Annotated in this window: 54 protein-coding genes (2 of these 54 only partly in view); 46 read left to right on the forward strand and 8 right to left on the reverse strand. The window is 43.3% G+C overall.

All coding sequences use genetic code 11. The annotated features are described in order from the left end of the window. Both IGI88_RS07720 and IGI88_RS07725 read left to right on the forward strand, forming a co-directional pair. Positions 1–246 carry the 3' end of a catalase gene (locus tag IGI88_RS07720; RefSeq protein WP_077453060.1) on the forward strand. It extends 1,185 nt beyond the left edge of the window, so only the last 246 of its 1,431 coding nucleotides appear in the window; its start codon lies beyond the left edge, outside the window; its stop codon occupies positions 244–246. A 16-nt stretch (positions 247–262) separates the two neighbouring features. Further along, positions 263–526, forward strand: coding sequence for a hypothetical protein (locus IGI88_RS07725; RefSeq protein ID WP_077453058.1), 264 nt, complete (start codon positions 263–265; stop codon positions 524–526). Between the two features lie 183 nt (positions 527–709). Here IGI88_RS07725 and IGI88_RS07730 read toward each other — a convergent pair whose 3' ends face one another. Continuing rightward, positions 710–2,203, reverse strand: coding sequence for a helix-turn-helix domain-containing protein (locus IGI88_RS07730; protein WP_194199363.1), 1,494 nt, complete (start codon positions 2,201–2,203; stop codon positions 710–712). 591 nt (positions 2,204–2,794) lie between these two features. On the opposite strand from IGI88_RS07730, the gene IGI88_RS07735 reads away from it, so the two are divergent. From IGI88_RS07735 to IGI88_RS07745, 3 genes are all read left to right on the forward strand, one after another. Beyond that, entirely contained in the window at positions 2,795–4,312 is a 1,518-nt protein-coding gene (locus IGI88_RS07735) for a peptidoglycan DD-metalloendopeptidase family protein (RefSeq protein ID WP_429960321.1), read from the forward strand. A gap of 496 nt (positions 4,313–4,808) precedes the next feature. Continuing rightward, on the forward strand, positions 4,809–5,213 hold the full coding sequence (locus IGI88_RS07740; RefSeq protein WP_061053586.1) for a hypothetical protein: 405 nt from the start codon (positions 4,809–4,811) through the stop codon (positions 5,211–5,213). 289 nt (positions 5,214–5,502) lie between these two features. After that, entirely contained in the window at positions 5,503–6,996 is a 1,494-nt protein-coding gene (locus IGI88_RS07745; RefSeq protein ID WP_223347152.1) for a helix-turn-helix domain-containing protein, read from the forward strand. Between the two features lie 232 nt (positions 6,997–7,228). On the opposite strand, the gene IGI88_RS07750 is transcribed toward IGI88_RS07745, so the two are convergent. Beyond that, positions 7,229–7,606 (reverse strand): DUF7006 family protein, encoded by a 378-nt coding sequence (locus tag IGI88_RS07750; protein WP_005232663.1) that lies wholly within the window; start codon positions 7,604–7,606, stop codon positions 7,229–7,231. 553 nt (positions 7,607–8,159) lie between these two features. Between IGI88_RS07750 and IGI88_RS07755 the strand changes: the two genes are divergently transcribed. The 24 genes from IGI88_RS07755 to IGI88_RS07870 all read left to right on the forward strand — a co-directional run bounded on the left by IGI88_RS07755 (position 8,160) and on the right by IGI88_RS07870 (position 29,521). After that, positions 8,160–9,647: a phytoene desaturase family protein gene (locus tag IGI88_RS07755; protein WP_194199362.1), complete on the forward strand. Its 1,488-nt coding sequence runs from the start codon at positions 8,160–8,162 to the stop codon at positions 9,645–9,647. Positions 9,648–9,658: 11 nt separating this feature from the next. Next, positions 9,659–10,765 carry a glycosyltransferase gene (locus IGI88_RS07760; protein WP_429960322.1) on the forward strand — a complete coding sequence of 369 codons (1,107 nt, stop codon included), beginning with the start codon at positions 9,659–9,661 and terminating at the stop codon, positions 10,763–10,765. Positions 10,766–10,777: 12 nt separating this feature from the next. Next, a complete protein-coding gene (locus IGI88_RS07765) occupies positions 10,778–11,290 on the forward strand; it encodes a glycosyl-4,4'-diaponeurosporenoate acyltransferase (RefSeq protein WP_429960323.1) in 513 nt (170 codons plus the stop codon). A 296-nt stretch (positions 11,291–11,586) separates the two neighbouring features. Further along, positions 11,587–12,651 carry a bifunctional transcriptional activator/DNA repair enzyme AdaA gene (locus IGI88_RS07770; protein ID WP_194199359.1) on the forward strand — a complete coding sequence of 355 codons (1,065 nt, stop codon included), beginning with the start codon at positions 11,587–11,589 and terminating at the stop codon, positions 12,649–12,651. 299 nt (positions 12,652–12,950) lie between these two features. Further along, positions 12,951–13,379, forward strand: coding sequence for a MarR family winged helix-turn-helix transcriptional regulator (locus IGI88_RS07775; protein ID WP_005232643.1), 429 nt, complete (start codon positions 12,951–12,953; stop codon positions 13,377–13,379). A gap of 10 nt (positions 13,380–13,389) precedes the next feature. Continuing rightward, on the forward strand, positions 13,390–14,352 hold the full coding sequence (locus IGI88_RS07780) for a ring-cleaving dioxygenase (RefSeq protein ID WP_061053593.1): 963 nt from the start codon (positions 13,390–13,392) through the stop codon (positions 14,350–14,352). 13 nt (positions 14,353–14,365) lie between these two features. Next, positions 14,366–15,259 (forward strand): VOC family protein, encoded by an 894-nt coding sequence (locus IGI88_RS07785; protein WP_429960324.1) that lies wholly within the window; start codon positions 14,366–14,368, stop codon positions 15,257–15,259. A 17-nt stretch (positions 15,260–15,276) separates the two neighbouring features. Further along, positions 15,277–15,885, forward strand: coding sequence for a flavin reductase family protein (locus IGI88_RS07790; protein ID WP_086298974.1), 609 nt, complete (start codon positions 15,277–15,279; stop codon positions 15,883–15,885). Positions 15,886–15,898: 13 nt separating this feature from the next. After that, positions 15,899–16,495 (forward strand): alpha/beta hydrolase, encoded by a 597-nt coding sequence (locus IGI88_RS07795; RefSeq protein ID WP_086298975.1) that lies wholly within the window; start codon positions 15,899–15,901, stop codon positions 16,493–16,495. Between the two features lie 421 nt (positions 16,496–16,916). Then, entirely contained in the window at positions 16,917–17,861 is a 945-nt protein-coding gene (locus tag IGI88_RS07800; protein ID WP_061053596.1) for a sugar phosphate isomerase/epimerase family protein, read from the forward strand. A 14-nt stretch (positions 17,862–17,875) separates the two neighbouring features. Further along, positions 17,876–19,249: a PTS transporter subunit EIIC gene (locus IGI88_RS07805; protein WP_429960325.1), complete on the forward strand. Its 1,374-nt coding sequence runs from the start codon at positions 17,876–17,878 to the stop codon at positions 19,247–19,249. Positions 19,250–19,263: 14 nt separating this feature from the next. Next, the gene (locus IGI88_RS07810) at positions 19,264–19,728 is read left to right on the forward strand and encodes a PTS sugar transporter subunit IIA (protein WP_422705479.1); all 465 of its coding nucleotides are present in this window, start codon (positions 19,264–19,266) and stop codon (positions 19,726–19,728) included. Between the two features lie 27 nt (positions 19,729–19,755). Further along, positions 19,756–20,418, forward strand: a complete 663-nt coding sequence (locus tag IGI88_RS07815; protein ID WP_429960326.1) for a ribulose-phosphate 3-epimerase — start codon at positions 19,756–19,758, stop codon at positions 20,416–20,418. After that, positions 20,415–20,855: a ribose 5-phosphate isomerase B gene (gene rpiB, locus IGI88_RS07820; protein WP_016611535.1), complete on the forward strand. Its 441-nt coding sequence runs from the start codon at positions 20,415–20,417 to the stop codon at positions 20,853–20,855. Before IGI88_RS07815 ends, rpiB begins: the two co-directional genes overlap by 4 nt. Positions 20,856–21,014: 159 nt before the next feature. After that, positions 21,015–21,767 carry a DeoR/GlpR family DNA-binding transcription regulator gene (locus IGI88_RS07825; protein WP_005226765.1) on the forward strand — a complete coding sequence of 251 codons (753 nt, stop codon included), beginning with the start codon at positions 21,015–21,017 and terminating at the stop codon, positions 21,765–21,767. Between the two features lie 456 nt (positions 21,768–22,223). After that, positions 22,224–22,655, forward strand: a complete 432-nt coding sequence (locus tag IGI88_RS07830) for a PTS sugar transporter subunit IIA (RefSeq protein ID WP_429960327.1) — start codon at positions 22,224–22,226, stop codon at positions 22,653–22,655. 2 nt (positions 22,656–22,657) lie between these two features. After that, on the forward strand, positions 22,658–22,933 hold the full coding sequence (gene yajC / locus IGI88_RS07835) for a preprotein translocase subunit YajC (protein WP_008376459.1): 276 nt from the start codon (positions 22,658–22,660) through the stop codon (positions 22,931–22,933). Positions 22,934–22,952: 19 nt separating this feature from the next. Beyond that, positions 22,953–23,435 (forward strand): PTS N-acetylgalactosamine transporter subunit IIB, encoded by a 483-nt coding sequence (gene agaV / locus IGI88_RS07840; protein WP_005232625.1) that lies wholly within the window; start codon positions 22,953–22,955, stop codon positions 23,433–23,435. A gap of 26 nt (positions 23,436–23,461) precedes the next feature. Further along, entirely contained in the window at positions 23,462–24,268 is an 807-nt protein-coding gene (locus IGI88_RS07845; RefSeq protein WP_005232623.1) for a PTS mannose/fructose/sorbose/N-acetylgalactosamine transporter subunit IIC, read from the forward strand. Beyond that, a complete protein-coding gene (locus tag IGI88_RS07850) occupies positions 24,258–25,286 on the forward strand; it encodes a PTS system mannose/fructose/sorbose family transporter subunit IID (RefSeq protein ID WP_429960328.1) in 1,029 nt (342 codons plus the stop codon). The genes IGI88_RS07845 and IGI88_RS07850 overlap by 11 nt, the downstream gene beginning before the upstream one ends. Before the next feature lie 214 nt (positions 25,287–25,500). After that, positions 25,501–26,235, forward strand: a complete 735-nt coding sequence (locus IGI88_RS07855) for a GntR family transcriptional regulator (RefSeq protein ID WP_005226773.1) — start codon at positions 25,501–25,503, stop codon at positions 26,233–26,235. A 179-nt stretch (positions 26,236–26,414) separates the two neighbouring features. After that, positions 26,415–27,584 carry an SIS domain-containing protein gene (locus IGI88_RS07860; RefSeq protein WP_429960329.1) on the forward strand — a complete coding sequence of 390 codons (1,170 nt, stop codon included), beginning with the start codon at positions 26,415–26,417 and terminating at the stop codon, positions 27,582–27,584. 185 nt (positions 27,585–27,769) lie between these two features. After that, positions 27,770–28,765, forward strand: a complete 996-nt coding sequence (gene lacD, locus IGI88_RS07865) for a tagatose-bisphosphate aldolase (protein WP_429960330.1) — start codon at positions 27,770–27,772, stop codon at positions 28,763–28,765. 267 nt (positions 28,766–29,032) lie between these two features. Beyond that, a complete protein-coding gene (locus IGI88_RS07870; RefSeq protein WP_429960331.1) occupies positions 29,033–29,521 on the forward strand; it encodes a GNAT family N-acetyltransferase in 489 nt (162 codons plus the stop codon). Between the two features lie 170 nt (positions 29,522–29,691). Here IGI88_RS07870 and IGI88_RS07875 read toward each other — a convergent pair whose 3' ends face one another. Then, positions 29,692–30,639: an HNH endonuclease gene (locus IGI88_RS07875; RefSeq protein ID WP_061053604.1), complete on the reverse strand. Its 948-nt coding sequence runs from the start codon at positions 30,637–30,639 to the stop codon at positions 29,692–29,694. A gap of 455 nt (positions 30,640–31,094) precedes the next feature. Here IGI88_RS07875 and IGI88_RS07880 point away from each other — a divergent pair, with 455 nt between their 5' ends. From IGI88_RS07880 to IGI88_RS07895, 4 genes are all read left to right on the forward strand, one after another. After that, positions 31,095–32,861: a DUF2264 domain-containing protein gene (locus IGI88_RS07880; protein WP_429960332.1), complete on the forward strand. Its 1,767-nt coding sequence runs from the start codon at positions 31,095–31,097 to the stop codon at positions 32,859–32,861. Next, the gene (locus IGI88_RS07885; protein ID WP_061053606.1) at positions 32,836–33,663 is read left to right on the forward strand and encodes a DUF7402 domain-containing protein; all 828 of its coding nucleotides are present in this window, start codon (positions 32,836–32,838) and stop codon (positions 33,661–33,663) included. The genes IGI88_RS07880 and IGI88_RS07885 overlap by 26 nt, the downstream gene beginning before the upstream one ends. A 149-nt stretch (positions 33,664–33,812) precedes the next feature. After that, the gene (locus IGI88_RS07890; protein WP_061053607.1) at positions 33,813–34,976 is read left to right on the forward strand and encodes a glycoside hydrolase family 88 protein; all 1,164 of its coding nucleotides are present in this window, start codon (positions 33,813–33,815) and stop codon (positions 34,974–34,976) included. Positions 34,977–34,989: 13 nt separating this feature from the next. Continuing rightward, the gene (locus tag IGI88_RS07895) at positions 34,990–36,765 is read left to right on the forward strand and encodes a glycoside hydrolase family 35 protein (RefSeq protein WP_144330769.1); all 1,776 of its coding nucleotides are present in this window, start codon (positions 34,990–34,992) and stop codon (positions 36,763–36,765) included. A 24-nt stretch (positions 36,766–36,789) separates the two neighbouring features. Here IGI88_RS07895 and IGI88_RS07900 read toward each other — a convergent pair whose 3' ends face one another. Beyond that, complete coding sequence (locus IGI88_RS07900) at positions 36,790–37,497, reverse strand: GntR family transcriptional regulator (RefSeq protein ID WP_429960333.1); 708 nt, start codon at positions 37,495–37,497, stop codon at positions 36,790–36,792. Between the two features lie 190 nt (positions 37,498–37,687). On the opposite strand from IGI88_RS07900, the gene IGI88_RS07905 reads away from it, so the two are divergent. The 4 genes from IGI88_RS07905 to IGI88_RS07920 all read left to right on the forward strand — a co-directional run bounded on the left by IGI88_RS07905 (position 37,688) and on the right by IGI88_RS07920 (position 43,593). Further along, positions 37,688–38,650 (forward strand): PTS mannose/fructose/sorbose transporter subunit IIAB, encoded by a 963-nt coding sequence (locus IGI88_RS07905; RefSeq protein ID WP_005232610.1) that lies wholly within the window; start codon positions 37,688–37,690, stop codon positions 38,648–38,650. A gap of 140 nt (positions 38,651–38,790) precedes the next feature. Continuing rightward, positions 38,791–39,579, forward strand: coding sequence for a PTS mannose/fructose/sorbose/N-acetylgalactosamine transporter subunit IIC (locus IGI88_RS07910; protein ID WP_005226797.1), 789 nt, complete (start codon positions 38,791–38,793; stop codon positions 39,577–39,579). Then, positions 39,563–40,372: a PTS system mannose/fructose/sorbose family transporter subunit IID gene (locus IGI88_RS07915; RefSeq protein ID WP_005226799.1), complete on the forward strand. Its 810-nt coding sequence runs from the start codon at positions 39,563–39,565 to the stop codon at positions 40,370–40,372. The genes IGI88_RS07910 and IGI88_RS07915 overlap by 17 nt, the downstream gene beginning before the upstream one ends. Before the next feature lie 203 nt (positions 40,373–40,575). Beyond that, the gene (locus tag IGI88_RS07920) at positions 40,576–43,593 is read left to right on the forward strand and encodes a polysaccharide lyase 8 family protein (protein WP_086332895.1); all 3,018 of its coding nucleotides are present in this window, start codon (positions 40,576–40,578) and stop codon (positions 43,591–43,593) included. 325 nt (positions 43,594–43,918) lie between these two features. On the opposite strand, the gene IGI88_RS07925 is transcribed toward IGI88_RS07920, so the two are convergent. From IGI88_RS07925 to coaA, 4 genes are all read right to left on the reverse strand, one after another. After that, positions 43,919–44,896, reverse strand: coding sequence for a matrixin family metalloprotease (locus tag IGI88_RS07925; RefSeq protein ID WP_005232595.1), 978 nt, complete (start codon positions 44,894–44,896; stop codon positions 43,919–43,921). After that, a complete protein-coding gene (locus IGI88_RS07930) occupies positions 44,893–45,768 on the reverse strand; it encodes a glycosyltransferase (protein WP_016611513.1) in 876 nt (291 codons plus the stop codon). Before IGI88_RS07930 ends, IGI88_RS07925 begins: the two co-directional genes overlap by 4 nt. A gap of 335 nt (positions 45,769–46,103) precedes the next feature. Further along, on the reverse strand, positions 46,104–47,669 hold the full coding sequence (gene guaA, locus IGI88_RS07935) for a glutamine-hydrolyzing GMP synthase (protein ID WP_429960334.1): 1,566 nt from the start codon (positions 47,667–47,669) through the stop codon (positions 46,104–46,106). A gap of 80 nt (positions 47,670–47,749) precedes the next feature. Continuing rightward, positions 47,750–48,673 (reverse strand): type I pantothenate kinase, encoded by a 924-nt coding sequence (gene coaA / locus IGI88_RS07940; RefSeq protein ID WP_005226828.1) that lies wholly within the window; start codon positions 48,671–48,673, stop codon positions 47,750–47,752. 336 nt (positions 48,674–49,009) lie between these two features. Between coaA and IGI88_RS07945 the strand changes: the two genes are divergently transcribed. The 9 genes from IGI88_RS07945 to IGI88_RS07985 form a co-directional block, all read left to right on the forward strand. Then, positions 49,010–49,615: a class I SAM-dependent methyltransferase gene (locus IGI88_RS07945; RefSeq protein ID WP_429960335.1), complete on the forward strand. Its 606-nt coding sequence runs from the start codon at positions 49,010–49,012 to the stop codon at positions 49,613–49,615. 249 nt (positions 49,616–49,864) lie between these two features. After that, entirely contained in the window at positions 49,865–50,884 is a 1,020-nt protein-coding gene (locus IGI88_RS07950) for a LacI family DNA-binding transcriptional regulator (RefSeq protein WP_005226832.1), read from the forward strand. Between the two features lie 123 nt (positions 50,885–51,007). After that, positions 51,008–52,309, forward strand: coding sequence for a pyrimidine-nucleoside phosphorylase (locus IGI88_RS07955; RefSeq protein ID WP_429960336.1), 1,302 nt, complete (start codon positions 51,008–51,010; stop codon positions 52,307–52,309). Positions 52,310–52,322: 13 nt separating this feature from the next. Next, entirely contained in the window at positions 52,323–52,985 is a 663-nt protein-coding gene (gene deoC / locus IGI88_RS07960; protein ID WP_008376411.1) for a deoxyribose-phosphate aldolase, read from the forward strand. Positions 52,986–53,036: 51 nt separating this feature from the next. After that, positions 53,037–53,435, forward strand: coding sequence for a cytidine deaminase (locus IGI88_RS07965; protein ID WP_005226837.1), 399 nt, complete (start codon positions 53,037–53,039; stop codon positions 53,433–53,435). A gap of 63 nt (positions 53,436–53,498) precedes the next feature. After that, positions 53,499–54,617, forward strand: a complete 1,119-nt coding sequence (locus tag IGI88_RS07970; RefSeq protein ID WP_034872080.1) for a BMP family lipoprotein — start codon at positions 53,499–53,501, stop codon at positions 54,615–54,617. A gap of 137 nt (positions 54,618–54,754) precedes the next feature. Then, the gene (locus IGI88_RS07975; RefSeq protein ID WP_005232559.1) at positions 54,755–56,365 is read left to right on the forward strand and encodes an ABC transporter ATP-binding protein; all 1,611 of its coding nucleotides are present in this window, start codon (positions 54,755–54,757) and stop codon (positions 56,363–56,365) included. Then, positions 56,358–57,509 (forward strand): ABC transporter permease, encoded by a 1,152-nt coding sequence (locus IGI88_RS07980; protein WP_005226844.1) that lies wholly within the window; start codon positions 56,358–56,360, stop codon positions 57,507–57,509. Before IGI88_RS07975 ends, IGI88_RS07980 begins: the two co-directional genes overlap by 8 nt. Then, on the forward strand, positions 57,509–57,671 hold the 5' end (the start) of the coding sequence (locus IGI88_RS07985; protein ID WP_005232556.1) for an ABC transporter permease. 791 nt of this gene lie beyond the right edge of the window; only the first 163 of its 954 coding nucleotides appear in the window; the start codon lies at positions 57,509–57,511; the stop codon falls past the right edge of the window. Before IGI88_RS07980 ends, IGI88_RS07985 begins: the two co-directional genes overlap by 1 nt.

The raw sequence follows: 57,671 nt of genomic DNA on the forward strand, positions 1-57,671 counted from the left end.
GGCATCCACTATTCGTTAGAAGGAGAGATCGGTTCCTTTGCTTACGATGAAGACTATTATAGCCAAGCAGGTGATTTTTATCGTTTGCTCTCAGAAGAAGAACGAACACGTTTAATTCAAACGATTGCGGGAAGTTTGGGACAGGTTCAAAATCAACAGATCAAAGAACGGCAGGTCTTGCATTTTTACCGTGCGGACCCAGAATACGGCAGACGAATCGCTGAAGCGATCGATGTGAACATTTAAGAAAGGAGGAAAAAGAATGTTACTTTTACATGTAGTTTTTGGTCTTTTATCTTTTGTCGGAGCAATGATGCTGGGGGTGGCCTTTAAAGGGCAGCTGCGAGAGCTTTCAAGGCTTCAGCAATGGGCAATCGGTTTGAGTTATACGGGCACGCTGTTGACGGCGATTTTGGGGATCTTGTCTGCATCTTCTCATCCAATCATCGTACTCATGACCCTCGTAGGCGCACTGGCTTTTACGAAACGGACATTTTTAAGTGCAGATCAATCCAAAGAGCAATGATTGCTGATAGTAGCGGCGTAGAAGGAAAAAGCGTACTTGATTCATTGGAAAAGTCCCATATAAAGCTGCTTCCACTAAAAAAGAACAGCTTTATATGGGAGGATTAGTCAGGCGTTCGTTTAAAGGCGACAAGGAAATATCAATTCTCTTTCTTTGGAGAAGCGGCGTGAATGATTGGAATTACTACGTATTATCAAGAACGACCAACCGCAAAATTCTCGGATTGATTCGATTCAAAAGATAATTCCAATCGGCAGCGTCGGGTATTGATTTTAATAAGACACTTTCAACATCCAGTAAGTATTCAGTGGCGTATTCGGAGTAGTTAGTAATGAGAAAATTAATGTTTTTTTCTTTTAAATACTCGTGGGAGAGTTCGTTTGAATCAGGGTAGTACATTTCATGATAAACGCCAAGATATTTTCGGATAATACTTTCGGCGTACTCACAAACATACTCGTTACCTTCAAAAATAACAGCTATAGTTCTCCGTGTGCCCCAATTCTCTTCAATGATGGCTTCCATGTGGAAGGTGAGACTTGCACAAAAATCATCCAAATGGTCGAAAGAATAGAGTGTTTTCACAAGAGGATGTGAGAGCAAAAACTGGCGATTTTTTTTATATTCAGCCGCAAATTTTTCTTTGACGAAAGCATTCAAATCATCGATGTTGACGTTCATCGTTGGCGATAACAACTCACGAAGCTTGAAAATAGTGAAGAATGACTCTAACCAAAGCAAATCTTTTTGTTCATCAAAGCTGTTGCCGCGATTTTGGGCATAGAAATCAGCAGTGATTTGTTTGATCGCGGGCCAGTGGTTATAGTTAAGACAAAACACTTTGCTTGTTTCTAGATCGGTGTTGAGTTTGCGACGACAAATGATGCAAGTCAAAAGATAGATTGCTTCTTCTTGAGGAAACTCAAAGGTAAAATAACGCTGGATAATCTTTTTAAGGTCCTCATAATTTGAAAGTAAACCATTTTTTTTAACTAACTCGCTTAGTTCTGGAGAGGGGGCAGCAAGTAAACCGCGTTTGCTGCGCTCCACGCTAATATAAAGGATATAAGCAAAATAAGAAAACGAAGAGCTCTGTAAGGCCTTCGTTTCCAAAAGGTCAGTGATTTCCATCACCGCATCTTGTACATGGATCGAGGGAAATAACGTGTGGACATTAATGTCAGACTCGTAGTAAAAAAGACAGAAAAATTTTCGTATATCGATCTCCGAACCTGCCAAAGAGAAGGGATCCGTTTTTATTTTTAAACCGAAAGGGGATAAAAATGGCTGTATTTTCCGGAAGTAGCTGATCAGCGCTTGTTCAGAAATATTAAGCGTTAAGCTCCAATCAAAGAGGGTTTGCTGCTCATCATAAAAAATACTTTCTAAAATCTGGAAAATCGGTTCATCTTTTATCAGTTCTTGCTTTTGCTTTCGATACCTATCATGATCGATTTCTTCAAAAAGATACCCGATTTTTGCTGTATGGATCGCCATAGCCCCTTTAAAATACTCTCGCAAGCTAGCAATGTCAGTAATCAACGTACGCGTACTGCTCTCGGTCACTTCAGCGAGTTCTCCCAGTGTACGGGAGGGACTTTTCTCAAATTCATTCAACAATTGCAGCCAGCGAATCAACGTGCGATTTCGCATGAATTTTAATTGAAATGTTTTCATGTCAGCCTCCGAAAAATAAGTTTAAATAATTATAGCATAATCATTTACACAGATAATGAAACGTTCAACTGTTAGGCGTTCTTGCCACAGTGCCTTGAAGGCTCTGACTACCAGCAGAACATTTCCGGGAATATCAATCGTTCACGGTAAGTATAGCAAGGACCTGAGAAACCAATTGCCAAAAATCATACATAAACTTGAGAAAACGAAACGCTAATAGAAAGGCTCCAAACGCTAAATAAAAAGCTAATGAAGTAAGAAAAGACGATAAAAACACAGTTGTTCAACTGGCAGTTGCCCATTTGAACAACTGTGTTTTTTTCTGATGACGCCAGAGGATCTTAGGCAACAGAAAGTAAAAGCTGCAACCCAGACTCGATAACGAATTGGATGCAAAACGTGATCCTTTACTAGTAGACCCATTCTTCCAACAACTCGTTCTCTTTGACAAGCACGGGAGTCATTTGCTTGAGTCGAAAAAACGAAGCGTAGTATAATAAAAGAGAATTGATATTTATTTACTATTTGGATGACAACATGTTTTTTTGATAGAGGTTGTTAAGTGAAAAAAGGAGAGAAAGGAAATCGCCTATGAAGCATTCGCAAAAAGGGGTAGCGCTTCTTTTGGTTTGCGGACAACTTTTAGCTGGTGTGCCAGTTTCAGCTGCGGTTGTTGCATCGGAAGGTACGATCGTTGCCCAAACATCAGAAACAGCTGCACAAGAAAGTGACAGTAGCAGCACAGCAGGGACGGTTGAAGAAACTGCTCCAGCAGGGGAAGGACAAGTGTCCGATTCGGAGCAAGGATCGGCACCTGTAGAAAGTGTACCAGAAGGATCTGAGACAGCGCCGGAGGGAACAGAGCAAACCGAAGAACCAACCCCAGATCCCCAACCGACGCCAGAACCGAAACCAGAGCCGAAACCAGAGCCAGAACTACCGAGTAAGCCAGAGCCTTCTCAGCCAGAAGAACCAACCCCAGCACCGAAACCAGAAAAACCAACGAAGCCTGAAGCGCCCAAACCTGAGACGCAGCCAGAGAAGCCCCAACCGTCAGAACCTGTAGAAACGCAACCGACACCAGAAGCAAACAGTGATGCAAGTCAAGAAACACCGGCGGCTGTGTCTCCGATCATACCACCAAGTACCCAAGCACCAAGCGGGCCAAGTCAATCCGATCCTATAACGCAGCAAGGTAGCGAAACGAGCTTGACGGTCACACCAGTAAAAGAAGTGTGGGATTTTATCCAAGAAATCGGCGAAGATGCCCGAGATATTGGCTTGAAAAATGATTTGTACGCTTCTGTCATGATTGCACAGGCTATTTTAGAATCAGGTGGCGGTCAAAGCAGATTGAGTCAGGCGCCGTACTTCAATCTCTTTGGTATCAAAGGAACCTATCACGGACAGGGTGTTGCCTTTCGGACACAAGAAGATGATGGTTTGGGAAATCACTATACGATCACGGCAACGTTCCGCCAATATACTGGGTACAAAGAGTCATTGATGGACTATGCTCGTTTGTTGAAAGAAGGGGTCGGACAGCAGTCTGATTTTTATAAAGGTGTATGGAAATCAGAAGCGGCTTCTTATCAAGAAGCTGCCCATTATTTGACTGGTCGGTATGCCACTGATACCGCGTATGATCAAAAGCTGACCGCATTGATCGAAGCCTATGCGTTGACCCGTTATGATCAGAAAAAACCTGATGTGACCGCAAGTGAGACGTATCTTTTTCCTGTTGAAAAAGCCGTTGTCACTTCTACTTTTGGCCCACGTTGGGGAAGCTTTCATCGGGGCGTTGACTTTGCCGCAGCGTTTGGGACACCCATCATGGCGAGTCAATCTGGAACGGTCATCCGTTCAGAGGTTCATCCTTCTTGGGGGAATTATGTAGCGATTCTCCATGAGGACGGGATGACGACACTCTATGCTCACAATCAACAGAATCTTGTGAAGGTTGGTCAACAAGTGGAACAAGGAGAAACGATTGCGCTCATGGGTAGTACGGGCAATAGCACAGGCGCACACCTGCACTTTGAAGTCAGTGCATCGCCTAGCTTGAGCCAAGCGAAATTGGTCGATCCAATCGCTTTTTTAACAAAATAAGGATTGCCGAAAAGAGAGTATCGTGGATACTTTCTTTTTTTGTCTTTTTCCAGCAATTTTTTGGGAGCAACGATTTTAATTTTTTTTTCATGAAAACCGAAAAAATGTTTAAAAAAATCGTGCATAGATTCTTTATAATTTTCACATAACCGTAACAGTTGCTAACCCATAAACTGGCGTGAACAGATCGGTCAGCCAGCAGCACAAATGGTAGGTTCGAATGCTATTGATGATGAGCGGAGAAGCAAAATCGTTACAGTTATTACCCCTACGAATAAAAACTTGCTAACGAAGTAGGGGAGCGAATAATCAGGAAGTGCATCAATTATAAGTCTACTCCTTTTTTTCTAATCAGTATTGATCGTTGAAAAGAACTAACAAGAAATGATTAACCATAAAAAAGTAGAAGAGATAAATGAGCTGCTCTTTTTTTCTGTTAAACGAAAAGAATGTTTTACACAGTGATGCATAAAATAAAAAAAGAGGGGAACATTTTATGAGAATAAATAAAACGGATTTTGAGGCAGTGATGGCCAATAGCGAATTTTTAGACTATTACTGTCAATTATTTGAACAAAACGGTGAACGATCCGTCACAGATAAGCAATTAGAAAAATTACACTATTTGATTCAAAAGCAGGTGGCACTAACGATTCAAAAGAATGCGAGCTATTCCTTTTTTACACAAACATACAAGCTGCCGCAAACACTCGTAAAGGATTACCAACTGTTAGCGGAATGTACCGAGAGGCTTTCAAAAATAGAAATGGATCAGTTGATACCCAAACAATTTATTGAACAGGACTTTAACGTGCAGATGAAAAAAGTAAGTCAAGAAACGCAATATGAACAGCTTTTAAACATCATGACAGACACATTTAGACAAATAAAGAAAACATAGGTGATTTTCAACATAGCAGCTTTTTTTCAAAATGAAGCAAATGATACAAAGAATTTTCTTATTTCTTAAGCAGAATCTGATGAAAGCAAAAGCGAAATCCTTGCACTATTTTTAATAGCCGATAAAATAATTGTTATAAGACAGTAGTCTGGACACAACGCTTTTTTTCATCAGTCTATGAAAAAACCGATTTTTTATGTAGGATGAAAACCGATATAATGAGACTGCTTAGGCGCCTTTCATGCGTAAATTAGCCGCAAAAAAGAAATTCTTAGTAAGGAGCTTATGTTTGAAAAATTTTCAATTGAGTTTTGTCACAAGCAAATCGACCGTCCGATGGCTGCAGATTCTAAGTGAATTTGAAAAAAATGAAATTTGCAGTGCCAGCCATTTGGCTGAAGTAACAAGTAGTACCACAAGGACGATTGGCAAAGACATCAGTCAGATTAATGATTATTTCTGTGGGTTGATCCTGATCACTTCCACCAATCAAGGCTATTCGTTTGAACTATTTGATTATTCACAGTATGAAAAGAAAAAAGCCTCGCTTTTAGCGAATGAACCGCTCTTTATTTTATTGGAAAATATTTTTATTGGAGAGTTAAAGACGATCGATGAGTGGGCGGACTGCTTGTTTTTATCCAAGAGTACCTTATCAAAATACTTGCAGCGCATTCATGAACAACTGGCACGTTTTGATCTCCAACTAGCACTAGATCCCCTGAATATCGTTGGACAAGAAGCAGATATCCGCAATTTCTTCTGTACCTTTTTCTATGAAACGGATAGCACACCCCATACTGTCTTTCCGCCAGCTGCGGTCCAACAGGCAGTAACGGAAATCGGCAGGATGTTTGACAAAAATAGTTATCATACTGTTTCGTTTTCACAATATACGTATCTACTCTATATTTCGCTTGAGCGATTTATGCAAGGCAAAACTGTGCAAATCAACGACGAATTGTACCACGCCTTGCGACACAGTATTCAGCTGATGCACTTTCAACGAATCAATGGCATTATTGAAAAGTACTTTCAATGTCGATTGACGAACGATGAACTTATCTTTTTGTTTGTTAGTATTATCACAAAGAAAAAACTGCAAAATGTGATCGTCGAACAAAAGTTTTGTCTTTCTTATAATCATTGGACCGAGATTCGCACGTTGACCAACGAGTTTTATCAGATGTTGAATGTATCGTCGAAAAAGCCTAAAGAAGATCAGATTCTGATCGAATCCTTTTTTACTTCTGCCAAATTGAAGGAGTGCTTATCCACTTCGGCCAATCGTAATATTTATGATGTGAATGCGTTTATTAAGAAAACTTTTTCTAAGGAGTTTGCTGCTTACCGAGAGTTTTTAGAAAGTAGTTGCGAGTACCACACCCTTTATTCTGTGGAGTATCTGACGGATTTTTGTGCAAACTTAGTGATTTTTATTGAATCTGTTCGAGAACGTCATTGGTTTCCCCGAAAAAATATCGCCTTTATCTTTGAAGGAAATAACAATATCGTTCAGTACATTGAGGGCTGGTCCAACCGCTATTTTAGCCGATCCCATCAAGTCTTTTATCCTGATTCAGGGGAAGTCAATGCTCAGTATTTAGAACAAAATACCATTGATCTGCTAGTGACGAACTATGCCGAGCATGCGACCGAATTTCGAGATATCGTTGAATGTATCGTCTTCAAAACGATCCCTTCTTCTTCTGACTGGAATCGGCTGCTTGAACGGATCAATCCTAACGTCACCCGCCAATTTGCCCTAAAAGACCTCTTCTAGTTTCCCATTTTGTTTTGACCTAAAGAGTTGCTAGAAAGGGCCTTTTACATGAAAAGAAAGCATTTTTCCTTCACTGCTTAGACAGTGAGAAGGAAAGATGCTTTCTTTTTTAATGGCTTGACTCTCCGCAACTGTGCAGGAGTGTGGGGAGGGGAAGTGGGGAGTGCATCAGGTACGGATGCAAGCCTTTGGAACCAGCGGTTTTCAATTCAATCGATCAATGTGGGCGAAATCATTGGGCTTCACTTAAGTAAATCAAACTCCAAGGCGCCTTTTGGTTTAGCTGAAGACCGGTCAATTCCCGATAGAAACAGGTTTTGTCTTTGACCGTCAGCTGAATGATCTCTTCTTCCGTATACTCGTTTAGAGAAGAAATTTTTAAAACATAAAGTTCTTTTAGTATTTGCAGCTGTGCGTCGATATCTAAGAGCAACGACATTTTTTCGAAAAAAGTACCCTCGTCTTGTTCATAGATCGCCAAGAATCGTTGGCGCAAAGAGAGATAAAAATTAAAGATTTTTGGGTGTGTATAAGAACAGGGAGAGTGGATAAATTCTACGTCAAAAAAGTTTACATATTCTTCGGCTGATTGGATCGTTTTTAAGTTCATATCAATACTCCTTATAAGTGTTAGGAAAAGGTGACAATACTTGTCATTATCAAAAAGAGTCACTGTTAAGCAATGTCTTACTGAGAAGGCCCTTTTGTTTTTTTTTAATGATTGGGGGAAGGACTTTCGCTACATTCAATGTACAGGATATTCCAAATTGGCTCAAACGCGTTTTTTCGTAACCATACGAAGATTTGTTTTCGCTGGTATTAACGTCAAAAATGTTCAACTATTCTGATAATTGTTGTTATAAAAAGAATATTTTCGGAATGGACGAAATGACTGGGTTTCCTTTCTTTTCCAGCAGGTTGTTTTTTCATTCGCTGAAATCATGGTTGAGAAAAAACAGCATCAGTTGACCGGTAGGCTCATCCCCGTCATTTTTTCAAAGGTGTGATACTATAGAATTATCTAGAAAAACGATCCTTTGATTCAAGTGGCCAATGCCAAAATAGTGCGAAGACACGCAGTTGCAGTGAGACGCAACCGTCTGTTTCGGTGAAAAGAATTGGCTAAATAGGGACGTTTATTAAAGCAAACGAGGAGCGACTCAATGAATGAGAAAAAAACAGTTGTAGTGATCGGCGGCGGACTTGGTGGTCTATCAGCGGCGGTCTCATTAGCCCAAAATGGCTTTGATGTATCATTATATGAAAAAAATCACCATTTAGGTGGCAAATTGAACCGACTGGAAACAAACGGCTTCGGCTTTGACTTAGGTCCTTCGATTTTGACGATGCCGCAGATTTTTGAAAAATTATTTACTGGCAGCAATCGCGATATGGCGGATTATGTTGCGATTCGCCGATTGCCATTGGAATGGCGCTCCTTTTTCCCCGACGGCACCAAGATTGATCTCTATGGCGATCTTGCCCGCATGGCAAAGGAAAACCCCCACTTGTCGGAAAAAGACATGGCAGAGTACCAAGACTTTTTGGACTATGCGCAAAAGATTTATGATATCACGGAAAAAGGCTATTTCGAGAAAGGCTTAGATACCACGAAAGAAATCTTGAAGTATCACGGCGTGATCAAAGCGCTGAAAGGCTTTGATTATTTCTCTTCCATGCATGATGCCATTCAAAAACGTGTCAGCAATCCGCAGCTGCAAGACATGCTGAGCTATTTTATCAAGTATGTCGGCTCGTCTCCTTATGACGCCCCAGCCGTCTTGAACATGATGATCTACATGCAGCATGCCCAAGGTGTCTGGTACGTGCCAGGCGGGATGCATCGGTTAGCCGAAGGCATCGTTCGCTTAGCAAAAGAGATCGGTGTGACCTTCCATACGGGACATAAAGTGGAAAAATTGATCGTTGAACAAGAACAAATCCGTGCCGCTCGTTTGGATGATGGTACGTTGATCGAAGCCGACTATTTTGTTTCCAACATGGAAGTGATCCCGGCTTATGAAGAGCTGTTAGAAGAAGCGCCGACCTTTACTCGAAAACTGGAAGAAAAATTTGAACCAGCAAGTTCTGGCTTTGTCTTGCACTTAGGGGTCAAAACCTCCTATCCGCAACTGGCGCACCACAACTTTTTCTTTTCCAATGCCTCAAAAGAAAACTTTGATCAAAATTTCCATCAGCATCAGCTGCCGGAAGACCCAACGATCTATTTGGTCAATGCCAACAAAACCGATCCTTCGCAAACAGTGGCAGGGCATGAGAACATCAAAATCCTGCCCCATATCCCTTATTTGCAGGATAAACCCTTTACGGAAGCGGAATACGATGCCTTTCGTGAACGGATCTTGATCAAGCTGGAAAACATGGGCTTAACGGATCTACGCAAGCACATCGTGTATGAAGACCGCTGGACACCCGAAGACATCCAAAAGAATTATTTGTCACATCGCGGCGCCATCTACGGCACAGTCTCTAATCGCAAGAAAAATCATGGCTTTAAACACCCGAAACACAGCGAACGCTACGAAAATCTGTACTTCGTTGGCGGTACGGTCAATCCCGGTGCCGGCATGCCGATGGTGACCCTTAGTGGCCAGCAAGTCAGTGAGATGATCACCAAAAGAGAACACTAAGACAAGAAAGGATGATGACTGTGTACCTGCTGCTCGCTGGTATTTGCGCTGCTTGGCTGGCAGGCTGGCTGATTTTTTTCCGCCTGCCGACGATACCCACCCGCAAGGAGACAGCCGCATCCAAAGACTTGAAGGAGAGGGCAGAATTGTCGATCATCATCCCCGCCCGCAATGAAGCAGAAAATTTGCCGCAATTGTTGGCATCCTTGCAGCAGCAAACCCTTTATCCTGTGGAGATTTTGGTGGTTGATGACGGATCGGAAGACGAGACGATCGCCTGTGCCAAGCGCTTCGGTGCGACGGTCTTGCAAACCGCTGCTGATTCTGCTGGGAAAGCGGCGGCTTGCTGGTTAGGCGCCTCACAAGCGGTGGGCAAGTATCTATTATTTTTGGATGCCGATACCTTCTTTCTAGCAGAAGATGGCTTAGAGCGCCTTTTCGCTGCGTATGAGGAGCGATCGGGACAAGGCCTGCTCTCGGTGCAGCCCTATCATCAAACGAAGCGCCTGTATGAACAACTATCTGCCGTCTTTAATGTCATCTTACCTGTCGGGTTGAACCGCTTTTCTATCGTAGGCGAAAAACTCTCAGCCGGCGGCGCCTTTGGTCCGTGTATCTTGTGCAGCAAAACATCGTACCTTCAAGCCAATGGGCATCAGGACATGCCACAAGGAATCTTAGATGATCTAGCATTAGCGAGACGCTTTAAGAAAAAACGCTTGCCGATAACCTTGTATGGTGGAAAAGACCTGTTGGCCTTTCGGATGTATCCAGCTGGTGTTCGTCAACTTGTTCAAGGCTGGACGAAGGACTTTGCCACTGCTTCGCAATTCACTCACCCTTTGATCATGGCGGGTGTCATCTTGTGGATCAGCGGCGGCATTGGGGTACTGGCGCCACCGTTTCTGATGGAACCGCTTTGGCTAGGACTGCTTTTTTATGCTGCTTATTTTGGACAAACTCTGTGCTTTGCTCGCCGTGTCGGCAACTTCAACCGAGTCTTGCTGCTTTTTTTCCCATGTTACTTTCTTTTTTTCCTAGGCTTATTTGGTTGGTCATGGATCCAAACCCATTTGTTGAAATCCGTGACCTGGAAAGGACGAAAAATCAATTTATAGGAGGCGATGCACATGCCGCTGATCACCTTATCTCCACTGCTCTTGCTCATTACAGACAGCTTGGCTTGGCTGCTGTTTCATCTAGGCATCTCGTTTGGCTTGCGCAAAGTCAGTGATGCTTTTTTTGAACGTCATGCCAACTGGTTCCGTTCTTTTGCCTTTGAAAAAGGCGGCAGAATCTGGGCGGAGGTATTTCGTATTCGTCAGTGGAAAGACAAATTGCCCGACGGCACTGTGATTGCCAAAAAAAGCTTTGACAAATCTCGCTTGGCTCAGCAACAAAAGGACTATCTGGAAAAATTCGTCATCGAAACACGCCGAGCAGAGCTGACCCATTGGCTGCTGATGGTTCCAGCACCGTTCTTTTTCCTCTGGAATCCTACGTGGGCGGGCTGGGTGATGATCGCCTATGCGTTATTGGCAAACTGCCCATTCATCATGATCCAACGCTACAATCGCCCCCGTTTGGAGCGAGTCTTGCTGAAAAAAAGTGCCCTGCAAGTCAAGCAGAAGGCGACGGTCTAGGTTCATGTAGGCGTTGCTTTTAAGATTCGCCGAAAAATAGGCAAACGGGAAATCAAAAGGATCGGAGGATAACTGCCTTCGATCCTTTTTAAAAAATTGGTGTTAATTTTTATGGGATGCGTCAAGACCATTCTTTGTACACTAAGGTCATTCAGAGGAAAGGGTGATCGTATGTCATCAGAAGGATGTGGGCAAATTTTCGACCTGCCTTTGCAGGCTGCTGCATTGGTTGGTCGTGTGTTTGGACAAGCACAAAGTATTTTTGTAAGTATAGAAAAGAAGGAGGGATGCGCAAGATGATTGAAGATAGCCGTCAACGGGACCACTATTACGACATGCTGATTGAAAAAAATTCCCAATATGAAGGGATTTTTTACGTTGGAGTAAAAACCACCGGCGTCTTTTGCCGTCCTACCTGTCCAGCGAAAAAACCGCTCAAGAAAAACTGCGAGTTTTTTCAGACGGCACAAGAAGCGTTGCTGGCGGCGTATCGTCCCTGCAAACGATGTCGCCCGCTCAGCTCACCTAGCCACTTATCCCCTGACGTGAAAAGCCTTGTGGAAGCGGTGGAGAGCAACCCGGAGAAAAAGTGGACCGACAAAGATTTTGAAGTGCTAGCGATCCATCCCAATACTGCACGTCGACAATTTAAAAAATATTTTGGCATGACCTTTATCGAATATTCCCGTGCACGCCGTTTAGGGTTAGCGTTCAAGCAGATTCGTGAAGGAGAACCGCTGATCCAAGCACAATTAGAAGCCGGCTTCGATTCTGGCAACGGCTTTCGAGATGCGTTTTCCCGGATTATGGGGGAATTGCCTTCCAACAGCCGTGAAAAAACGATTCTTTCTTCTGCTTGGCTTGAGACCAAGCTGGGATCGATGCTGGCAATCAGCGACCAGCAGCAGCTTTACTTGTTAGAATTCGTGGATCGCAGAGGGCTAGAAACGGAGATCGCTGTTTTGAGAAGCCGTTTGAATGCAGTGATTATTCCCCAGCAAACAGCAATCATTCAGCAACTCAAGCAAGAATTGACGGAATATTTTGAAGGGAATCGAACTGCCTTCACGGTACCCATCGCATTGATCGGCTCTGATTTTCAAAAAGCCGTCTGGCAGCAGCTGTTGGCGATGAAGATCGGAGAAACATACTCTTACAAACAATTGGCACAGCGAATCGGCAATGAAAAAGCCACCCGAGCTGTTGCCAATGCCAACGGAAAAAATCAATTGGCGTTGATCGTTCCATGCCACCGCGTCATCAATAGCGATGGCAGCATCGGCGGCTATGGCGGCGGTGTCGAACGCAAAAAGTGGTTGCTGGCTTTGGAAAAGCAGGTCCAGCCGACTGTAAAGATTTGAAAAAGAGATAACTATGCGTGGGAATCAGCGCTTCATCGATCAGTACATGGAATGGATCGAATCCTCTTCAGTAAAATATATATTTAGCGGAACTCATGGAACCTTTCATGAGTTTCGTTTTTTATTAGATTTGAAGGGGACATAGAGAAAAGGTGAGACCTTCGTTAGTGTCTAACCGTTCTTAACCTCTATAAAAATAAGCATTGAATGATTTTCTTAAACAACCAAAGCATATCTTTTTACAACTTACAAAAAGTAAGTTATGATTATCTCGAATTCGAAATAAAGAGGTGAGGAAAATGGCGCATCAAGAAGAAGCGCTCAAAGCGTACATCGGTTTGCTGCGTACGGCGAGTCGTTTGGAACAAGTGGCAAAAAAAGATGTTCGTTGTTATGGCTTAAATATCACAGAGTTTTCTGTACTGGAATTGCTTTACCATAAAGGCACCCATACGACGCAAGCCATCAAGGAAAAAATTTTGATCGCCAGCAGCTCGACAACCTATGTAGTCGATCAATTAGTCAAAAAAGGCTGCGTGCGCCGGGAACCTAGCCAAGAAGATCAACGAGTAACTTACGTCAGGATTACGGAAGCAGGCAGGGCATTGATGGAGAAAATTTTTCCCAGTCATGCACAAAAGATTGCGGCGAGTTTTTCCGAACTCAGCAGTGAAGAATTGCAACAATTAAAAACAATTTTACGAAAAATAACTTACGATCAGAAATGAGGAAAAGAAAATGAGAAAACAAGATCAATTATTAGGGGTACACCATGTGACGGCCATGACAAGTGATGTGGAACGGAATTACCATTTCTTTACAGATGTGTTAGGGATGCGTTTAGTGAAAAAAACCGTCAATCAAGATGACATTTATACGTACCATACCTACTTTGCGGATGATTTAGGGTCACCGGGAACGACCATGACGTTCTTTGATTTTCCCAATACCGCTCGCGGCAGCAAAGGAACCAACTCGATCACCCGCACCAGTTTCCGAGTACCCAGTGATGCTGCCCTTGATTATTATGCCGCACGCTTTGATGAATTTGAGGTAAAACACGAAGCAATCACCACCGAATTTGGGAAAAAAGTGATGCGTTTTTGGGATTTTGATACGCAAGCCTATCAATTGATCTCTGATGAACACAATACTGGCGTGAAAGCTGGTACTCCTTGGAAAAAAGGACCGGTTCCTACTGAATTTGCGATTTATGGCTTAGGTCCTGTCGAAATGTCTGTTTCTTACTTGGCAGATTTCAAAGGGCTGCTGGAATCCGTTTTTGATTTCAAAACCATTGATCAAGTAGATAATCGCTATTTGCTAGAAGTTGGTGAAGGCGGCAATGGCGCTCAAGTCGTTTTAGTGGAAGATACCACGAGCCCGCAAGCGCAACAAGGCGATGGCGAAGTGCATCATGTCGCTTTTCGCTTAGCTCACCACGACTCATTAGCAGTTTGGCAAGAAATCTTTGATAACTTGGGATTGGCCAACTCCGGCTATGTGGATCGCTACTATTTTGAATCCTTGTATGTGCGCATCGGCCATATTCTTTTTGAACTAGCAACAGATGAACCAGGGTTCATGGGGGATGAGCCATACGAAACATTGGGTGAGTCCTTATCATTGGCACCATTTTTAGAAAATCGTCGTGAATACATCGAAGGAGTCATCAAACCCTTCAATACAAAACGCGCCTAAGGAGGCACACAGTATGCAACCCATTCAACAGATCCACCATATTTCAGCCATCGTAGGCGATCCGCAAACGAACGTTGCCTTTTACCGCGACGTGTTGGGGTTGCGCCTCGTCAAACAAACCGTCAATTTTGATGATCCGTACACGTATCATCTTTATTACAGCAATCAAGCATTAGAAAATGGGACCATCATCACCTTCTTTCCATGGGCAAATGCCCATCCTGGGCGAGTAGGAAGCGGACAAGTCGGCACGATCGCGTTTCGTATTCCTAAAGGCAGCAGTGCCTATTGGCAAGAACATCTGGCGAAACATCAAGTAACTGTCCAAGAAAGTACATTGTTTGATCGGCCAACTTTAGAACTTCATGATCAGCATGACCTGTCTTTGGCGTTAGTCGAAGCCAAAGAATCGGCAGAAACACCAGCGATTTTAGGCTTTCATGGGGCCGTCTTGCTTTCGGCACAACCAGAAGCGACCATTCAAACGTTGGCAGATGATCTAGGTCTGGACATTTTTAATCAAACAAATAAAAGCACGCATCTCCATACCGCAGGTACCCTCGCTCATGAGATCGTCGTGCCCCATGAAGCAATGCCAGCAGGGCGCTGGGGTGTCGGCACCGTCCATCACATCGCGTGGTCCGTGCCAACGGAAGCAGTGCAAAAAGAGTGGCAAGAATACTTGTACGATCAAAGATACGGAGTCACTGAAATCAAAGACCGCAACTATTTCAAAGCCGTCTATTTCCAAGAAAGGGGCAATATCGTCTTTGAGATCGCAACAGAAACCCCGGGCTTTTTCGTTGATGAACCGTTGGAAACGTTAGGACAGCAGTTGATGCTGCCAGCCCAATTTGAAAGCCGTCGTGCAGAGATCGAGGATCGCTTGCCAGACTTATCGGTTTAGAAAAAAGGAGACGCTGTATGCACTATTTAGATCCCAAGGATTTGACCCAACGAGAAAATTATAAACTACTGATCGGCTCCATCATTCCACGGCCAGTGGCAGTGGTCAGTACGCAATCACCCGATGGTATCGTCAACATCGCCCCATTCAGTTTTTTTAACATCGTCAGCTCAGAACCCGTGATCCTCTCGTTGGCTATCCAGCGTAAAGAGGGGGAACTGAAAGACACCGCCCGCAATCTGTTGGCGACAAAAGAAGCCGTCGTGCATATTTTGGATCAAACAAATGTCCAAGAGGCCAATAAAACCGCGGCATTATTGCCCGCAGACCAAAGCGAGTTGACGGTTTCTGGATTTACCACAACGACATCGAAAACAATTGCCGTTCCTGGCTTGAAAGAAGCCAATGTACGCTTAGAAACGATTCTGCATCAACACGTACCCATCAAAAAAGACCAGCAGACCACTGCCGATCTCTTATTGTTGGAAGTCGTCGGCTACCAGATTGCAGAGGATGTCTATCAAGATGGCAAGATCGATCCCCGTGCCTTACAAGCAGTCAGCCGGCTAGCGGGAAATTCTTACGCAACGATTGGGGAGATTTTCGATATCAAACGACCAAGTTAAAGGAGGAACTTCGATGAAAGCAATCTATCAACAAGGAGCAGCTGACGCACCAGTTTTGGTGCTGCTCCACGGCACCGGTGGCGACGAACAGTCGCTGCTAGAAGTAGGCAAAGCCCTTGATCCCCAAGCATCACTATTAGGTATTCGCGGCAATGTCTTAGAAAACGGCATGCCCCGTTACTTCAAACGCCTAGCTGAAGGGGTGTATGATGAAGCCGACTTAGCACTTCGCGGCGACGAATTAGCCGATTTTATTCGGCAAGCCGCCAAAGAATACAACTTTTCGTTAGCGCAAGTGGTACTGGTGGGTTATTCCAATGGCGCCAACATTGCCATTCGCTTATTACTAAATGATAGTGACCACTTCAAAAAAGCGATCCTCTACCACGCCATGTATCCAGTCGATAATATACCGACGAATTCCTTGCCTGACACTCATGTGTTTATGAGTTTTGGCAGAAACGACCCGATCGTTTCCCTAGCTGACAGTGCTTACGTCCAAGAGATCTTTACCTCACGGGGTGCAGTCCTTTCAACCGTTTGGACCCCGAGTCATCAGTTAACGTATGAAGAAGTTGAACACTCGCGCACGTGGTTGACCAAACAATAAAGCAGTGCCCATTTCCTAATCAAACAGCGATCCTGCTGGTTGGTTAGGTTTTTTTGTTTCACGTGAAAACAATTCGAAGGAGTGAAAGGAGATATATCACTAGGGACGCCTAGTTCAATAGCAGCCCACTAAGGATTTGCCAAATGATCCTTTTTCTGAAACAAATAGAGTCAAATCAGCATAATCAGTGAATCAAGACAACTTTTTTAAAATGATCCATAAAAAATCAATTTATTTCAAATGGTTCCAAAATGAAGTTTTAACAAAATAAATGCTTAAAAATCAATTTTTTGAAGTATTTCTTCTAATAAAAACAATGCTTCTTTATGAATTAATTTGAAATAATATGAAATAAAGTGGTTGTTAATGGAAAAATTTTGTGCTATTCTGAGTCTATAATAAATGGCTAAGGAGAATGAAGATGAAATTAGCAACGAGAATCAATTCATTTTTATCAATTTACGAAAATGATTTAGACAATGTATTTGGCGCATTCAAAGAATTGGGGCTTGATTACGTAGATTTAAATTATCCGGAGCACGTCGGTGGGACGACTGCCTCTGAAATGAAAGAGAGATTGGGACAAGCTGATTTGAAATTGAATGGTGTTGCATTGCGATTCAGAGAAGAGTTTATCAACGGTGAATTAGGCAATGCTGACCCACAGGTTGCGCAGCATGCCTTGACATTATGCAAAGAAGCTGCTGATTATTGTCGTGCAGCAGGTGGAGAAGTCGTAACCATTTGGCTCGGGTTTGATGGCTTTGACTATAGTTTTCAAATCAATTACCAAAAGGTTTGGAATCAGATCCGGGATGCCTTTATTGAAATTGCTGACTACGCACCAGATTTGAAAATCAGTATCGAGTATAAACCATTTCAACCAAGAGCCTATGCGTTCATTGATAGTATGGGTGTCACTGGAATGATGCTTAATGAGATCAACCGCAAAAATGTAGGTGTGACCCTTGATTATTGCCACATGCTAATGAAACACGAAAACCCTGCTTTTGCTGCGGATCTGTTCGCTGGAAAAGGGTTATTATACGGGGTGCATCTGAATGATGGGTATGGGTTAAACGACGATGGATTGATGATCGGTTCAGCAACACCCTTCAAAACATTAGAATTCTTGTATTATGTCAAAAAGCATAACTATGACGGTGTGATTTATTTTGATACGTTCCCTGTAATTGAACATGCCTCAAAAGAGTGCGAACAAAACATGAAAATGATCAAACAAATGGATCAAATGATCGATAACGTAGGCTTGGCTGCGATTCAAGCTGTGATCGATCAAAACGATGCAGTCGCAGCCAATCAGTTGCTGCTTGAATTTTTGTCACCAACAAATCAATCAAAATAAAAGGAGTGGGGAAGATGGATTACAAAGTGATGGCAAAAAATATTTTAGAAAAAATAGGCGGAGCGGATAATGTTCGCAATATGACACATTGTGCCACCCGGTTGCGTCTAACGTTACATGACACCGCAAAAGCGGATGATCAAGCCGTCGAGAATATCGACGGAGTGATCAATGTCATTAATAAGGCGGGCCAATACCAGCTTTTGATTGGGACAGAAGTCGGGAAGCTCTACGATGAGTTTGAGCCGTTAGTTAAAGGTAACGAAAGTGCTGGTAGCCCTACCACAGAAGAACAAGCTTCTGGCAGTATTATCAGCAATGTTTTTTCTGCCGTATCTGCTATTTTTGCGCCACTACTCCCAGTTTTGGCGGGCTCAGGTATTTTAAGAGGACTACTGATTTTGTTTGTTCAGCTCGGGTTGATCAGTGAAGACAGCGGCACTTATTCGATTTTATTTGTTGCTTCTATGAGTGTATTTTATTTCTTGCCCGTATTGTTAGCGTTTACTTCAGCGCGGTGGTTTGGTGCCAGTCCGTATATCTCTGCATTGATCGGGGCTGCGTTAATCAATCCTGATTTTATTGCATTGATGGGAGGAGCAGGCAACGGTGCAACGACGGAGTTCTTTGGGATTCCAGTCGTTTTGATGAACTACAATTCGACTGTCGTACCAATCATCCTTTCGATTTGGGCTTTTTCATATCTCTACAAATTCTTAGACAAACACATACCGGAGACTTTAAAATTGGTGGTCGTTCCTTTAGTCTCACTAGCGATTATGGTTCCATTGACAGTGATCGTTATTGGACCAATCGGGGTCTATAGTGGCGAAGCAGTCGCTAATGTGGTGAATTGGTTGATCGAGCGTAGTAGTGTGCTAACTGGAATCTTAGTTGGTGGTGGTTGGAGTGTTCTCGTAAGTTTGGGCATTCACTGGGCAGTCAATCCAATCATGATTAATAACGTTTCAACCTATGGCTTTGATTACATCGTTCCTTTTACTTTTGCATGTAACTTCGCCGTGATAGGTACAACGATTGGCGTTTACTTTAAAGCGAAAGATAAAAAACTGCGAAGCTTTGCTTTAACTGGCTTAGTCACGATCGCATTATCAGCGATTATCGAAGCTACTTTGTTCGGCTTACTTGTAAAAAATAAAAAACTTTTCTTAGCGCAAATTATTGGTGGTGCTGTGGGTGGTGCCTATTTAGGGTTGATGCAAGTTGTAACGAATGCCTTTGTCTTTGGTAGTGTCACCACTTTTCCCGCCTTTGTAGGCTCAACTTCCTCGAATTTCATACAAGCGATGATCGGCTTACTGATTTCAATGGTGGTTTCAGCAGTCTTAGCATTTGTATTTACCAATCGAGACGAGACATTGGCGTAGAAAGCAGGGGGAATATGGGGTTATTTAAGAAGAAAAATGTTATTTATGCACCAGCTAATGGCGTGGTGAAAAGTATTGAACAAGTGAAAGACGAGATGTTTTCAACCAAACTATTAGGCGATGGGTTTGCTGTGGTACCAACAGATGATCTTGTTACAGCACCGATTGAAGGAACAGTGGTCTCTGTGTTTCCTACAAAACATGCGATTTCGTTAAAAGCCAAAAATGGCTTAGAAGTTCTAGTCCATATTGGGATCGATACTGTGGAGCTAAATGGCGCAGGGTTCGATACCAGAGTTTCTGAAGGTGACAAAGTTACTGCCGAGAGTGTGCTGGCAAACGTTGATTTTCCGTTTCTGGCATCACAGGGCAAAGAAACGGATGTAATCGTTGTTTTCACTAATTCCGCACAGCGAACCTTAGTGATTACAGAGAAGCAAGGGCGTTGTGGACAAGCGATTGGCGTTATTAATGAGTGAGAGAATTTGCTGACAGGAGGTAGTGTTTTGAAGAAAAAAATCTTGTGTCCATCTATGATGTGTGCTGATTTTTCAATGCTAAAGGACGAGGTTGCCGCTTTACAAGCGGCGAAAATCGATATTTTTCATCTTGATGTTATGGACGGACGATTTGTTCCAAATTTTGGTATGGGACTTCAAGATATCGAAGCTATTTGCAAATGGTCAGAAACCTTAGTTGATGTCCACTTGATGATTGAAGCTCCGGGAGCGTATGTAGAGAAATTTGCGGATATAGGTGTAGATATCATTTATTTTCATCCGGAAGCAGATCGCCATCCTACAAGAACTATCAACAAAATTAAGCAAAAGGGAAAACAAGCCGGAATCGCCATCAATCCTGGAACAAGTTTTGCAATGATTGAAGAACTGCTGCCATTGATCGATTACGTGATGGTAATGACTGTTGATCCCGGTTTTTCAGGTCAAGCGTATTTGACACATGTGGAAGGAAAAATAAAGCAGCTTGCTGCAGTAAAGGAACGTTATTTCTACCAATTAATGGCAGATGGAGCGATTTCGCCTGCCGTAATGACTCGCTTAAGCGCCTTAGGTGTTGATGGGTTTGTTTTAGGGACCTCCGCTCTTTTTGGAAAAGAAGAATCGTATCAAGAACTGATCTCAATATATAAAGAGGAGGATCAAGCATGAAACTAGCAATCGGTTGTGATCATGTTGGGTTTGAATTAAAAACTGATATCATCACCTATTTGGAGTCGTTAGGGCACACGGTACAGGATTTTGGGACAGAAAGTGATAAACGCGTTGACTATCCCAATTATGCGGCGACTGTTGCAGAAGCGGTGGTAACCCAAAAGTGTGATTTGGGAATCTTGATTTGTGGCACAGGCGTTGGTATCTCAATTGCTGCCAACAAAATCAAGGGCATCCGAGCCGTGGTGTGCAGCGAACCCTATAGTGCTAAGCTCTCAAAAGAGCATAACAATACCAACGTATTGGCGTTTGGTTCGCGCGTCGTGGGCGTCGAACTAGCGAAAATGATTACTAAGGAATGGCTGGCTGCTGAGTTTGAAGGTGGTCGTCACCAAAAACGGGTAGCAATGATTGGTCAGTTAGAAGTAGAATGATCAAAGGTTAGAGGATTCGCATTAGCGAATCCTCGTCTTTTTTTGTTAACGAGAAATTTATCCCATAATCGAGATCAAATTGACGAACAATGAAAGTCCTTGCTCATACCGAGAGAAAAAGTATGGTATAATTTGAAAAAAAGTGAAGTTGACCAATTAATGGAGGTTGCTATGATTCCATATGAAAGACAAGAAAAAATTTTAGAAGCTTTGGCTCAAGATGAACTGTTAAAAATAGAGCAATTGCAAAGCATTTTGCCTACTGTTTCTATCTCAACATTGAGGCGGGATTTAAAAGAATTAGAAAAATCAGGAAGAGTTGAATTGTTGGCTGGTGGCGCAGTGAAGATTTGTTCAACGGCTTCCGAAATGCCGATTGCAGCTAAGGCTGCTTTGTATTCCCAAGAGAAAGAAGCGATCGCTACTTTGGCTGCTGAGTTGGTTCACGATGGTGATGTGATCTACCTAGATTCTGGTTCGACTTGTACAGCGTTACTGCATAAAATCATTAATAAAAAAATCACGATTATTACTACCAATACGAGTGTCTTTACAATTCAACAAGAAACTCCTGCCGAGATTTTACTTCTTGGTGGCCGATACAATCCCGTTATTTCATCCTTGAATGGTCCATTGACGGATGCAAATTTACAAACGTTTAACTTTCAAACGGCTTTTTTAGGTGCTAATGGTATTGATGCTGAAAAAGGTGTAAGCACGCCCAACTTGGTAGAGGCGAACAAAAAGCGTGAAATTCTAAATAATGCCAAAACCGCCTATTTATTGTGTGACAGTTCGAAATATGGACAAGTCGCCGCGGTAAAAGCTTTTAGTACAGAAGACGTTGTCATTATTTCTGATGCTTATAACGATAAGATTGGAGAACTGACGCAAATCATCTATCCGAACTAAAAACAGGATGGCATCTGAGTGGTATTGGCAATGTTGGAGATACAATTTAATAAAACGCATAATGGAAAATGAGTTTGGTGATGATCAAAACCAGTTAGGGATTATACCTAGCTGGTTTTTTTAGTAAGGAAGCAAATTTGTTGATAGTTCCTTTATTTAACAACGTTGATTGTTGTATCGGTGAATAGTGAGTGACTTGTGGTTCTTTAGATACCAAGACTCAAAAACCAGTGAACGTACTTGTTAAAAATAACGTTAAGGTCGTTCCTTTGATGGATTTCAATACCTTTATCAATTGGGTTATTAATTGATAATCATTGTTTTGGCGCCATTTTTCGTATTTAAAGATAACAAAGACATTTTTATATAAAAACAAAAAATTGTTGACAGACAAAATGAAAGCGTTTATATTGGATATGTGGTTACTACCAGTTGAGAGTAAGGGGAGGACATAAGATGCTTGGTTTGGTTTTAACAGGTCATGGAGGATTTGCGCAAGGGATGGAAAATGCGCTTGCGATGATTGCAGGGCCGCAAGAACAGTTTCTAGCAGTGTCGTTTTTAGAGGAAAATCCGTTAGCTGACTTTGAAAAAGAGTTGCAAGGAGCAATCGATCAATTAAAGGAAACCTGTGATGGGGTCGTGATTTGTGCAGACCTTGTAGGCGGGACCCCTTTTAATGTTGCGATGACCGTTGCCAATGAGGACCCGCAAGTCGAGGTCATCGGCGGCATCAATCTACTGCTGCTAGTGGAAGGTTCGTTGACTAGATATACGGCAACTGATCCAGAGCGTTTTTGTCAAGAACTGGCAGAGATTGGCAAGAGCGGTATTTTTCACGGAAAGATCAAAGGCCATGAGGAAACCAATGAGGAAGAAGGGATTTAACGATGTGGGAAATGATCTTAGCAGCCTCAATCGTGGTGCTTGTTTTTCTCTTTCTCTTTTTGGCGGTCTCATCTTTCTTGAATGGGAAACATCTGAAAAAGCAAAAAGGCTATTTCGCTGAATTGCAGCAGTCCTTGAAAAAGGGGCAGAAAATCAAATTATACGGCGGCATTATTGGGGAGATTCAAGCACTTGGGAAAGAGACGGTCGATCTAAGGGTGAAATCGGGAACGGTGATCGAAGTAGAACGCAGTGCGGTTGCAGAAATCATGCAGTAAATAGAAGGAGGACATATTTATGGGAGAACCAAATATTTTGTTGACGCGAATCGACAATCGGTTGATTCATGGGCAAGTTGCCACCCAATGGAACGGTACGTTGGGGGCAAATCTAATTTTAGTGGCAAATGATAAGGTCGCCAAAGACAAAGTCAGACAAGGGTTGATGGATATGGCGGCGCCAGCTGGCGTCCAAACTAGGTATTTCTCGATTCAAAAAACCATCGAGATCATTCATAAAGCATCGCCAAAACAAAAGATTTTTATGGTGGTTGAAAATCCTCAAGATGCGTTGAAATTAGCTGAAGGTGGGGTGCCAATCAAGAAACTCAACATTGGGAATATGCATATGTCAGAAGGGAAAAGACAGGTTGCTACGACAGTTGCCGTCGATGAAGCAGATGTCGATGCCTTTAAAAAACTGAAGGAAATGGGGGTGCAATTAGTGATTCAGCGGGTTCCAACGACACCTGTTGAAGATGAAAAGAAATTATTTCAGTGATGCAGAGATAAGGAAGGAGAAAGAAAATGGATTACACGATTTTTCAAATCATTTTAGTCTTCATAGTTACATTCATTGCCGCAATCGATCAATTTAGTTTTTTAGAATCATTGTACCAGCCCATTGTTACCGGGATGGTTATCGGACTTATTCTTGGAGATCTTCAAACCGGCTTGATCGTTGGCGGAACCTATCAGTTAATGACGATCGGCAATATGCCGGTGGGCGGCGCGCAACCGCCAAATGCGGTGATTGGCGGAATTATGGCAGCAATCTTAGCGATCACGCTGCAGCTGGAACCGACAGTGGCCGTCGCTACGGCGATTCCGTTTTCTTTGCTGGGGCAATATGGGGTGACGATTATCTTCTCACTAATGTCGCCAGTGATGTCAAAAGCTGACAGTTACGCCCATGATGCCAATACGAAGGGCATTGACCGGATCAATTATTTAGCGATGGTGGGTCTTGGAACGATCTTCGGCTTGATTGTGGTCTTATTCTTTATCGGCGGTGCTGCCTTCGGGAATCAGGCGGTCGCAGCGATCCCTCAATGGTTGATGGGTGGGCTCGGCGCAGCTGGGGGCATGATGCGGTATGTCGGTTTTGCGATTTTACTAAAAGTGATGGTTTCCAAAGAAATGTGGGGCTTCTTCTTTATGGGGTTTGGTTTAGCCACGATCGTAATGGCGGCACCTTCCTTGCAAGGACCAGCCTTGATCATTCTAGCCTTTATCGGTTTTGCATTAGCCTTTTGGGATTATCAAATCCAGTCCAAATTTAAAGTAGCAACAGCCAATACCTATGATTTCGGAGGCGATGAAGATGGCATATAATATTCCCGATTCTTATAGCGAACAAGCGCCCGCAGAACAACTGGATAAAAAGACCTTGAACAATATGGTCTGGCGTTCCTTATTTCTACAAGCCTCTTTCAACTATGAGCGAATGCAAGCAGGAGGCTGGTTATTCAGTATTTTACCGGGATTGAAAAAGATCCACAAAAATGAAAAGGACATGGCTGCTTCAATGAGCCATAACCTAGAGTTTTTCAATACTCATCCATTCCTCGTGAACTTTGTGATGGGGATCATTCTATCGATGGAACAAAACAAAGCCGATATTCCCATGATTCGGGCAGTGCGAGTCGCCGCGATGGGACCGCTAGGCGGGATCGGTGACGCGTTATTCTGGTTCACTCTGGTACCGATAACAGCTGGTATCACAGCCAATATGGCGATCAACGGCAACATCGCTGCACCGTTTATTTTCTTACTGGTATTCAATGCGGCCCAATTTGGTTTACGGTTCTTCTTGATGCATTGGTCCTATCGTTTAGGGACAGATGCGATTGGGATCTTAACGGAAAATGCCAAAGAGTTCACCCGAGCAGCGAGTATTTTAGGGATTTTTGTTGTCGGTTCCTTGACCTGCGTGTATGGGGCGACGTCTTTGGATATTCAGATCCCTAACGGTACTACCAATGAAGTGACACAAGCGACGACGATCGTGGATGATCAAGCAGCCATTGCCGCTTACGAAGACATGCTGTATACCACGGATGAGAATGGACAATTGACCGACACACTGCAAGAAAATGCGGCGGTCAACGAATTGGCTAACGGCAAATATGAATTGACGTTTAACAAAGTCAACGAAGTGCCTGTGACGATCGATATTCAAAAAATCCTCGATGGGATCTTGCCGCAAGTGATTCCATTGACCATCACACTGATGCTGTATTTCTTCTTATCAAAACGCGGCTGGACGCCGTTGAAATGTATCGCTTTGCTGCTAGTGATCGGCTTGATCGGTTCTGGCTTTGGTCTGTATCCATCCATTTGGCCGCAATAAGCAAGCTAGCAGAAGAAACGGCGCAAACCGTAGGAGGAGTTTTGCTAAGCAAGCAAAAGCTGACTTTTTAGCTTAGCTCGTGCTGGCAATTGGTTCATTTTCCTACGTGAAGAGATGCAAGCTCAGGAAACAGAGCCCCTGTAGACGATTGTTTGACACGCCTATCGGGAAATAGTACACTCGTTATGTGGTAGTAACCAGTTTGGAGGGGCTTATGAATATCAATAAAAATCGACAACCATTATACGATCAATTGTTAAATTTACTGATTGAAAAAATCGAAAATGAAATGGAAGCAGACACGATGCTTCCCTCAGAAAGAGAACTGTCAAAGCGCTACGGGTTAAGTCGGACCACCGTTCGCTTGGCTCTACAGGAGTTAGAAAAATTAGGCTATATTTATCGCCAACATGGCAAAGGCACCTTTGTCTCGGATATCCGCAAGCAGGCAACCAATTTATCAGGTTCGTATAGTTTTACCGAACAGATGAAAGCACTAGGGAAACAACCAGAAACTAGAGTATTGGCATTCAAAAAAATGGAAGCGACAAAATATTTTGCCACTCAGTTGCAAGTTTCCATCGGCGAGCCGATCTACAAGTTAAAACGATTGCGTCTTGCTGATGGCCAACCGATGATGATCGAGCGTTCTTATCTGCCCGTCAAACGCTTCATGCATTTAACGAGTGAGATGATCGAGCAAAAACCATTGTACGATATCTTCCATGAAGACTTTCATCAAGTGATCCGCCTCGCGGACGAAGAATTTTTTGCCAGCATTGCCAGTGCGAAAGATGCGGCATTGCTAAAAATCCACGAAGGTGCGCCGGTGTTGAACCTGGTACGCAGCACGTTCAATATTGAAAATGAAGTGATCGAATACACCTTGAGTGTTGCTCGAGCAGACCAATTTAGATACAAAGTCCGCCACTTGCGTAACGACGAGTAGCGCATTTCCTAGACAGTCTGAAATGATCCACTCGAGCAAAGAAAAGGCATGTATTCAAAACCAGTGAGGTCGAGGAAGTTTGCCCTTTGGGTGATCGCTAAGCATTCATCCAAGACAAGCGCTCCTCGCACCGTCACTGGGAATACATACTGGAAAAACAGTAGCTAGGAGGAAGAAAGATGTTTCAACTGTCAACAAAGGAATTAGCAGAATTAGGTGCGGAGATTACAACAAGAGAAATCAAACAACAGCCAGAACTGTGGCAAGAAACCTTGACGATCTATCAAGAAAAGCAAGAGGCGATCGCGGCTTTCTTACGTACTATCAAGCAAAAGACGGACAAGCGAATCCGCGTGGTCTTCACGGGAGCGGGGACATCTCAATATGTTGGAGATACGATCGTTCCTTACTTGAATAAGAACGGCGCAACGGTGGATTATCTTTTTGAAAGTATTGCTACGACGGATATTGTCGCTGCTCCAGAACAAGTTTTATTTGCGGATGAACCAACACTGCTCGTTTCTTTTGCTAGAAGCGGCAATTCACCAGAAAGTTTAGCAGCGGTCAAAATCGTCGATCAATTCGTTGCCGACAGCTATCATTTGGCGATCACTTGTGCAGCCGACGGATCTTTGGCACAACAAGCTGCCGCTGATGAAACGAGCTATCTGTTATTGATGCCTGAGCGGTCAAATGATGCTGGCTTTGCAATGACGGGCAGTTTTTCTTGTATGGCTCTTTCCGCACTGCTGATTTTTGACCAGACGCCTCTGACAGAAAAGAGACATTATGTTGAAACCCTTAGCCGATTGGGGCAAGAAGTGATCGACAGAGAAACAGAACTCCAAGTACTGACGGACCGTTCCTTTAAGCGGATCGTTTATCTTGGGTCAGGCACGTTGTCGGGGTTGACCAGGGAAGCACAGCTAAAAGTATTGGAACTGACTGCTGGAAAAATCGCCACCGTGTTCGATTCTTCGATGGGCTTCCGTCATGGACCGAAATCATTCGTAGATGATCAAACCCTCGTCTTTGTCTTTGTCAGCAATACGTCCTATACGCGGCAGTATGATCTTGATATGTTGGAAGAATTAAAGAGTGATGGCATCGCCGCCGCAGTGACTGTTATCGGACAGCCGGCCGCTGTGAATTTTTCAGGAACAAACTTTTTCTTTCCAGATGACACTTCACTGCCAGATGGCTATCTTGCCTTAGCAGACATTGTTTTTGCGCAAACGATCGCACTGTTGGCATCGATCAAAGTCGGTAATACACCGGATACCCCTTCGCCAACGCGTACCGTCAATCGGGTGGTCAAAGGCGTGACGATTCATCCGTATAACAACTAACGATGACTGAGAAAGACCACCACGAGCACGTATCTTTTCGTGTACGAAGTCGATACGTGCGGTGGTCAATCAGTCGAACGACTTCATCAATAGACATTTTTATACGTGCTGACAACCGTTTCGCCAACACTGAAAAAAGTGAGAGCGGTTGATTCTTTGGCATGGACAAAAAAGGAGGAATTTTAATGAAAGCAACCATAACGAAAGCTAAAAAAGCGGCAATGGATCGCCTGTCAACGAAAGAAGGAGTAATCGCGGCTTTAGCAATCGACCAACGTGGTGCCTTGAAAAAAATGATGGCAGCACTTGGCGTGGAGGCTGACGCAGAAAAAATCAGCCAGTTTAAAACGCTAGTCTCACAAGAATTGACCCCTTACGCATCTTCTATTTTATTAGATCCAGAATATGGGTTAGCAGCTGCGCAAAGCCGTGATCCAGAGGCGGGGCTTTTGCTGGCGTATGAAAAAACCGGCTATGATGCGACTACACCGGGACGTTTGCCTGATTTATTAGGGAAATGGTCAGTTGAGCGATTAAAAGCAGCAGGCGCCGATGCCATCAAATTTTTGCTTTACTATGATGTAGATGAAGATGCCCAGATCAATCAGTTGAAACACGTCTTTGTGGAACGACTCGGCAGCGAATGCCAAGCCGCTGATCTGCCCTTCTTTTTAGAAGTTCTTTCCTATGATGCTAAGTTGCCTGAAGTCGACTCAAAAGCATATGCGCAACGCAAACCAGAAAAAGTCATCGGATTGATGAAGGAATTTTCAAAACCACAGTACAAAGTCGATGTGTTAAAGGTGGAAGTACCAGTCAACATGAATTATGTGGCAGATTTTGCCAAGGAAGAAGCCGTGCATACCAAGGAAGAAGCCGCAGCGTATTTCAAAGCGCAAAGCGATGCGACGCATCTGCCGTTTATTTTTCTCAGTGCAGGCGTATCAGCCAGCTTATTCCAAGAAACACTGGTTTTTGCCAAAGAAGCCGGTTCAACCTTCAATGGCGTCTTGTGCGGCCGGGCAACGTGGAAAGACGGTGTTGATCCCTTTGTAAAACAAGGAATAGAAGCTGCCAAAGAATGGCTAGCAAGTACCGGAAAACAGCACATCGAAGACTTGAATGAAGTGATCCAAAAGACCGCCACTTCTTGGTGGGACAAAGTCACGGTCGAAGAATAGTTGACAAGAGAAATAGCCAATAATCAGACATCTTAAGGACTTTTGAGAAGAAGTGGTAGGCTTCTTACTTAAGGCTTTAGGGTGTCTTTTTATACCTTGACAAGTTCGGTTATCATCGTATGAATGAAACGTAAATAGGAAGAGGTTTCGAGAGTAATTTACGATGGGACTTGAATAGGATAAACTAGCAGTAAAAGCCATCAAATCCACCTGCTTCACTTTTGGTCGAAATAAGGTTCAATAAACCTACAAATAAAGGAGTTCCTTATGAACGAGTATACGTTTCATTCCGTCACGTCAAAAAACCAACAAGCTGCCTATAGCATTTATCAGAAAAACCAGGCCTATTTTGCTTTAACGAAAGAGACACCTTCCATTGAACAACTCATGCGAGACATGACTGTTCTACCGCCATCCGTGGCTCAAGAGCAAAAGATATTTTCTATCATTTATTATGATCAAAAACCAATTGCTGTTATGGATTATCTTGTTGATTATCCGCAAGAGGGCACTGTGTATATTGGCTTGCTGCTGGTTGGCGAAAGACGTCAGGGACACGGGCAAGCTATTTATCAGCAAGTAGAACAAGACTGGCGCTTAAAAGGGATTTCTCTCGTTTCTCTCGCTGTTATTGAAGAAAACACAGCCGGTAGATCTTTCTGGGAGAGTCAAGGATTTAAAGAGACACGAAAAGCCGTGACAACAGTCAGTGATCAGGAGGTAAGTGTGGTCTGCTTTGAGAAAAAGATGAAATAGATACCTAAAATAGAAGCAGCTAGGATAAAAGTAAATAACGTCCAATAGTTACCCTAAAGAGAATTATTAAACGTTATATCAAAGATACTTAACTAAATTGAATTATAAAAAAGAATTTAGATTTTCAGCAAAGGAATAAAATCCTATTTTAAACACTCCATTTATGGGGCTTATCCTATAAATATATTTTTTAAATGGTATGTTAAAAATTCTTTATTTAAATCTCCTCTTTTATATGCTAATTCCTTATTATGAAAAGGATTGTGCGGGTCTGTATGAATAATTTTTTGTGAGTGAACGTCTATTGCAATTGCCCCATAATCAAATTCAACATGGTGGTTGGGACAAAGTATAATAATGTTACTCTCAATATCTGGCCCTTGATGAATACCCCCAAGTTTTTTTAAATGATGTCCTTCGGAGTAATATTTTTGTTTGGACAATGAAATGGATTTACCGCAAATTTGGCATTGATTATTGTATTTTTGCTTCATTTTTTTAACAAGAGACGTGTCCCTAACAATCCTATCGATAGTTGTTTGAATCCGGGCAACCTGCCCACCACTTCCCACACTAAGAAGTTCTTCTGAATCCCCTTCACGTACAATATTTTCTGATCTCTGCTTGTTTTCGTTATAGTAGACCGGTTTTTTTATATAAGGAGTTAAGATTTCTAATAGCTCATTACTAACAGACGCCAAGTATTTCTGTGCGGGTTGCATTCGCACACCTGTTTCCGTATAAAAAGATTTTTGAGGCGTTATCGCTTTTAATGCGTCTTTGTTCTGATCGATAACTTCCTGTAAAAAAACTTTGTCTTGAAATTCTGTGTAGTGCTTTAAGGGGATCTGATAGTATTCCTCATATCCATCCCAATTAGCTGGGATCGGTGGCGGACTTGATAAGATTTTATAGGAACCAGCAACTTGAGAACATCCCCATAATCTATGATTGATATTTCGTTTTTTGTCTTTGATAGAATGTAAAATCATATCCCCCTCTTTGGGTTTCCTCATAATTGTGTTCCATGATGAAGCAACGGGACTCCATAAAACCTCTCCTAGCTCCCAACCTTCTCCTCCATGGATGGGATTAGACAATTCAATATATACGGCCATCTGCGCACTCCTTTCTGCTACTATGGGTATTTATTCAAATAACGAATTCTATTTTATTATAGACAATCATTCTTCTTTCGTCATGTCTATTTGAATCAAAGTTTTTTGTCTTTAGTATATTATCAATACTTAGAAATATTCGAACTGAAAAAATGTAAGAAATGTTTATCATGTGATGGATATCTATAGTATAATTTCAGGGAAATTTTTTATGAAAAAAAGTCACGAAATCAATGTTGATTTATAATAAATTCCTCATTTTATCTAAGTTAACTTTCGCCATTTCTCCAATCACTTTCCCATAGCTTCAATTCCTCTTTTTTTGTTAACAGGTTAAGTCAAAAATCCCTCAAAAGCTTTTCTCATTTTTCAGAAGTATTGCCAGTAGAAAATCGCTTGATAAAAAAGTCGTGGCTTGCTATTCTGTTCTGTAAATTGACAGAAGGAGATGGCGTATGAAGCAAATGGCAATCAAAGAGAATCCGTTTTTGACGCGTCTGGATTATCAGCGGGCAGTGGAAGACATGATCGCTCCTTTGCGAGAAGCGATCTTGGCAGATGACTATCCAGGATTGAATCTAGGTAGCAGTGGGGCCGTGTATGACCGAACACGGGCTGAGATGGAAGCGCTTGTGCGTCCTTTGTGGGGGCTGGCGCCTTATTGGAGGATTTGCTCAGATGATCCGTTACGAGCAGCTTATGTGGAAAAAGTGATCGCGGGGACAGATCCTGAACACGCATTTTACTGGGGAAGCATCACGGATTATGATCAATACATCGTGGAAGCAGCCGCATTGTCATTGACTCTTTTATTGCAAAAGGACGCTTTTTGGACAGCGTTGCCGCAGAAGAACCAGCGAAAGCTAGTGGCTTGGCTATCCCAAGCACTTGAGTGCAAGATTCCTAAGAACAACTGGACATTCTTCAAAGTGTTGATTCGCGTTGCCCTGTTTCACTGTGGGGAACCGTTGGCAAAAGAAGCATTGTCCCAAGAGTTGGCATTGATCGATTCCATGTACATTGGCGATGGTTGGTACGTAGATGGGAAAACGACGCAGCGAGATTACTATATTCCTTTTGCGTTTCATTATTATGGCTTGATTTACGCTACATTTATGCAAGACGAAGACCCAGAATGGGCACAGCGTTTTAAAGAACGAGCCACCCGATTTGCCCAAGATTTCATCTATTATTTTGATGAAGACGGCGAAGCCTTGCCCTATGGCCGCAGCCTGACCTATCGGTTTGCGCAAGGTGCTTTTTTCTCGGCGCTGGTTTTCGCAGATGTCGAAGCGATCCCATGGGGACAGGTGCGAGGACTACTGGCGAAACACTTGCGCAATTGGATGGCGCAGGAGATTTTCACTTTCGATGGTCGCTTGTCCATCGGATACCACTATGAAAATCAAGTGATGGCAGAAGGGTACAATGCACCAGGCTCGCCTTACTGGGGGCTTAAGACCTTTTTGCTTTTAGCGGTCGCAGAAACGCATCCTTTTTGGCGGGCTGAACCTGAGCCAATCAAGAGAGAGCCGCAAAAACGGATTGAAAAAGGCAATATGTTGCTGGTGCACAATGAAAAAAAACATCATTTGTTGGGGTATCCTGCAGGTTTGATGCTTGAACAGCAAGCGCATGCTCAAGCAAAATACAGCAAATTCGTCTATTCGAGCAAATTTGGCTTCAGTGTGCCGAAAGCCGGCGTCACGTATGCCGAAGGCGCCTTCGATAGCACATTAGCTATTGCTCGAGATGGCAGCTATTTTCGCACGAAGGGCGCAGTCATGGATTATCGAGTGACGGAAAAAGGCGTCTTTTTCCAATGGGCGCCCTTTGAGGAGGTAGTTATTGAAACTGAGATTTATCCCTTTGGTCAGTGGCATGTGCGCGTGCACGAGTTGACGACGACGATTTCGTTGGACCTTCGTGAGGGCGGATTTAGTGTACCGCTGACTGGACGGTTGCCTCAGTCCCAAACAGGACCGATCTGGAGTCGAGTCAGTGAAGGGGGCTTTTGTTCTCAAATCATCAACATCGAAGGCTATCAACAAGCCAGTATTGTTCAGCCAGAAGCCAATACCTCCGTCTTTTTTCCAAGAACCAGTTTTCCATACTTAGCACAACATATTCCGCCCGGGAAGCACCGTTTGATTTGTTTAGTCGGTGGTATCGTAGAAAAAGAAAGGATCGATCCAAATGATTACGCTAGCAATAAAAAATAAGCAGGACCAGGTGATCGTCGGTCGCATCGACCATGAAAAAGAACCCGCGCCATTTCAAGTTTCTGATGATGATTTGGCCGTATTAGCCATTAAAAACTATCCCTATGAGGAAGGAGATAAGATCGTTATTGAGGTGACGGGGGAAAATCCGTATTATGTCCTTCAGCTTGATGAAACCTTAGCACCATCACTGATCTATCTTTCCCAATCCACTTGGGCGTATCAGATTCCTTGGACGGAATCCGCTCGAAAGTCCTCGGTGGAAACGGCCTTTACCTCGCAGCGCCATCACCTGATGGTGCGCAAAGCCCATGCGTTTGAGATCACGAATTATCAAAATTTATCCTTCAATGCCCATGATCAAAAGTCAGCGACAGGGGCGTATCCTCATGCTTCAGCGAATGTGGAAACGCGAGATGATTCCGTCTTTTTTGCTAAGAATGCGATTGATGGAAAATATGGCAACCGATCCCACGGGTCGTATCCGTTTGCTTCTTGGGGCATCAATCAGCAAGCCGATGCTGCATTGACCATTGAGTTTGGTCGTCCCGTCTTGATTGATCGGGTTCGCTTCCTATTGCGGGCAGATTATCCCCATGATAGCTATTGGACCAAAGGGACCTTGGTCTTTGCTGATGGAGAAGAGCTGGTGGTGGAAACGACAAATACGGCGTCTTTTCAAGAAGTTCGTTTTCCAAAAAAAGAAACGACTAAGCTGACCTATAAAGAGCTGCAAAAAGCAGAGGATGATTCCCCCTTCCCAGCTCTTTCACAAATCGAAGTATTTGGTTGGAACTGTTAAAAAAAGAGGACGAGAGTATGACAGGTCTGCATTTGTGTGCAGTTGTCATGCTCTTTTTTTGGGAATCAACAAAGGGAGGTCGCTTTTTTTGTGCGTTTACGTTATAATGATTTCAGTTAATATGTTAACAAGTTAAGGAGAGGGTAAACATGCGTCTGCAAGAGAACAAACAACGCTTGATCCTGTTAGGAGAAAAAGTGACCGATGTGTGGTTAGCGGATAAAATCACCGCGTGCATCCAACAGATCGAAAAAAATAGTCAGCGCTTTGGCACACAGTTTCCTTCAGCCTGTGCCACCAATGGCAAATATCGGCTGAAAGGCAACGATGATTGGACCAATGGCTTTTGGACCGGGATGTTGTGGCTCGCCTATGAGTGGACCAAGGAAAAGAACTTTCTTGATCGAGCTATGGAAAATATCGACAGTTTTCAAACGCGTTTAGACGACCATTTTGTATTAGATCATCATGATATTGGTTTTTTATATAGCTTATCTGCCGGTGCGGGCTACAAGATCACTGGCAATGAACACTGCAAGCAAGAAGTCATTCAAGCAGCAGATGTTTTGTTGGCACGGTTTCAAGAAAAGGGGGAATTTATTCAAGCTTGGGGCACTTATGGCGACCCACAAGAATACCGCTTGATTATTGATTCGTTACTAAACTTGCCGCTTTTATTTGCAGCAACCCAATTGTCGGGAGAGCCTCGCTACGCAGAGGCTGCGAGTAAGCATTATCAGACAGTCCGAAAGACCGTCATTAAGAATGACGCCACCACCTTTCATACGTATTATTTCGATCCTGAGACGGGGCAGCCAAGTCACGGTGCGACGCATCAAGGAAACAGCGACCAATCGATTTGGGCACGAGGGCAGAGCTGGGCGATTTTAGGGCTTCCTTTGAATGAAAGCTACCTGCATAGTCAGCCTTTTCCAGAAAATTATCCGCAGATCGTGGAGGTGTTTTTGGCTCATTTGCCAGCAGATCTGGTGCCGTATTGGGACTTTGATTTTAACGACCAACATCCTGCTGAAAAAGACAGCTCTGCTTTAGCGATTGCGGCTTGTGGCTTGTTGGAAGCAGAGAAAATGGGGGCATATCCCGATGCCCAAAAAATCGCTAAAGGAATGCTTTACCAATTAGGCGAGCAGTATGCAGCGAGCCAAGTGCCAGAAAATGAAGGCTTATTGCTGCATGGTGTGTATGCTCATGCGGAAGGCAAAGGCATCGATGAGCCCAATCTTTGGGGTGATTATTTCTATTTAGAAGGATTGATCCGATTGGCATTGCCTGATTGGCAAAGATACTGGTAAAGGGGAAGACGACATGCGAACGTTTGAGATAAAAGAAGATTTTTTGTTAGATGGAAAACCAATCAAATTGATCAGCGGAGCGATCCACTATTTCCGCATGACACCGGTGCAATGGACAGATAGCCTCTACAATCTAAAAGCACTGGGAGCCAACACAGTTGAGACCTACATTCCTTGGAATCTCCACGAACCTCGTGAAGGAGTCTACGACTTTGAGGGGATGAAAGACATCTGTGCTTTTGTAAAGCAAGCCCAAACGCTTGGCTTGATGGTCATTTTGCGACCTTCCGTCTACATTTGTGCTGAATGGGAATTTGGTGGGTTGCCAGCTTGGCTGTTAAATGAACCGATGCGGTTGCGCTCAACCGACCCACGCTTCATGGCAAAGGTGCGCAACTATTTCCAGGTCTTGTTGCCAAAGCTTGTGCCGTTGCAGATCACCCATGGGGGACCAGTGATCATGATGCAGGTGGAAAATGAGTACGGCTCTTATGGAATGGAAAAAGCGTATTTGCGCCAGACCAAGGAGTTGATGGAAGAATACGGCATCGATGTACCCTTGTTTACCTCAGATGGGGCATGGGAAGAAGTCTTGGACGCTGGGACATTGATTGAAGACGACGTCTTTGTCACAGGCAATTTCGGCAGTCGTTCCAAGGAAAATGCGGCTGTGATGAAAGATTTCATGACAAAACATGGCAAAAATTGGCCCATCATGTGTATGGAATACTGGGATGGCTGGTTCAACCGCTGGGGGGAGCCAATCATCAAGCGAGACGGTCAAGACTTAGCCAATGAAGTCAAAGAGATGTTAGCAGTCGGCTCCTTGAATCTTTACATGTTCCATGGAGGGACGAATTTTGGCTTTTACAATGGCTGTTCCGCTCGGGGAGCGCTGGATCTACCACAAGTGTCCAGCTATGATTACGATGCTTTACTGACAGAAGCAGGAGAACCTACCGACAAATACTATCATGTACAAAAAGCCATAAAAGAAGCCTGTCCCGAAGTGTGGCAAGCCAAACCACGGACCAAGCAATTAGAGGCATTAGGAACCTTTCCCATCGAAAACAGTGTCTCATTATTGGCTATCAAAGATCAACTGATGGCACCGCAAGAAAACATGTATCCACTAACAATGGAAACTGTCAGCACAGGCTACGGCTATTTGCTCTATTCGGTTCAGTTAAAAAACTATCATCGAGAAAACAAATTAAAAGTGGTAGAAGCTAGCGATCGGTTGCATATTTTTACCGACGGCCAATTACAGGCGATCCAATACCAAGAAACGCTAGGTGAGGAGCTGTTGATCCAAGGGACACCAGATAAAGAAACCATCGAGCTAGATGTCTTAGTAGAAAACTTAGGGCGCGTGAACTACGGGTTTAAATTGAATGGGCCTACACAAGCCAAAGGCATCCGTGGGGGCATCATGCAAGATATTCATTTCCATCAAGGCTATCGTCATTACCCATTGACGCTTTCCGCAGAGCAGCTACAAGCCATCGATTATCAAGCAGGAAAAAATCCGACACACCCCTCCTTTTATCAAACGACCTTCAGTCTGACAGAGGTAGGAGATACGTTTATCGATTGCCGTGGGTATGGGAAAGGCGTCGTTATCGTCAATGGCATCAATCTTGGTCGCTATTGGCAACGTGGCCCCGTGCATTCCTTATACTGTCCGAAAGAATTTTTGAAAAAAGGCAGCAACGAAGTCGTGGTATTTGAAACCGATGGCGTTGAGATCAAGGAACTCGTTTTCTGTGATCAACCTGTCGTAGAATAAAAAAATAGAAGTAGAGACCCAAATTTACGCGGGCGCTACTTCTATTTTTGTTTTGAAATATTTCCAGTGCTTGTAGCTGACGATGTATTCAGCGACACTTCCATCTGCTAAATAGGAGTGCTTGACTTGTTTGACCGCAGGCTCTCGGAAGCTCAGTTGCAATAAGTTCAACAATTCAGCGTCATCAGGAAAGACGATTTCGTTGGTTTCAACAGAAGCCAATGAGAAAAGGTCGATCGCAAAGTCTTTTCGGACCCGCTCATAAACACTAGCATATTGGTTGAGGTTTTTGGCGATCGGTTCTTTCATCAGCTTCTTCGGCAAATGAGTGATGTGAACCAAGAAAGGAACGTCGCCAAAATAGCGGACTCGTTTGATTCGGTAGTAGGAAGCACTGGCAGCCAATCCTAATTCTTTCAAAATCTCTGGGTCATTTCCTTCTTCCACCGCAAGGACCTTGACCTTTTCTTGGTCCAGTGAATGCAGCTCAATGTCGGAAAACTTCACACTCTGAGATACTTTTGCTTTTGAAACAAAGGTCCCTTTGCCTTGGATGCGATACAGATAGCCAGCACTCGTCAATTCATTCAACGCTTTGACTGCCGTGATCGAACTAACAGAATACATCCGCTTGATATCCGCCTCTGAATAAAACTTATCGCCGGGAATGAATTTATGGTCTTTGATTTCTTGTAAAAGATCTTGCTTGATCTGCTCATACTTTGGCAGCACAGTGGTTTCCCTCCATTCCATATGAATACATCAAGCATAACATGTTAAATCCTTTCCTGCCACTTAATTAGTGTAGAAAATTCGTTGTTTTCCAGTCTAAACAGGCCTGAAAAATAAAATTCAATATGTTAAGATATTAGGTTTACGAATGGCTTGCCATGTGGTATAGTATGCTTACAAGGAACATAACATGTTAAGTGGGGCGACCTGCGGAGTAGGAGGGAAATTAGTGGAAAACATTGTATTGATCAGTCATGGCGGCATGGCAGAAGGGGTCAAAAGCAGTCTGGAGATGATCGTAGGCCAGCAAGCAAACGTTCACACCGTTTCATTACGACCAGATAGTGACAATCTACAATTTGAGAAAGAATTGAACGAGAAAATGAAAGCCCTTAACGGTCCAACATTGATTATTGCGGATTTATTAGGAGGAACCCCGTGCAACGTTGCAGTCAAGAATTATTTAGAGGATGACGAAGTGGCGATCTTCGCTGGAATGACATTGTCCGTAGTGATCGAGGCAGTCGTCAATCAACGAGCGACGATCAAAGAGCTGCTTTGCTTAGCTAAAGAAAACATCGTTGATGTCAAAGCAGGGATGAACCAAGCAGAACAAGAGATTTTAGAAGAAAAGCAAGAGGAATTAGGGGATTACAGTGCGTATGCTGGGCAAGAAAATATCGTCAATAGTCGAATCGATGAGCGCTTGATCCATGGACAAGTCGCCGGTATCTGGTCCACCAGTTTAAACACGCAACGGATCATCGTAGCCAATGATGAAGCCGCCGTAGACCCATTACAAAAATCTTCTTTACGAATGGCAGCGCCAACTTCGATGCGACTTTCGGTCCTTCCGGTGGCAACGGCAGCCAAAAATATTCGCGCCGGTCGTTATGGAAAACAACGGTTGTTTTTGCTTTTCAAAAATCCCCAAGATGTTTTGCGTTATATTGAAGCAGATGGACCGATCAAAGCGATCAACGTCGGCAACATGAGCTACAAAGAAGGCGCACGGGAAGTGACCAAAAGCATTCAAGTACTTCCAGAAGAAGAGCCGATCTTTGAAGCGATCGCCGCAAAAGGCATCACCGTCACGGCACAGCTTGTTCCCAATGAACCATCGATCGACTTTATGAAGAAATTACGAGGATAAACCAGGCAGGGATTGAATCGAGGAGAATATGTAGCGGAAGATTTGTCAAAAAACGAGTGTTTTTCACGATTTATCTGAGGCGACATAACGATCGATAACTAGCCAGTTAAGACTCGTTCATACAATTAGGAGGAAAATTCATGCATTTAGCAGCGTATCAAATCATTCTTATTACTGTTTATGCTTTTATTGCTATTAATGATTCACTTATTTCCAATACGTTGACCCAACCAGCGATCGCCGGAATGATTTCTGGAATGATCATGGGGGACTTAAAGACCGGTTTGATGGTCGGTGGGACCTTACAGTTGATGCGTTTGGGGATCGCCGCATTTGGTGGTGCATCCGTCCCAGATTATTTTACCGGCGCAGTACTGGGGACAGCGTTTGCCGTGATCTCAGGAAACGGCGCGGAATACGGCATCGGCTTAGCAGTTCCAGTGTCCTTGCTGATGCTGCAACTGGATGTCGTGGCTCGTTTTTGTAACGTATTTCTACTTCACCGGATCGATAGAGCCATCGACAACATGCAAGTCAAACGAATCCCACGGTTAGTTTTATCGGGTTCTTTCTTATGGGGGTTGTCACGGGCGATTCCGATTTTATTGATGCTTTTAGCTGGAGATGCAGTCGTTACGACGATTACCGATAACACGCCAGAATGGCTGATGACCGGACTAAAAACCGCTGGTGGCGTCTTGCCAGTCGTCGGGGTAGCGATCTTATTGCGCTACTTGCCAACAAAGCACTACATTCCTTATTTGTTATTAGGCTTCTTTTTAGCTGCGTATCTGCAAGTACCAATGCTCGGCGTTTCCATCATCGGACTTGTAGCAGCAATGTTAGTCTTTAAACGTGATAGCGAAAAAGGCACGGTTGCAACGGCAGCTGCCGGAGATTTTGAAGGAGGATATGATGGCGATGAGTGATCAAAAACTGACAAAAAAAGAGTTGAATACCATTAGCTGGCGTTATATTTTGGCAAGCCAATTAAACTGGAACTATGAGCGAATGATGAGTTCGGGCTACCTTTACGGCATCCTGCCCGTCTTGAAAAAATTCTATGGCCATGATGAAACCCAGCTGCAAGATATGCTGCGGACCCACAATCAATTTTTCAATACCAATGCGATCTTTGGGAACTTGATCATGGGGATCGATGTCGCTATCGAAGAACAAGACGGACACAAAGCCAAAGAAACGATCATCGCCTTGAAAACGGCCTTGATGGGTTCCTTGGCCGGTGTCGGTGACTCCTTGTTCCACGTGATTTGGGGAACGATCTTTGGCTCTGTTGCTGGCACATTAGCGCAAAATGGTTCCGTCGTTGGTTGTGTCATCTGGATCATCGCCAACATCGCGTTACTTTTCGGTCGGGCAGCATTGCTTCCCTTAGGTTACAAACAAGGGGTCAAATTAGTGACGACCTTGAAAGACAAATTATCTGCCTTCACTAATGCCGCAACCGTTTTAGGGGTCACAGTGATTGGTGCTTTGATTCCCTCTGTCGTTAAAGCGACCGTTCCTTTCGTCTATAAAAAAGACGGCGTCGAATTAGTGATCCAAGACACGTTGGATGCCATCTTGCCATCCCTTGTACCTATCTTGCTCGTCTTGCTGACCTACTGGATGTTAGGCCAAAAGAAACTAAATTCCACTCGAGTGATTTGGATCATCTTGATCTTGTCGATCGTTTTGAGTGCGTTTGGTATTTTGGGTTAGGAAAGAATCATGGTGTAAAAGGAAATGGGCAGCTGCTGTGATTGTTTTGTAAATCGTATAAGCAGTTAGGGTAGTCAACCTGTTTTCTTTTAAGAATAGCTGAAATCAATGGAAAAGAGTGCGGAAATGAATTTCTTCACTCTTTTCCTATTCCACGAAATGATAGCGCTATCTTTTGCGCGGGGAAATAGGAGGAGTAAAGGATGGAAAAAGGGAAAAAATATCTGTTGATCATGGGGTGTTTCTTGTTGCTGTATTCGGTAGTTGGCGCCTCTCGTCTTTCTGGAAATGCCGAGGAACAAATACCCGAATTGCCGGAAGCAGAATCGATCTATCACTCGGATTTTTCTAACCAGAAAGGGTCTTGGCAAGATTTAGTCGGGAAAGCCGAAGTAGCACAAAATGCTACTGGTTTAATGATCAGTAATACGAAGCAAGGCACCAATCTGGAATCAGTAACGCTCAACAAAGATGCTCCCAAGCGGTCTTCAGGGGATTTTGAAACTACTTTCTTATATGAAGACCAAGCGAACATTGGGGTGGTCTTTCGCGCAGATGAACAAAAGACAGATCAGTGGCAATCGTTTGCTTATAATCGTGATGGGCAGTGGCAACTTGGTCAACCAGGTGGAAAATGGCTGACAGCTATTTCTGGACCTACTTTGATTGCGGGACAAAAATATAAACTCTTGCTTCAGTATGAGGGCTCGAGTTTTCGTGCCTTTTTAAATGATCAGCTATTTTATGAGAATCAAAAGGTAAACTATCCCAATGGTACGGCAATTGATGGGGACTGGTCCGGGTATGTGGGTATCCGTTTGTTTGGCAATTTATCTAAGCTGAAGGTATTATCGATGCGCAGCGGTCCTATCGGCAGCTTGCCCGTGGAAGATCATACAGCAGAATTTATGAAGCTGCAAGAAAAATGGCAAAATCAACTGGTTTCCGATCACTATGATCCAAATAATCCGACTATGGCTGATTACGTGCAGATGGTCACCTCAGAAGCTGAGGCGTTGTATCAAACCATAAATAAAGCATCTGATCGAACGAGCCTATGGCCCCTCGAACAAGGGAATACTGCTTCAGCGGATGTAACGACTCAATTTACAAAATTACAGAAAATGGCTTTAGCCTATGGCACGAAAGGTAGTTCTTTGTATCAAGATGATGCAGTGGCGACGACGATTATTGATGGGATAGATTTCATGGTCACTCGAAAAGGGTATGATGGGAAAAAGTACCATGGAAACTGGTGGGATTGGCAAATCGGTGTCCCGCAAAAACTGATCAGTACTTTAATGATTTTAGGCGCTGAGTTACCGTCCGAGAAATTACAGCAATACACTGCCATTATCAGCAGTTATGTACCAGATCCCTTCAAGCAATTGTATACGAAGACACAAGGCAGTTTTACTGAGCTTGCTTTTATTCCAAATTTTGTGACTTCTGGTGCTAATCGTACAGATCTCGCGCTTACTGTATTAGGCTTGGGCATTTTGCAAAGGGACGCTGGGAAAATCACCCAAGCTTCAGCAAGTATCGAAGAAGTATTTCAGTTAGTCACAAAAGGCGATGGTTTTTATAAAGATGGTTCCTTTATTCAGCATAATACGATCCCTTATACTGGTTCTTATGGAAATGTACTGATCAAGGGTGTGGGACAAATTCTAGCTATCACGCAAGGATCAAGTTTTGAGATGGACGCTGATCTCGTACAAACGTTTGTTAAAAATGTTGATCAAGCATTCTTGCCGTTGATCTATCAAGGAGAAATGCTGCCGTTGGTCAATGGTCGTTCGATTTCAAGAGCTCCAGCCAAAACCAAAGCCGGCTATGGCTCATCAACAGTCTATAATTTGTTGATCGTATCCCAATTCGCACCAACCCAATACCAGCAAAAATTCCGTGAAGCTGCCAAGTATTGGCTCAAAGAAAATCCAGACTATTATTTGACGAATGCAAGAGACTTCAATGATTTACAAATGACAATGAATCTCTTGGCAGACCCATCGATTACAGGGGATGCATTACCTTTTACGGGAACAAAACTGTACGCTTCAATGGATCGCTTTGTTCAACGAACAACTGATTATATGGTGGGTTTAGGACTATATTCCAGTCGCATTTCTTCCTTTGAAGCTGGCAACAAGGAAAACAAGCGTGGGTGGCATACAGCAGACGGGATGCTCTACCTCTATAATGATGATCAAGTTCAATTCAATTCTAGCTATTGGCCGACCGTCGATCCATATCGCTTGCCAGGAACAACCGTGGACACCATACAATTAGCGGATGAAAATTCAGCTTTTACAACGGTAACGTCTCCAGAAAAGTGGGTAGGCGGTGTGGCTTATGATGGTGCAGCTGCGGTGGGAATGGCATTAAACAAAACGGGTACAAAAAATAACGGGAATGTTTTACCTATGAACGTGCGGGCAAAAAAATCGTGGTTTATCATTGATGGGCAGATTGTCGCTTTAGGTGCGGGAATCACTGGTGATACGACAGCTTCTATTGAGACGGTCGTGGATAATCGCTTACTAAACGATGCGTATACTTATCAAATCCTTTCTGATCAAGGAAGTATTGATCAGTTAAATGAAACAAGTAGCAAGCAGTGGTTGTTGTTAGACTCCGATCATTCCCAGGCCAATATCGGTTACTATTTTCCAGAAGAAACGACAGTAAACGTGGTAAGTGAAACACGAACAGGCAGCTATACAGAAATCAATGAGGCCTTTCCAAGTAATGCGGTTTATACCGGAGAATATCGAAAATTCTTGATCAATCATGGCAAAAATCCCATGGAGGATCATTATGCGTATGTCATGTTGCCAGGTATCAATGAAACAGAACTGACTGCCTATGCCCAAGAAGAACCGCTGGAGATTTTAGCCAATACCTCGGAAGTTCAAGCAGTAAAACTTGATCAAACTGACTATTTAGGTATCAATTTTTGGCAGAATGATGGAGGTAGTGTCGCCGATATTACTACTAACAAACCTCTTTCATTGATTAGAACAAGTAGAGAAGGCAAAACCATCTATGCCTTTTCTGATCCAACTCAAACAACGACGACCATGACCTTAAAATTGCCAAAAGACTACCAAAAAATCGTTTCTCAAAGCGATGGAATCAGTTATGATGCTTCGACGAATCTATTTACGGTGAACTTTGCGGAGCAAGACGGTGGAAATAAAGTGATTGTAGTCGAGTAAGGTGTTTCAATGCTATCTGTCTCATCATCAGCAGCTAGGGATCAATCTCTAGCTGTTTTTTGTCAGCTAGAAAATGATACGATGAAAGGCTAAACATAGACTTTTCTTTGACTATTAATTCCTTTAACTACTTTTCAAGGGCCGAGGTTTTGTCAAAAAAATCCTCACAGAAAATGCTGAAAACTTGCGCATTAGCATGAAACGTTTGCTAATTTTCTTCTTACTTAAAAGGCGTATGTTTGCCACTAAAGAATGTATCTAAGATTGCAAGCACACTTTTCCAAGATTGCAGTGGCAACTTTTCAAGTAAGAATTGGTAGCGAATTTATCCGAAGGCGCGGCGATTAACAATATACTCTTCTCCATCAATTTCAAAAAGATAATAGTGTTGACCATAAATAGAAACAATATCTTCAGTAACTGAAACAGTTCTATTCATAAGATTATTACTAGAAATTGTTCCTACATACGGATCTCTTGGGGACAGAGACAGTTTATACAAATTATAGTTACCTGTTATTTCAACTGTTTGATCGATGAAAGTAACGCCAGAAATTTTTCCAGCAGGAGAATCTAAAAAGATTGAGGCAATTTGATTAGAACGATGATTATTCAAATAATAGATTTTATCCCTATTATTAAGGATATTTAGTATCGCATATTTGTTGAATAATGGGACAGCAGGAAGTATCCCCTTAGAAATTGAGTCCGCCGTTTTTTGCGCTGCATCCAGCATCTCTTGATTGTTGCTAACCTGGGCATCATATAAATCAGCCATCACTGATCCATTGTCATGTTGGAGACCTAAAGTATGCCCCATTTCATGTCGGATAGTTGAAACCAGCTGTACGTAGCCGGAGGTTCCTTTTCCAGATGATGCGTCATTTAAAGCAGCTTTATTCAAAAATATTCTGTTCGTACTATTCCCCCAACCAAATCCGGAGTACCCCATATCTGCATAGGAATCGCCATCCGTTGATTGCAAAACTAAATCAACTTGGTTATCTGCTGCATTTACACTTGATTTTTCGACAATTACCGATCTCCCAATCGACTGATTCCATGATTGCGCAGCTTCATTGACAGCCTCTTGGTAGGTTTCTCCTAGTGAGTTTGAGTCGTAAATGATGGTACCGTATTCGTTAACACAAGTAGCTGTACCATACAATATTCCAGGATAGTAATAATCAACAATAGGCGTCTTCGCTATGTCGGCTGACTTTGCATCTACAGAAATTGTTCCTATAGAGTAAATTAATGCAATTAAAAATAACGAACGAATTCTTGAAAAATTTTTTTTCATTGTTTTCCACTCCTTAAACTTGTTGACTTGATTTCATACAGATAATTCCAAAAATCTTTTTCCCATCTATCTTGTATGGAAAGATGCTCCCAGGGCATCGAATTTTTTTCAAATTCAACGAAATGTCGAATCTTTATATTTTTTCTAGCTTTTTCAATTTTCAAAAATTTGAGTGGATTCACATTTTTTGCCCAATCAAATAACCAATGATCATCTTTCTGGTAATTGTATTCATAAGGCAACAACTCAACACTTCTCTCACAAAGAATGTTTAAAATGGTTTGATCTAAATACAAGTATTCATTCTTATTTATCATACGTACTATGGCTTCTGGTCGTATCTGTTCATTGAACACAACTACATTAAATAAAATAACTCCAGAATTGAAGTAATTCTTCATAGTTTTTACGCCAAAATATTTAAAGCTGTCCTCTGTATCACTTATAACTGAGAAGTAGAAGTCTCTAACTGCAGCAATTGATTTTTGATCAGGGATCAAATCAAAGAAATTGGATACGTCATCGTATACAATAGTGTCATTATCTAAATAGAGAATGTAATCATAATTGCTAAAATATGAAGGTAGAAATAATCTCCACAGAGTGACTTCAGGAAAACGCGAATTACTATAATTCTTTATTTCGTTTATTATTTTAGGTGGATACCAAATAGTAATAATTACATTTTTTTCTCCATATAATCTAGAAATACTTTTCAATTTCAGTATTTCTTCGTTCCCTAGTTCATTTACAACTACTAATATATCTAAAGGTTCATTCCCTTCATAAGTATTTACTATTGACGCAATGGATACTGCAGCTAATTGAATATGTGACCCCGTAACACAATAAACGACAGCTTTCTTCTTCATAGTTCATGTCCACCCTTTTTAGTGTTTTTTATTTTTTAATAAAAACCTTCTATAGAAACTTAGGCAATAAAAGCATTTAAGCTTATTTTATCGTATCTGATTTCCAATATGAGCGTTAGTCCCACTATTGGGATTAACGTAGTTAACGAGAATCAACAATTTCTTATCGTATTTTCCCAAAAGGGTTGTCAGATTAAGCCTAAATCAAAAATCCCGTCAGAGAAATCTGACGGGATTTTGGTGGTGAACCTAGGTAAAACAGGTCATTGTTATCCATTCCAAGTGAACTAAAAAACTGTTAAATCAATATTTCGCAACCAAGTGAGGTTGCTACTTTATTCCCACTCCACAGTAGCAGGTGGTTTACTCGTAATATCATACACGATCCGATTAACGTGTGCGACTTCGTTGACGATGCGGACGCTGATTTTTTGTAGGACTTCCCATGGGATGCGGGCAAAGTCAGCGGTCATGCCATCGATTGAAGTGACTGCACGAATGCCGACGGTATAATCGTAGGTCCGGCCATCACCCATGACACCGACGGAGCGGATGCCTGGTAAGACGGTGAAGTATTGCCAAATGTCGCGATCTAAGCCGGCATTTGCGATTTCTTCCCGCAAGATTGCGTCCGAGTCGCGGACGATCGTTAGTTTTTCTTCTGTCAATTCGCCAAGGACACGAATACCTAGACCTGGTCCAGGGAATGGTTGGCGCCATACGATGCTGTCTGGCATGCCAAGTTGAGTCCCTAATTCACGGACTTCGTCTTTGAACAAGGTGTTCAATGGTTCGATCAATTTGAATTGCATGTCTTCAGGTAACCCACCCACATTGTGGTGTGATTTGATGGTTTGAGCAGTTTCGGTTCCTGATTCGATGACGTCGGTATAAAGGGTTCCTTGGGCAAGGAAAGAAACGCCTTCATCGCCAGCTAGTTTGGTTGCTTCATCATCGAAGACATACACGAATTCATTCCCGATGATCTTGCGTTTTTCTTCAGGATCAGAAACCCCAGCAAGTTTTGATAGGAAACGTTCTTTGGCATCAACTTTGATGATGTTCAAGCCGAATTTGCCGCCTAAGCTTTCCATTACTTGCTCGGCTTCCCCTTTACGCAAGAGGCCGTGGTCAACAAAAATACAAGTCAGTTGATCGCCAATCGCTTTTTGTAAAAGAACACCAACGACAGAAGAATCGACCCCGCCGGAAAGACCAAGCAAGACTTTTTTGTCGCCCACTTGGTCGCGAATTTTTGCGATTTCCATATCAATGAAGTTGTCCATTGTCCAATCACCTGTACATTGACAAACGTCAATGGCAAAGTGACGCAATAAGTCGTTGCCGTATTCTGAATGGCGAACTTCTGCGTGGAATTGGATACCGTACATTTTGCGTTCTGCATCTTGGATAGAAGCAATCGGGCAATCTTTGCTCGTCGCCACAACGTCAAAGCCTGCAGGTGCTTGAGTGACCAAATCCCCGTGGCTCATCCACACGGTTTGGGTTGCGGGCGTGTTTTGGAAAAGGGCCGCTGCATCAGAAGTGACTTCCAATTCTGCTTTGCCGTATTCACGGTTTTTGGCTGGTTCAACTGTTCCGCCTAATTTATAAGTAATCAACTGCATGCCGTAACAGATCCCTAAAACTGGGATGCCTAAATCAAAAATTTTCTCGTCGATGCCGAAAGAGCTCTCGTCGTAGACGCTGTTTGGTCCGCCAGATAAGATGATCCCTTTTGGATTCATCGCTTTTACTTCTTCAGCGGTAATGCGGTGGCTCAATAATTCTGAGAAAACACCGAACTCACGAATACGGCGTGTAATCAGCTGGTTGTACTGACTACCGTAATCAAGTACGATAATTTTTTCGACGTTTGGCAAAGTGTCAACGTTTGTCACAATAAATTACCTCAATTCTTTTAGTTTTTATTGAAAAAAGGCTGGGCCTTTTCAACAGCATAATTATAAAAATGAAGCGGTCAATACTTACGCAAGAACACTTCATCGATCAAATGGTGCTTTGTTTTATGAAGAATTATATCGGCTCTGCTGCGTGTAGGCAAGATATACTCGTGTAAATTCTTTAAATTCACATTTTTCCATACTTCTTTTGCCATTTTAATCGCTTCCTTGCGATCCCCGATCGCATATTGGTAATAATAATTGCTGGGATCTTGAAAGGCAGTGTCTAGTAATGATTCAAATCGTTCCAAATACCATTTTTCGATCAGTGCCGGTTGGGCATCCACGAAAATTGAAAAATCAAAAAAGTCACTGATATAGATTTGTTGGTTGGCAGGCAATTGCAGGGTATTGATGCCTTCCACAATCAAGATATCTGGTTGACTGATCGTTTCATACGTATCAGGAATAATATTGTAGACTTCATGGGAGTAGACGGGGATCTGAATGTCTGGTTCTCCTGATTTGACCGCATTCAAAAAGTTGATCAAGGCTTCCATATCATAACTTTCTGGAAATCCTTTGCGATTCAAGCTGCCGCGTTCCTCCAAGACTTCGTTCGGGTACAAAAAGCCGTCAGTGGTGATCAGTTGGACGGTTCTACGGGGAAACAAACGGGCCAACAAATTTTGGACGAGTCGTGCGGTGGTGCTTTTGCCGACGGCGACACTTCCAGCGATGCCGATGATAAAAGGCGGCATTTTAACATAGCGGTGTAAAAAGAGTCCCTTGCTGAGGGTCAATGATTCAAACTCTTTCATATAAAGATGGATCAGATGGCATAAAGGCACGTAAACATCTTCCACATCTTGGACCGAGATCCGGTCGTTCAAACTTTTGATATTATCCAATTCTTCTTGAGTGAAAGGCATCATGCCGTTCGTATAAAACCCTTGCCATTGCTCACGAGGAATTTGATAAAAATTCATGGTTTCTTGCATAGTAGGCTCCTTTTTTGCGGCATCATCGATTTTTATTAGAAGCGATAGGCCACTGTTCGAAAGTATTTTACCATAGAAACCCGCAGAACTTGGAAAAAAGACATGATTTCCTTTGCAGAAACAACAAAAAACTGTTTTTTCGTTGTTTTTTTTGCTGGGCGTTTACTTCTGGCTGTTTTTCGGTATGATTAGAAAGAAACAGCAGACAAATCTTGCACGCCTTTTTACTGGTGTTTTCACTATGTTCACTCGTTCAAATAGAAGAAACAAGGAAAAAACCAGTAGAAGCCAGTAGAAAAAACAAGCGAAAAGGGAATAGAAGAAAGGAGCATAAACATGAGTAATCACTACTATACAGAAAATCCTGATACGGCCCATGATTTTGAACAGTGGTCGTTTGAATTAAGAGGAAAGAACTTTCATTTTGTGACAGATAGCGGGGTGTTTTCCCGAGACACGGTGGACTACGGCTCGCGGGTGCTGATCGATGCGTTTGAGTGGGCGGAGCTGCCAGAAGGAAGTCTGCTAGACGTTGGGTGTGGCTATGGTCCTGTTGGCTTATCGTTGGCTTATGCAAGTCAGCGACCTGTCGAGATGATCGATATCAATCAGCGGGCAGTGGATTTGGCAAAAGGCAATGCCCAGCGTAACGGCATTGAACAGGTAGATATCCATCAATCCAATATCTATGCCCAATTAAATCAACCTGCTTATGCGGCGATCCTCAGCAATCCGCCGATTCGGGCAGGAAAAGAAGTCGTTCATGAGATTTTGACGGGGGCGTTTCCGCTACTAAAAACAGGGGGAACTTTAACGATCGTGATCCAAAAGAAACAAGGGGCGCCGAGTGCTCAAAAGAAAATGCAAGAGACCTTTGGCAATGCCGCAATCATCAAAAAAGACAAAGGCTATTACATCATTCAAAGCGTAAAAGAAGCGTAGCTGCTCTTTGATTCTCAACAGATCAAAGGCATCGCCAAGGCAAGCGCTGGTTAGTGGCAACTGGGCAGTTGGTTTCTCAAAAAGCCTATTGCCAGCAGCCTTTCGGGCAATTGCAGCGTCGGTTAATCAGCTGTCTGTAACATCGGACTATTTTTGATCAACGAAAAAGAAAGTCGCACACTTGTTGAAAGTGTGCTATTTTTTTTGAGAAAAATTTGCTACACTTTAGGCAAGAGAGGAGAGAAGCAGATGAAATTGACGATTAAACAGATTGCTGAAATGGCTGGCGTCTCTGTCACGACCGTGTCGCAGATCCTAAACAATAAAGGCAGCCGTTTTAGTGAAGAAACCCGGAAGCGGGTCTTAGATATCGTAAATAAATATCACTATAAGCCGGATTTTTTTGCTTCGAATCTTATCAACCGCCATTCAAAAACGATCGGAATGATCGTGCCTGATGTGACGGATTTCTTTTTCTCTAAAGTCATTGAAGGGGCGGAAAGTTATTTCAATCCACTAGGTTACATGCTAGTGTTATGCAATTCGCGCCACAGCCAAGAAAAAGAGGTTCAATATTTGAATGAACTGTCTCATCGTTCGGTAGATGGTATCTTATTAGCGACGCCGCATTTACTGCCGGAGGATTATTCCTTGAAGAGCGGGTTCTTTGATGACCGACCAATTATTTTAGTCGATCGCGGGATCAATCAGCGGGACAATGGTCGTTTAATCGTGAAAGAATACGAAGGTGCCTACCAAGCCGTCAGTTATTTGATCAAAAACGGTCACCGCAACATTGCGATGCTCAAAGAAATCACCGGCTACTATCAATTAGAGGAACGGTTCAATGGCTATCGCCATGCCTTGAAGGATCATCAGATCCCTTTTAAAGGCCGATATGTAGAAAATGCTGAATTAACGGTTACCGGCGGGTACGAAGCAACGAAGGAATTATTAAAGTACAAAGAGATCACAGCATTCTTCTGCGGTAACGACGCCATGGCGATCGGCTGTTATCAAGCGATTTATGAGGCGGGCAAAAAAGTACCAGAAGACTATTCGGTGATCGGCTTTGATGCCTTGAAATTATCGGAATACATCACACCACCGCTTACCACGGTCATGCAGCCGACCTTTGAGATCGGTTTTACCGCAGCAAAGTTTTTAGTGGACGCCATTGAGTTTCCGACACGGCGAATTCCAAATAAGATTTTTGATACAAAATTAATTATTCGTGAGAGCGTGAAGACATTGACAAGCGAGAAATAATGCGGTATATTTCTTCTTGTAAGTGTTTTCATAGTTTTGCGATATTTAGTAAACTGTTTTACTAAAGTGGTTTACCCTACGAAAAATTATTGTATAATGTTAAAGGAAGCGAGGGTCATTTCGATGCGAATGGTGGATTTAATTGAAAAGAAACGTGACGGCAAGTCATTAACGAAGGAAGAAATTGACTACATTGTAACTGCGTATACTGAAGATAGTATTCCAGATTATCAAATGAGTGCCTTGTTGATGGCTATTTTTTATGTAGATATGACAGATGAAGAGATCACGAACTTAACGCTAGCAATGGCAAATTCTGGTGAAGTGATCGACCTATCCTCAATTGAAGGAATCAAAGTCGATAAGCATTCGACTGGTGGTGTTGGTGATACGACCACGTTGATCCTAGCGCCATTAGTGGCTAGTGTTGGCGTACCGGTTGCGAAAATGTCTGGCCGCGGCTTAGGCTATACCGGAGGGACGTTAGACAAGCTTGAAGCGATCCCTGGATTTAAAATCGAGCTTTCTGAAGCCGACTTTATCCGATTAGTCAACGAAAGTAAAGTGGCCGTGATCGGTCAATCAGGAGATTTAGCTCCTGCGGACAAAAAACTGTATGCCTTACGAGATGTGACGGCAACGGTTAGTTCGATCCCATTGATCGCCAGCTCGATCATGAGTAAAAAAATCGCGGCAGGTGCCGATGCGATCGTGTTAGATGTAACCACAGGCGATGGCGCCTTTATGAAAAACTTGGAGGATGCCAAACGCTTAGCCCAAACGATGGTCCGCATCGGAAAATTGGCAAATCGCCAAACGATGGCAGTCATTTCTGATATGTCACAACCTCTAGGGGAAGCGATCGGGAACAGTTTGGAAGTGGTGGAAGCTATTGAGACACTGCAAGGAAAAGGACCGAAAGACTTGGAAGAAATGTGCTATGCACTGGGCAGCCAAATGGTCGTTTTAGCGAAAAAAGCTGATTCATTGGAAGAAGCACGCCAACTGTTGGAAGAAGCCTTGCATTCAGGCAAAGCGTTAGAAAAATTCAGACAGATGATCACAGACCAAGGCGGAGACGCTTCAGTGATCGATGACCCGAGCAAGATTTTGACAGCGAAATATGAAGTGGAAGTCCCAGCGAAAACTAGTGGCGTGGTGACGAAATTAGTTGCCAATGAGCTAGGGATCGCGGCGATGATGTTAGGGGCAGGTCGTAAGACCAAAGACGAAGACATCGACCATGCAGTGGGCATCAAATTGCATAAGAAAGTTGGCGAATCAGTAACTGAAGGAGAATCGCTATTGACGATCTACAGCAATACCGAAGCAATCGAGGATGTCAAAGCATTGATCGACCAAAATATTGAAATTGGGGAAGATGGCGCAGAACCGCCATTGATCCATGACATTATTACAGAATAAGGAGCGAATAAAAATGGAATTGAATCGCATGATCGACCACACGATTTTGAAAGCAGACGCAACGGAGGAAGATGTTTTACGAATCATCGAAGAGGCAAAAACCTATCACTTTTATTCTGTCTGCATCAATCCAACGTGGGTTTCATTAGCGGCAGAAAAATTACAAGGCGAACCAACGGCTGTTTGTACCGTGATCGGCTTTCCTTTAGGGGCAAACACATCTGAAGTCAAAGCTTATGAAACAACAGATGCGATCAAAAATGGCGCAGATGAAGTCGATATGGTAATCAACGTAGGTGCCTTGAAATCAAAACAATACAAAAAAGTTCAAGCAGACATCGAAGCAGTCGTTGAAGCGGCCAAAGACAAAGCGCTTGTCAAAGTAATCATTGAAACAGCGTTATTAGACAACGAAGAAATCGTCAAAGCCTGTGAATTAGCCAAAGCAGCCGGTGCAGATTTCGTGAAAACCTCAACTGGCTTTTCAACTGGTGGGGCAGTCATTGAAGATGTTCGCTTGATGCGTGAAACTGTAGGACCAGAAATGGGTGTCAAAGCTTCCGGTGGTATCCACAACGAAGCAGAAGCGGCAGCTATGGTCGAAGCGGGCGCAAACCGCTTAGGAACAAGCGCAAGTGTTGCCATCGTGACTGGCTCAACAGGTGCTGGCTATTAAGCCTAGCATTAAGTGAAGTAGCAAAAATTAAAAACAAGAGCGGGGAAGACAATGACAATAGCGAAAAAAGAGTGGATCGACACCGCCGTTTCCGCCTTAGATAAAGCGTATGTGCCGTACTCTAAGTTTCCGGTCGGTGCTTGTCTCGTTGCCAAAAATGGGACGATATATCAAGGGATCAACATTGAAAATGCCTCATATGGCTTAACAAATTGCGCAGAACGAACGGCTTTTTTCAAAGCCGTTTCTGAAGGCGAAAAAGAGTTTCAACATTTGGTTGTGGCGGGTCATACGCCAGAACCGATCTCTCCTTGCGGTGCTTGCCGCCAGGTCATGGTGGAATTTTGTGCGCCAGATATGCCGGTGACCTTAGTCGGCGATGATGGTGTGATCAAAGAAACCACGGTAGAAGGCCTATTGCCTTATTACTTTACGAACAAAGATTTATAAACCATGTTCATTCAGTCGATGCGGCTGTTGAAAAAAACTATATTTTTAGGGGGCTTTACAGCAATGAAAAAAGCAAAATTATTTAGTTTAGGTATTGTTGCAGTAGCTGGGTTGACTTTACTTGGTGCTTGTGGCGGAGGAAATTCAGGTTCAACTGATTCAACTGGTGGCGGTTCTGCAGACGGTACGACTGATGCAGCGCATAGTGTCGCAATCGTTACCGATATCGGCGGGGTGGATGACCGTTCATTCAACCAATCCGCATGGGAAGGCTTAGAAGCATGGGGGGAAGAACACGGGATCGCTCGCGGTGCTGGTGGTTATGACTACGTGCAATCAAATGAAGCATCAGAATACACAACAAACGTAAATGGTGCCGTTCAAAATGGTTTCAAAACGATTTTCGGTGTGGGTTACTTATTGAAAGATTCAATCGCAGCAGCAGCTGACCAAAACCCTGATACACAATTCGGGATCATCGATGATGTGATCGAAGGCAAAGACAACGTTGTTTCAGCAACATTTAAAGATAATGAAGCAGCTTACTTAGCTGGTTATGCTGCAGCTTATACAACCAAAACAAACAAAGTCGGCTTCATCGGTGGTGAAGAAGGCGTCGTTATCGACCGTTTCGAAGCTGGTTTCACAAAGGGTGTTCAAGACGCAGCTGAAAAACTAGGCAAAGAAATTACCATTGATTCTCAATATGCAGCATCATTTGGTGATCCTGCCAAAGGAAAAGCATTGGCAGCTTCAATGTATCAAGGCGGCGCTGACGTAATCTTCCACGCATCTGGCGGTACTGGTGCAGGTGTCTTCCAAGAAGCAAAAGCAATCAACGAACAATTGAACGAAGCAGACCTAGAAGACAAAAAAGTTTGGGTCATCGGTGTGGATAGCGATCAACAAGACGAAGGAAAATTCACAACTGCTGACGGCAAAGAAGATAACTTCACACTGGCTTCAACATTGAAAGGTGTTGGCGCAGCGGTACAAGATATCTCAACTCGTGCGTTAGAAGATAACTTCCCTGGCGGCGAACACATTGTTTACGGCTTGAAAGATGGCGGTGTAGACATTACTGAAGGGTTCCTTTCAGATGATGCCAAAGCAGCGATCGAAACAGCGAAACAAGACGTGATCGACGGCAAAGTAGAAGTACCAGAAACACCTGAAAAATAAAGTGGTTCTTTTCGGTTATCTTGCCCTAGCCTAGGGCAAGATGATCGTTGTTGGATTACTATGTTGATGAAAGCTACGGGTTTTCATGAGGATAGTAATCATCCTAAGCAATAGCAATTATTTTTTTGACATGACGAATGGTTTGTATAAGCGAATTAGAAAGTAAGGATGTGAGTAATTTGGCTGAGGAAAAATATGTTGTAGAAATGCGTCATATCACCAAAGAGTTTGGAACGTTCAAAGCCAATGACGATGTCAACTTGCAAGTAAGGCCAGGAGAAATCCACGCATTGCTTGGTGAAAATGGAGCGGGCAAGTCGACCTTGATGAATATGTTGTCAGGATTATTGGAACCAACATCTGGTGAAATCTGGATGAATGGTGAAAAAGTGAATATCACGAGTCCGACCGCAGCAAACAAATTGGGGATCGGTATGGTGCATCAGCATTTCATGCTGGTAGACGCCTTTACTGTAACAGAAAATATCATTTTGGGAAGCGAACCCCATCATCTCGGTGTGTTAGATCGCAAGAAAGCCCGCAAAGAAATCAAAAAAGTTTCTGAACAATATGGTTTATCGGTTGATCCAGATGCCTATGTGCGTGACATCTCTGTCGGGATGGAACAACGGGTAGAGATCTTGAAAACTCTTTACCGCGGCGCAGATGTACTGATTTTTGATGAACCAACGGCAGTTTTGACACCGCAAGAAATCGAAGAGCTGATCGAGATCATGCGCGGATTGGTGCGTGAAGGGAAATCGATCATCTTGATCACCCACAAACTGGATGAGATCAAAGCGGTGGCAGACCGCTGTACAGTTATCCGTCGGGGGCAAGGGATCGGCACTGTCAATGTCAAAGACGTCAGCTCCCAACAGTTGGCCGATATGATGGTTGGTCGTTCTGTGTCCTTCAAGACACCGAAGAAAGAGGCGTCACCAAAAGAAGTCGTGCTTTCTGTTGAAAACTTAGTTGTAAAAGAAAACCGTGGCTTAGAAGCAGTCAAAAACTTAAGCTTAGAAGTACGTGCAGGTGAAGTATTGGGGATTGCTGGTATCGATGGCAATGGGCAATCAGAGCTGTTACAAGCCATCACTGGTTTACGGAAAGTCGAAAGCGGCAAGGTCTTGCTGAATGGCGATGACATCACCAACTTCAAGCCTCGGAAAGTCACCGAAGCCGGCGTTGGTCATGTGCCAGAAGACCGCCATAAATACGGGCTTGTCTTGGATATGATGTTATCAGAAAACATCGCCTTGCAAACCTACTACAAAAAACCTTTGAGTAATGCAGGTGTCTTGGATTATGGAGAGATCAACGAGTTTGCTCGTGACTTGATTCAAGAATTTGATGTACGAACAGTCAATGAGATCGTACCGGCACGGGCATTGTCCGGCGGGAATCAACAAAAAGCGATTATCGCACGAGAAATCAGCCGCGATCCTGATCTATTGATCGTTGCCAATCCGACCCGTGGGTTGGATGTCGGAGCGATCGAATTTATCCACAAACGCTTGATTGAACAACGGGATAAGTTCAAAGCTGTTTTATTAGTCAGCTTTGAATTAGATGAAATTTTGAATGTATCAGACCGCATTGCTGTTATTCATGCTGGTGAGATCGTTGGGGTCGTTGATCCGAAAGAAACATCAGAGAAAGAGCTTGGCTTGTTGATGGCAGGGTACTCCTTGGAGGAAGCAAGACGAGAGCTGCAAATGGAGGAAGTAGGTGGTTCGGTTGAATAACCGCAAAGAAAAGATCCGCAATATATTAGTGCCGATCATCGCTGTCTTGTTGGGATTCGTCCTTGGCGGAATCATCATGGCGGCCTTCGGCTACAGCCCGATCACAGGGTATACACAAATGTTCCGGACCGTTTTTATCAACGGACAAACAGGTGGGTTAAATGCCCGCAACATTGGTGAGATTTTTGTTACAGCAGGACCATTGATCTTTACCGCTCTTGGATTTGCCGTTGCAAACTCAGCGGGATTCTTCAATATCGGTCTTTCTGGTCAAGCGCTAGCAGGTTGGGTTGCCAGTATCTGGGTCGCACTAGCGATGCCGGATGCGCCTCGGTTGGTGGTCTTGCCATTAGCCGTGATCGTAGGGGCGTTATGCGGGGCGATCGCAGCTGCGATTCCTGGGTTCCTACGGGCATTCTTTGGTACGAGTGAAGTCATCGTGACGATCATGATGAACTATATCTTGCTTTATACGGGGAACCATTTAGTCAATAATGTGATGAGCGAATCCATGATCACGACAAAAGGGGTCACGAAAATGGTGGGGGAAAATGCCTCCATGCAGACCCCGTTTCTAGCAAGCATCACGAGCAACTCTCGCTTGAACTTGGGGATCTTCTTAGCTTTAATCTTCTTAGTTTTGGTTTGGTTCTTGATGAAAAAAACCACTCTTGGTTATGAGATCCGCGCGGTGGGCTTGAACCCAAGCGCTTCTGAATATGCTGGGATGAGTAGCAAACGGACGATCATTATCTCCATGATCATCTCTGGAACACTTGCCGGATTAGGTGGAGTCGTTCAAGGACTAGGAACGTTTGAAAACTTCTTCGTTCAAGGGTCATCATTAAGCATCGGGTTTGACGGTATGGCTGTATCCTTGTTAGGAAGCGGCTCATCGATCGGAATCTTGCTTTCAGCCCTCTTGTTCAGTATTTTGAAATTAGGTGGACAAGGCATGCAGTTTGCAGGTATTCCATCTGAATTAGTTGATGTTAATATCGCAATTATTATTTTCTTCGTAGCGATCAGTTTTGTGATTCGTTTCTTGTTGGCAAAAATCTTTGACGGCAAAAAAGAAGCGCTGGTCGTACAGGAGATTGAAGCCCAACCAAACGATCAAGATCAGGAAGGAGGAACCATCTAATGGATATTAGTTTAATTTCTTCGATCGTCACTCAAACATTGATTTATGCGTCTCCTCTGATTTTGACGGCGCTAGGTGGCGTGTTCTCAGAGCGAAGCGGGATCGTTAACGTGGGTCTTGAAGGAATCATGGTTATGGGTGCTTTTAGCTCGATTGTTTTCA

This window comes from Enterococcus sp. AZ179 (assembly GCF_050498885.1).
GTDB classification, from domain to species: domain Bacteria; phylum Bacillota; class Bacilli; order Lactobacillales; family Enterococcaceae; genus Enterococcus_D; species Enterococcus_D entomosocium.

Bases quoted from the DNA above. Each gene is read 5' to 3' on its own strand.
- IGI88_RS07725 (WP_077453058.1), top strand. From the start codon at position 263: ATGTTACTTTTACATGTAGTTTTTGGTCTTTTATCTTTTGTCGGAGCA.
- IGI88_RS07730 (WP_194199363.1), bottom strand. From the start codon at position 2,203: ATGAAAACATTTCAATTAAAATTCATGCGAAATCGCACGTTGATTCGC.
- IGI88_RS07735 (WP_429960321.1), top strand. From the start codon at position 2,795: ATGAAGCATTCGCAAAAAGGGGTAGCGCTTCTTTTGGTTTGCGGACAA.
- IGI88_RS07740 (WP_061053586.1), top strand. From the start codon at position 4,809: ATGAGAATAAATAAAACGGATTTTGAGGCAGTGATGGCCAATAGCGAA.
- IGI88_RS07750 (WP_005232663.1), bottom strand. From the start codon at position 7,606: ATGAACTTAAAAACGATCCAATCAGCCGAAGAATATGTAAACTTTTTT.
- IGI88_RS07755 (WP_194199362.1), top strand. From the start codon at position 8,160: ATGAATGAGAAAAAAACAGTTGTAGTGATCGGCGGCGGACTTGGTGGT.
- IGI88_RS07760 (WP_429960322.1), top strand. From the start codon at position 9,659: ATGATGACTGTGTACCTGCTGCTCGCTGGTATTTGCGCTGCTTGGCTG.
- IGI88_RS07765 (WP_429960323.1), top strand. From the start codon at position 10,778: ATGCCGCTGATCACCTTATCTCCACTGCTCTTGCTCATTACAGACAGC.
- IGI88_RS07770 (WP_194199359.1), top strand. From the start codon at position 11,587: ATGATTGAAGATAGCCGTCAACGGGACCACTATTACGACATGCTGATT.
- IGI88_RS07775 (WP_005232643.1), top strand. From the start codon at position 12,951: ATGGCGCATCAAGAAGAAGCGCTCAAAGCGTACATCGGTTTGCTGCGT.
- IGI88_RS07780 (WP_061053593.1), top strand. From the start codon at position 13,390: ATGAGAAAACAAGATCAATTATTAGGGGTACACCATGTGACGGCCATG.
- IGI88_RS07785 (WP_429960324.1), top strand. From the start codon at position 14,366: ATGCAACCCATTCAACAGATCCACCATATTTCAGCCATCGTAGGCGAT.
- IGI88_RS07790 (WP_086298974.1), top strand. From the start codon at position 15,277: ATGCACTATTTAGATCCCAAGGATTTGACCCAACGAGAAAATTATAAA.
- IGI88_RS07795 (WP_086298975.1), top strand. From the start codon at position 15,899: ATGAAAGCAATCTATCAACAAGGAGCAGCTGACGCACCAGTTTTGGTG.
- IGI88_RS07800 (WP_061053596.1), top strand. From the start codon at position 16,917: ATGAAATTAGCAACGAGAATCAATTCATTTTTATCAATTTACGAAAAT.
- IGI88_RS07805 (WP_429960325.1), top strand. From the start codon at position 17,876: ATGGATTACAAAGTGATGGCAAAAAATATTTTAGAAAAAATAGGCGGA.
- IGI88_RS07810 (WP_422705479.1), top strand. From the start codon at position 19,264: ATGGGGTTATTTAAGAAGAAAAATGTTATTTATGCACCAGCTAATGGC.
- rpiB (WP_016611535.1), top strand. From the start codon at position 20,415: ATGAAACTAGCAATCGGTTGTGATCATGTTGGGTTTGAATTAAAAACT.
- IGI88_RS07825 (WP_005226765.1), top strand. From the start codon at position 21,015: ATGGAGGTTGCTATGATTCCATATGAAAGACAAGAAAAAATTTTAGAA.
- IGI88_RS07830 (WP_429960327.1), top strand. From the start codon at position 22,224: ATGCTTGGTTTGGTTTTAACAGGTCATGGAGGATTTGCGCAAGGGATG.
- yajC (WP_008376459.1), top strand. From the start codon at position 22,658: ATGTGGGAAATGATCTTAGCAGCCTCAATCGTGGTGCTTGTTTTTCTC.
- agaV (WP_005232625.1), top strand. From the start codon at position 22,953: ATGGGAGAACCAAATATTTTGTTGACGCGAATCGACAATCGGTTGATT.
- IGI88_RS07845 (WP_005232623.1), top strand. From the start codon at position 23,462: ATGGATTACACGATTTTTCAAATCATTTTAGTCTTCATAGTTACATTC.
- IGI88_RS07850 (WP_429960328.1), top strand. From the start codon at position 24,258: ATGGCATATAATATTCCCGATTCTTATAGCGAACAAGCGCCCGCAGAA.
- IGI88_RS07855 (WP_005226773.1), top strand. From the start codon at position 25,501: ATGAATATCAATAAAAATCGACAACCATTATACGATCAATTGTTAAAT.
- IGI88_RS07860 (WP_429960329.1), top strand. From the start codon at position 26,415: ATGTTTCAACTGTCAACAAAGGAATTAGCAGAATTAGGTGCGGAGATT.
- lacD (WP_429960330.1), top strand. From the start codon at position 27,770: ATGAAAGCAACCATAACGAAAGCTAAAAAAGCGGCAATGGATCGCCTG.
- IGI88_RS07870 (WP_429960331.1), top strand. From the start codon at position 29,033: ATGAACGAGTATACGTTTCATTCCGTCACGTCAAAAAACCAACAAGCT.
- IGI88_RS07875 (WP_061053604.1), bottom strand. From the start codon at position 30,639: ATGGCCGTATATATTGAATTGTCTAATCCCATCCATGGAGGAGAAGGT.
- IGI88_RS07880 (WP_429960332.1), top strand. From the start codon at position 31,095: ATGAAGCAAATGGCAATCAAAGAGAATCCGTTTTTGACGCGTCTGGAT.
- IGI88_RS07885 (WP_061053606.1), top strand. From the start codon at position 32,836: ATGATTACGCTAGCAATAAAAAATAAGCAGGACCAGGTGATCGTCGGT.
- IGI88_RS07890 (WP_061053607.1), top strand. From the start codon at position 33,813: ATGCGTCTGCAAGAGAACAAACAACGCTTGATCCTGTTAGGAGAAAAA.
- IGI88_RS07895 (WP_144330769.1), top strand. From the start codon at position 34,990: ATGCGAACGTTTGAGATAAAAGAAGATTTTTTGTTAGATGGAAAACCA.
- IGI88_RS07905 (WP_005232610.1), top strand. From the start codon at position 37,688: ATGTTAAGTGGGGCGACCTGCGGAGTAGGAGGGAAATTAGTGGAAAAC.
- IGI88_RS07910 (WP_005226797.1), top strand. From the start codon at position 38,791: ATGCATTTAGCAGCGTATCAAATCATTCTTATTACTGTTTATGCTTTT.
- IGI88_RS07915 (WP_005226799.1), top strand. From the start codon at position 39,563: ATGATGGCGATGAGTGATCAAAAACTGACAAAAAAAGAGTTGAATACC.
- IGI88_RS07920 (WP_086332895.1), top strand. From the start codon at position 40,576: ATGGAAAAAGGGAAAAAATATCTGTTGATCATGGGGTGTTTCTTGTTG.
- IGI88_RS07925 (WP_005232595.1), bottom strand. From the start codon at position 44,896: ATGAAAAAAAATTTTTCAAGAATTCGTTCGTTATTTTTAATTGCATTA.
- IGI88_RS07930 (WP_016611513.1), bottom strand. From the start codon at position 45,768: ATGAAGAAGAAAGCTGTCGTTTATTGTGTTACGGGGTCACATATTCAA.
- coaA (WP_005226828.1), bottom strand. From the start codon at position 48,673: ATGCAAGAAACCATGAATTTTTATCAAATTCCTCGTGAGCAATGGCAA.
- IGI88_RS07945 (WP_429960335.1), top strand. From the start codon at position 49,010: ATGAGTAATCACTACTATACAGAAAATCCTGATACGGCCCATGATTTT.
- IGI88_RS07950 (WP_005226832.1), top strand. From the start codon at position 49,865: ATGAAATTGACGATTAAACAGATTGCTGAAATGGCTGGCGTCTCTGTC.
- IGI88_RS07955 (WP_429960336.1), top strand. From the start codon at position 51,008: ATGCGAATGGTGGATTTAATTGAAAAGAAACGTGACGGCAAGTCATTA.
- deoC (WP_008376411.1), top strand. From the start codon at position 52,323: ATGGAATTGAATCGCATGATCGACCACACGATTTTGAAAGCAGACGCA.
- IGI88_RS07965 (WP_005226837.1), top strand. From the start codon at position 53,037: ATGACAATAGCGAAAAAAGAGTGGATCGACACCGCCGTTTCCGCCTTA.
- IGI88_RS07970 (WP_034872080.1), top strand. From the start codon at position 53,499: ATGAAAAAAGCAAAATTATTTAGTTTAGGTATTGTTGCAGTAGCTGGG.
- IGI88_RS07975 (WP_005232559.1), top strand. From the start codon at position 54,755: ATGGTTTGTATAAGCGAATTAGAAAGTAAGGATGTGAGTAATTTGGCT.